We start from the raw sequence: 57,671 nt of genomic DNA on the forward strand, positions 1-57,671 counted from the left end.
GAGCGCTATATCAACCCAGTACTGCCGAGTTACGTAGTCGCACACCAGACCACCCGCATCCCAATTGTATCAGGGGCCACGCTCAGTACTCGAGACTTCTATTTTGCGCTTGTGCAAGCTCTCTCTCAAGCGAAGAATCCAAATTATAAGGGGTAGTTGACGCTGTCACACTCGTCACGAGAGAAAGTGCCCGCCACACTTAAAACATGGATGGCATTAGGGACTCTCATTCAAATACAAATCGTTTCGTTGGAATCTTCTGATATTATTAACCAAGCGATGCAACAGGCTGTAGGGGTAATCCATGCGGTAGAACAAGCTTGCAGCCGATTCGACAGGGACAGCGAGTTAACGAGACTGATTGAGTCCCCTGTTGGAACTCAAGTACCCGTGAGTCCAATCCTGTTTCAAAGCGTCCACTTTGCGTGTGAGGTTGCTAAGTGGACTAATGGGGTATTTGACCCGACCATCGCGGCGACAATGGAGCAGATGGGGTTCGTACATCACTATCTCACCGGTGAGGCAGTTTGGTCAAAGAAGTCGGCAGATGAGGAAGCTACGTTTCGTGATATTGAACTTGATGAGACGAACCAGACGATTTGTTTGCACCGGCCGCTGCACATGGACTTAGGGGCAGTAGCAAAGGGACTTGCAGTAGACTTGGCTGTCACTGAACTCGCCAACTACAGTTTCCCTGGATTTGTGGTTGACGCTGGCGGCGACGTTTATGCAGCAGGCACAAGTGTCGACGGCGAGCCATGGAAAGTAGACATTCGTCATCCTGTGCATCGTGAGACCACAATTCGCTCGCTCCTGGTTCAGGATTCGGCCGTTTGTACTTCAGGTTCATATGAGCGCAAGAGCCCGACGGACAGTAATTCGCACCATATTGTGAATGCACACGACAAACGTTCTGCCGACAGTTTTTTGAGTTTGACTGCAATTGGGCCGTACACGATGATGACTGACGCTTTCTCCACGGCCGCTTTCCTCTATCCACCACAGCAGGCCTTGCATTTATTGGAGGAGGTTGGACTGGAAGGCATGATGATAGCTCAAGACCTGCAAATAAAAGTCACGTCTGGGTTGGAGGGTAACATATATGAATGACTATAACCGTACTGCAAATCCAGCAATGCCATCAAGAAAGCCGTCCCCAAGTCAAAGCCGGGGGGCTGCTGGGCAAAATCAAGCTGGAGCGCAGACGCAAGCCATGCCAGGTCCTGTGCGCAAGTTTCTTCGCACACCAAAAGGGACCGTGCTATGGCTGCTGTTAGGTTTGATGTTGGTGGCTGCACTGCACTCATCGGATCGTCCCGGGATTGCAAATGTACTGGCAGCGGCATTTACAGCTGCCATGATTGACTTGTTGCTGGCAGTTATGCGAAGAAACAAACGTGTGTTTCCGGACGGGGGCATCATTACTGGGGTCATTGTTGGACTGGTCCTGAGTGGTACGGTGCATTGGCAGGTTGCCGCCGTCACTGCGGCTATAGCCGTCGCCTCCAAACACGTGTTAAAGATCAAGAGAAAACCTATATTTAATCCTGCTGCTTTCGCCTTGTTGTTCGCTTTGCTCGTGTTTCATACGGGTCAAAGCTGGTGGGGAGACCTAGCCGACATCCCGGTCTACTTTCTCCCATTGCTTGTTGCAGGAGGTTACCTCATAACAGGAAAAGTAAATAAGTTCCCTCAGGTCTTGACCTATCTCGGAACCTATTTTCTGCTGCTAACACTCGCTGCCTCCCTCCACTTTGGCAATGCTGCCTATACACCCGGAGATGCCATGCGGATACCAATTGTCAACGCGGCTTTGTTCCTAGCATTCTTTATGCTGACTGACCCGCCAACTTCTCCAGCAAAATACGGAGACCAAGTGATGTTCAGCGTCATTGCAGCCGTAGCCAGCGTAGGCGTCTACCTTGTCTTCGGAGGGCTTTCCTATCTCTTTATTGGCCTGCTCGTCGCAAATGCGTACAAGGCAGTCAAATCCCTCGGTTTTGGATCGTAGTCAAGACCAATGCAATGCGGATTGACGACACCGAAGCCGAGCGGCTCACACTGCGAAATGTCGAACTACCGTATACCACTTTCTCGGAAAAACGGGCAAGCAGAGACCTCCCTGCTTGCTCTTTACGCTGCGACATGCAGTGTAGACACATTTTCGCCGTTAGGATTCTTCAACTCGCTCCAGGACCGTGGCAACCCCCTGACCTACACCCACGCACAAGGCAGCAAGGCCGTAGCGTGTCCTCGTTCTCTGCAGTTGTTTCGCCAAAGTCCCTACAATCCGTGCACCTGAACATCCCAGTGGGTGTCCCAGGGCAATAGCCCCGCCGTTTGGATTTACTCGTTCATGAGGAAGATGGAGCTCCTCGATGCACGCCAAAGACTGTGATGCAAAAGCTTCATTTAATTCTATCCAATCCAATTCTTCTACAGACAACCCAGCATGCTTCAAGGCTTTGTGGGTAGCTGGAATTGGCCCAAGCCCCATCGTACGAGGACTCACACCCGCCGATGCAGAAGCTACGTACCGCGCCATCGGCTTCAAACCAAGTTCCCGGCCCTTTGTTTCAGAGACCAGCAGTAAAGCTGCAGCACCGTCGTTAAGTCCTGAGGAGTTCCCGGCAGTAACGGTCCCTTCCTCCCTGAACGCAGGACGAAGTCTCGAGAGTCTGTCAAGGCTTGTTTCCGGCCTTGGATGCTCATCAAATTGTACGAGTCTATCTTCCTTTTTGTGTTTCACTGCTACGGGGACAACTTCCTCTTCAAAGATACCGTTCTTCTGTGCTCGGTCTGCTTTACGTTGACTGGAAAATGCAAACTCATCTTGCCTTGAACGAGATATATGGTACATCTCAGCTACATTTTCAGCGGTCTCTCCCATGCTCTCCAAGGGATAGGGAAACTTCGGATTGGCCATTCTCCAACCCAAGGTTGAATCCCATATTGTCTGATTTCCCCGGACAAACTCCATATCCGGTTTTGGAAGAACCAAGGGAGCTCTAGTCATACTTTCTACGCCGCCGGCAATCGCCATGTCCATTTCACCGAGGGCAATGGCTCGTGCCGCTTGATTGACAGCCTCAAGCCCCGAAGCACAGAGTCGATTTACAGTCACTCCCGGGACGTGTTCTGGGAAACCTGCAAGCAGTACCGCCATGCGGGCCACATTGCGGTTATCTTCCCCCGCTTGATTTGCGCATCCGAGAAACACCTCGTCCAACTGAGACGGGTCGATGTTAGCGCGTCTCACTGCTTCGTGTAATACGATAGCCGCCATGTCATCCGGGCGAAGATACTTAAGTGCCCCGCCAAGGCGACCAATCGGGGTTCGAACATATTCCACTAACCATACCGTCTCCATCCTACTCACTCCTCCCATCGGTTCGTTGCGTTTGACGTTTGCTAGTCTGCTCTCCTATCTCTGTCTCTGTAAGTACTCTTTCTGTAAACGAGAACTGATAATGTTTTTTTGAACCTCAGACGTTCCCTCATAGATTCGCGTAATACGGGCGTCCCGATAAAACCGCTCAATTGGAAAATCAGAGATATAACCTATTCCGCCGTGAATTTGCACAGCCTTGTCGGCAACGCGATTGTAGACTTCAGAACCGTACAGTTTGACCATGGCGGCTTCTTTAATCACATTCATTCCTTCATCTGTCATCCAGGCAACTCGGTAAATGAATGACCGAAGTGTTTCAATTTCAAGCGCCATTTCAGCGAGGTAGTGTTGAATAATTTGCTGTTCATAAATGGGCTTCCCAAATTGCTTTCGATCATGGGCGTACTCTATCGACTTCTGCAACAGGTACTCGCTTGAGCCCAAGCACCTGGCTGCAAGTCCCGCGCGCCCGTTGGCTAGGATTTTTAGCGCGTTGACATATCCGTCACCAAGTTCCCCAAGCACGTTTTCCTCCGGAACTTCCAAATCTTCAAAGTATAGCTGTGCTGTGTGCGAACCGTGTAATCCCATCTTTTTTTCGATACTTCCGACATGAAAGCCAGGAAAACTTCTTTCAACAATAAACGAGGTGATTCCCTTAGCGCCCGCGTCCCTGTCGGTCACTGCCATAACCGTAAAAACATCTGCTATGGGAGCGTTTGTAATATATATTTTCTGCCCATTAAGAATGTATTTGTTGCCCCTTTTAACCGCCGTTGTCTGTAGGTTCGCCGCATTCGATCCCGCTTCTGGTTCCGTCAAAGCAAAAGCCCCTATCCACTCTCCTGCAGCCATTGGTGGAAGGTACCGCTGTTTTTGTTCCTTATTTGCCAACTCTACAATTCCGACGGAACCAATTCCGTTGTGTGCACCAAGAATGGTCGTATACCCATTTATCGTCCTTCCAAGTTCTTCAAACAAGGCGCATTTTCCAACCATGTTCAGCCCCATACCGTCGTATTCTTCAGGAATGGATAGACCAAATAAACCCAGGCGCTTCGATTGATGCAACAGTGCTTGCGGAACCTCGTCCTCTTCCTCTATCTTCCCAGCCAAAGGTTCAACCTCGTTGTCCACAAAGTCTCGTATCATGTTTTTCATTTGACTTATCTCTTCAGGCAAACGAAAGTCCATGTCCATCTCTCCTCGTTATGTCTGCATCTCTCCCTTATAGACACTAAGTACCGTATTTGCGGTCCGCCAGAGCAAACTTCTATTGCTAAAGAATCTGTCTGCAAACGCTCCAAAAACCCTATGCTTTTGGCCCGCCGGCCACATAAATCACTTGACCTGAGACGAAACCAGCCTCGTCGCTTGCCAGGAAATTCACAACATTAGCAATGTCCTCCGGCTGTCCGACTCGACGCAGAGGAATTTCTTTAGCAGCGTACTCCTTAAATTGCTCCATATTCACCCCAACCCGCTCAGCAGTCGCCTTTGTCATGTCTGTCTCTACAAATCCGGGCGCCACGGCATTTACATTAATGTTGAACTGCCCTAGTTCTATGGCTAGAGTTTTTGTCAGTCCTTGAATACCTGCTTTTGCGGAAGAGTAGTTCGCCTGTCCCTTATTCCCAAGCGCAGAAGTACTGCTAACATTGACAATCTTGCCGTATTTTTGTTCCACCATATATTTTTGAACAGCACGACTGCAAAGGAAATGTCCCTTTAAATGAACATTCATGACCATATCCCAATCTTCCTCGGACATTTTAAAAAGTAAATTGTCTCGTATGACTCCTGCATTGTTTACGAGGATGTGGATCCCGCCAAGGTCTTTTACGACTTTTTCGACAGCGTCTTGCACTTGATTGGCTTTAGATACGTCGCAGCCCACAGCAATTGCCGTTCCACCGGCAGAGTGAATAGCTGCAACCGTTTCCTGACAGGCATCCTCATTTAAATCCACAACCGCTACACTTGCTCCTGATTGTGCAAGTCGCCTGGCAGTGGCTGCTCCAATTCCTCTTGCAGAACCAGTCACCATCGCAACACGTGTTTTTGTCATTGTAAATCCGCTCCCTCTTCTTCACTTTTTGTATTTCATTTTTCAAGCATCAGTTTTTGCAAAATTCTATGCAAGTACAAAGTATTACAGGTATCTCCCTTTGGTTGCGTTGACCGCCATTTCCATCAAATCTTTGGCAATCTCGCCAAGTGCAGCAAAACGGTGGTCTTGCGTTTGTCCTTGCCACCAGCGGTAGTAGATTTGCTGTAAAATCCCCGAAGCTTTAAAGTAGGCAAATGCCATATAAAAGGACAGATTGTCAATCTCCCAATCCATTTCCTTGGAATACAACTGAATGAGGTCCGAACGCCGCATAAAACCATCCTCTGCCGTGAGACGGGAAAACTTGTTTGTCAAGGCAGACGGGTCACCCTTTTGGGCCCAGTAACTCAAGGTAATGGCTAAGTCTGACAGCGGGTCGCCGACAGTAGCCATTTCCCAATCCACAATCCCAACAATATGGCCGGGGTTGTCTTTGTTATAAAGTACATTATTTAGCTTGAAGTCGTTGTGGATCAACGCTGCACGCCCGCTGTTCGGCAAATTACGAAGCAGCCAGGTGCCCACTTCTTGCATTCCGGGAATTCTATCATCTGTAATTGCCAACTCATGCCGCTTCATCCAGCCTGTAACCTGTCGTTGCATGTATCCCTGCGGGTGGCCAATGTCAACGAGGTTCGGATAATTTTCAAGTGAAATTTGATGCATTTGCGCTAACGTCGTTATTAACGCCTTGGAAACGGCTTGCTTGTTCTTGTGCGTATTTGCATAGGCTTGGGGCCACGTGCCGTCTAATACCACTCCTGACAACTTTTTCATGACGTAAAATGGAACTCCGATGAGGGACTCGTCCGAACACATCAAATAGGGAACAGGCGCTGCCTCGACATATGGATACACGGCAGTAAGCAATTTGAATTCACGATGCATATCGTGAGCCCGAGGAGCCACTGGTCCCACGGGAGGTCTGCGCAATACCGCCTGCCAGTGCCCTATTGTCAACAGATAGGTCAGGTTGGAATGGCCGGCAGAGAACTGTTGCACCTGCAGTGTACCATCTGGAAGGCCGTTCAAATTCTGTCGCAAATACGTCTCCACGGCTGCTTCATCGAAAGATTCACCATCACGGACAGGGATAAGGTGCGACATCTGTTACCTCCTGACGTTTCTGTACTCTATGTTCCATTTCTAATGCGTCTTCTCTTATTTCGCCTATTTACCTGTCGTCACTGTCTTATGATTGGTACGAACGCAATTCAAGTTTTGCAACATCTCGCCGATGAACCTCATCCGGACCGTCAGCAATGCGAAGTGTACGCACTGCAGCCCACATTGCAGCGAGAGGAAAATCATCACTCACCCCGGCACCGCCATAGGTTTGAATGGCTCTGTCGAGTACATGCAGCGCTGCGGTTGGAGCCGCTACCTTAATCATGGCAATTTCCTTACGGGCGCCCTTATTTCCCACCGTATCCATCATATAGGCAGCCTTCAGTGTCAAGAGACGAGCCTGCTCAATTTCAATTCTGGAATTTGCAATCCACTCACGTATAACACCCTGTTCAGATAACGAACGGTGGAAAGCAACTCTCTGAACAGCCCGCTCGCACAGGAGTTCCAAAGCCCGTTCGGCAACGCCGATGGACCGCATACAGTGATGGATCCGCCCTGGCCCTAACCTTCCCTGAGCAATAGCAAACCCCTTTCCCTCGCCCCATAAGATGTTTTCCGCAGGCACGCGGACGTCAGTATAACTGATTTCTGCATGGCCGTTTGGCGCGTCGTCATACCCAAATACGGATAAGTTTCTCTCCACTCTCACACCCTCGGTGTCCATTGGAACGAGAATCATCGATTGTTGTTCATGCCGTTGTGCATTTGAATTGGTCTTACCCATTACAATTGCAATTTTGCAGCGCGGATCAGAGCCGCCAGTAGACCACCACTTTCTCCCGTTAATCACATACTCGTTTCCGTCTTTGACAATACTTGTTTGGATATTCGTCGCATCAGCAGAAGCGACGTCTGGTTCGGTCATTGCGAAGCACGACCGTATATCTCCTGCGAGCAAAGGTTTCAGCCACTTTTCTTGCTGCGCCGGTGTACCGTATCTGGCCAACACCTCCATATTTCCTGTATCAGGTGCGTTACAGTTAAATACTTCCGGAGCAATGGGGGATTTACCCATGAGTTCGGCTAAGGGTGCGTATTCCAGATTCGTTAGACCCGCTCCGTGAATATTGTCCGGCATAAACAGGTTCCAAAGACCTGCTTCCTTTGCCTTGGTCTTCATTTCCTCCATGATTGGGGGAATAATCCATCTTTGTCTTTCCTCTTGTAAAGCCTGGAAATACTCTCTTTCTCCTGGGTACACGACATCGTCCATAAATTTAATAAGTCGTTCCTGATAGTCTTTAACCGTGTCTGAGTACTCAAAGTCCATCTAAATCGCTCCCTTTCCTACACACGAATGCAGTTACATGACTGTGGCAAGGAGCATCCGTCCAAGGGGGCAGCCTCAATTCTTTGTTTGACCGTTGACATCGAACTGAGACATCCCGCATTTCTACTGAGCAAGTGCTCCCCCGTCTACAGAAAGAACTTGACCAGTGGTATAGTCCGATGCAGCAGAGGCGAAATACAGCGCTGCTCCCTGCAAGTCTCGTTCACCACCAAGACGCCGTAAGGGAACAGCGTTTATAATTGCTTCTTGATTTGCTTGCAGTACATCTTTCGTCATCTTTGTCGGAAAAAACCCCGGGGCAATAGCGTTAACATAGATGTTGTAACGCGCCCACTTTACAGCAAGGTCTTTTGTCAACATAACCACTCCGCCTTTACTGGCGTTATAGCCAACAGCATCCAAAACTTCAGGGGGAGTCCCGCTTAAGCCGGCAGTTGAAGCTATATTAAGGATCTTTCCGCGCCCCTGCTCTTTCATATGCCGCGCCGTTGCTTGAGACATAAGAAACGTACCTGTAAGATTCGTTTGAATGACTTTCTGCCAGGCTTCATAAGGCATATCCAGAGCAGGAGCACCCCATGACGCTCCCGCATTGTTGACGAGAATATCTATTTTTCCGAATTTTTGGATAGATTCATCTACCACTGATTGAATGGAGTTTGGATTCGTCAGATTTAATTCAAGAGCCAGCGCATCTTTACCTGCCTGCACGAGTTGTGAAGCTAGGTGTTCGCAGTTGGCCACCTTCCGCGAGCAAAGCACGACCTTGGCTCCGGCTTCTGCATAAGCCTGTGCAATTTGAGCACCTAAACCGCGTCCACCGCCTGTAATGACTGCAACCTTACCCGTCAAATCAAATAAATCGAATACAGACATAGCAGCACCTCTACTGATGTGGGTTATGAGATTATTGCAACCGGCTTTTGTTCCAAAACACAGGTGACCTACCAGTTTTCGTGCCGTACAGATGAAGTCTGTTAGGTGATTGACACCCGAAACTCAGCTGTTCCCGTCACAACGACTTTCTCCGGACTCGTGAATGCCGAAATATCGCACACCGCTACGTTCGTTGCTCCTTCCTCTTGTAGTTCCACGACCGTACCTTCACATGTGACAACATCTCCCGGACGGACCATTTCTTTGAACCGAACACTAAAATTGAGCAAGTCCCCGTCTTCGCCGATAGCGTCGGTGAGCATCTGTCCCACAAAAGCCATTGTCAGCATACCGTGAGCAATCACCCCGCCAAGACCCGCTGCTTCAGCGAATTCATCAACAGTATGAATAGGATTGAAGTCTCCTGATGCACCGGAATACATCACCAGTTGAGTTTTCGTAACGGGTGACTTTACGAGTCGAGGAAGCGCCTGACCTACCTTGAGATCCGTTGTCGTCATTGCTTGCCCCCCTGTCTGTAAATGACCGATGACGTCCCCTTAACGACGAGGTCTCCGGATTCGGTCTTGGAAGTGTATTCAAATATCAGAAAGGTCATTGTCCCAAGCCTGCCCTTGCGGTCAAATACCCGAGTCAGTTTAGTTGAACAGTACAAAACGTCTCCAGGTCTTACAGGACGGTAGTATTCAAACCCTTGCTCACCATGAATCAGTCCATCCTGCGGAAGGTCAAATCCCTCAATGGCACCATAATCAAAGGTACGACTAAACGTAGGCGGAGCAACGATAGAACCATATCGTGTTGCACTTGCATAGGATTCATCACGGTATAGTGGATTGGGATCTCCTATGGCCTCCGCAAACTTTCTTATTGCTCCCTTCTCTACTTCATTTCGAACGGGAACAGATTCCTTCCCTATGAAGTTTTGAAATCTACTCATTCGTTCTCCTCCCTCTCCTCGGCACAGACGACTCCTCATGATGTTCTCCGTTGGCCAACGGGCTTGGCGCTGAGTTCAGTCCCCTTGTACGGTGATTAATCCTTCATCCAACTGTTTTCGAAGCGTTCGTTTCGAGAATTTACCCACGCTGGTTTTGGGAATCTCGTCTACGAAGACATACGTGTCAGGAATCCACCACTTCGCAACTTTGTCTTTCAGAAATTCAGAGAGCACCTCCCCCGTCACGCTCCCCTTATCCTCAGAATGCAACACCACACACGCCAGTGGACGTTCCTGCCATCTTGCATCCGTGACGCCGATGACAGCGGCTTCAGCAACCGAAGCATGCGACATAATTGCATTTTCCAAGTCGACGGAGGAAATCCACTCGCCTCCGCTCTTGATAAGGTCTCTTGTCCGGTCCACTACTTGCAGGTACCCGTTTCCATCCATCGTTGCGATATCCCCGGTGTGGAACCAACCATCCACGACCGTCTCCGCCGTTTTCTCAGGATTTTTGTAGTATTCTTTAAGGACCCACGGCCCGCGGAGCAAAAGTTCGCCCATCTGTCTTCCGTCGCGGGCGACCTCTTCGCCGCTCTCGTTGACCAATCGCATTTCAAGCCCGGGCACGAGCAGCCCAGTTTTTGTCCTGAGTTTGAATTTCTCTTCATCCCCCAGATTGGCCAATGCTCGCTTAGGTTCATTTATAAACGTTACAGGCGTCGTCTCAGTTTGACCGTACCCCTGATACAATCGAATCCCGTACTCTTCCTCAAACGCCCTTGTCAGTCCGACAGGTAGAGCAGACCCCCCAGACATGAGGTACCGAATATGGCTTAAGTCGTATTTTCTCGATGAATTTCGCAAGTGTTGCAAAACACCCATCCATATCGTCGGAACCCCCACACTCAAAGTCACTTGTTCCTTCTCCATCAAGTCGCAGAAAATCTCCGGAGTGGGTCGATGACCCGGGTATACCTGTTTTGCACCTGCCCAGGCATCAATAAACGGCCTCCCCCAAGCATTAACGTGAAACATAGGAACGATGGGCATCGTGACATCGGCTTCGCCAGTCCCTAGTTCTCCTGTCATACAGGTCAGACAGTGAAGGTAGAGTCCTCTGTGCGAATATACGACACCCTTTGGGTCTCCGGTTGTTGCCGAGGTGTAGGCGAGAATCGCTGGCGTGTTCTCGTCAAATTCACGAAAATCGTATTCATCGCTTGCTTCACTCATTAGGTTTTCATACAGGTAAGCATTGTTTAAAGGCAAATTTGGCAGGGTTTCCTTGTCAGTCATAATGACGTATTTCTCTACGGTCTCAAGTCTATCAGCTATTTTGGCAATGACAGGGACTAGGTCTTCATCTACAAAAAGCACCTTGTCTTCTCCATGATTGATGGAGTAAACAAGTTGCTCTTCGAACAGACGAATGTTAATGGTATGCAACAGCCTTTGCGACGTTGGCACAGCAAAGTACAGTTCCGCATGGCGGTGGTTATTCCAGGCAAAGCTTCCAACCGTCTCATTGTCTCCAACTCCGAGTGTTCCCAGCACGTTAGCCAGTTTACAAACCCGTTTGTAAAAGTCAGCGTATGTGTAACGAACAATTCCCGAAAAATCTCGCGACACAATTTCTTTTTCCGGAAAAACTGTATGAGCACGGTATAATACATTTTTCAGCAGCAACGGGAAATCCATCATTTCGACTCGCCCCCACAACCTAATTTGTAAGCCTTTTCATATAGAATTGAACCTATTACCTCTTGATTTGAAATAGACGAAATCACCCTGCGATATCTACCATCACAGTCTCCGTTGCACATATGAAACGCAGTTTATCATTATTATACTACAGTATTCTGTATTGTCAGTCAACGAAACCCAAGCACTGGAACCGTCGTCCTGCCGCGACGAAATGACAAGTTCACGGTGTCTATGCCAGTACATTTTACGTCGTGTCGAATCGTTCGCCTCGATATTGATAGCCGTTCCACTCTGATAACCTCTTTGCCTTTTCCATCAATACAGATACAGCTCTCTGTTCCACGTTTCGATGAAATTCTGATGTCACTGCCATACAGGCCATTACAAGTTCCACTTGACCGCTCTGATTAAAAATTGGCACCGCGACGGCGGAGATTCCCTCACTCATTTCTCCATGAGAAACCGCATAGCCAAGGCTTTGGATCTGCATCAAGTTTGCGACAAAACGTTGTTTGTCTACAATTGACTCACGGGTGTATTGTACCAAACCCGTTTCAATGAATTTTTGCCACTCTTGTTCACCGTCATAGGCCAAAAAACACCGGCCAATTCCAGCTCCGGCAAGAGGGAATTGTTGTCCAATCGAAACGGATATTTTCACCTCCTGTTTTGGTGATTCCTCGGAAGCAATGAAAATGAGCCTGTCGTCCCTCAAACGTTCAATGAGGACACTGGTACACCCGGTCTCTACAGACACGGAACTCAACTGCAGAATGGCAGCAGAAACAACATCATTCAACTCCTTGGCCCGGTTTCCGAGCGGGATAAGGTATGGACCAAGACTGTATTTTTTCTTCTCATCATCATATTTTACAAAATCTTCTTGTTGCAAGGTCCTCAGGACGCGGAGGCAGGTTGTCTTATTCACCCCGGTCAACTCTGCAATCTCCTTTAGGGAACTGGATTTGTGGTTGTAGCGACTCAAGAGTTTAAGAATCTTCATTGCCAAAGATACAGATGGAACGCGGTAGTTCAACGGAAAGACCTCTCTTAGAGTTGAGATGAGCAATCGTTTGGAATAAAATTCAGAACTTATATAATATTCACACAAACACATTCATTATACCTGTATACAGGAAAATGAGAAAGGAAGGACGAATACAGAAAAGCAAAACCATAGGGGAACAGGGACTTTGAACGTCCCCCTATGGCAAAACAGCAAACTCACTTATCATATGGCTCAGTCACTGACAGACTGAAGGATTCTGCACCCGAAGAACTAGAAATGACTTTTAGTAGTCCATATGATCTGTCGGTTGCAACCGTTTCCGAAACACCCAATAACTCCAAGCCTGGTATGCCAGGACAATTGGCACCACAGACACAGCGACAATGGTCATCACTTTTAAGGAATAGGGGTTTGACGCAGCGTTGTACACAGTCAGGCTCCAGTGCTTGTTTAAAGAACTCACCATCACTCTAGGGAATAAATCCATAAACACTGTTGCCGATGAAAAAATAATGGTCAATGCAGTCATGACAAACGCCCATCCGTCACGCTTTGACTTGATAAAAAAGCGGACTGACAGCAGTGCCAAACCAGCGAGAATGGGAACTGCACCCGGGTCTATGCCTGCTTTGGAGAACATGTCCGTATCAAAATAGCTCAGGACAATGAAGATAATCAACACAGCAGTTGTCAGTTCTCCAGCGTATACTGCTGCATTACGGGCCTTCTCTCTAAGGTCTCCCGTTGTACGCAATGTGAGAAATATTGCGCCATGAAGCACAAACAGCACCACCATGCTCAAGCCGCCAACAACTGAATACGTACTTATGAGATTAAAGAAATTGCCTACGTAATTCATATGACTGTCAATCGGGACGCCCTTCATCATGTTGGCTAAAGCCACCCCAAGCAACAACGGCGGCAATAGACTGCCTGCGAAAATTACCCAATCCCATGTCTTTCGCCAACGTGGTGTACCCAGTTTACTGCGAAACTCGAAGGCTACGCCGCGGCCTATGAGCGCTACCAACAGCAAGAACAACGCTAGGTAGAAGCCGCTGAACAACGTCGCATACCAGTTTGGAAAGGCGGCAAACATCGCTCCTCCTGCAGTAAGGAACCACACTTCATTAGCGTCCCAGAAAGGACCAATGCTATTGATGAGCAATCGTCGATCTTCATCTTTTTTCCCCAGCATCGGCAGCAGTATTCCGACACCGAAATCGAACCCTTCCAACAGGAAGAATCCACTGAATAAGATGGCTATCAATACGAACCATACGGCATTTAAGGTCATCATGTACCTCCCAGTCTATGACATCAGTTCTAGTGTGATACGCCCATAAATGGAGAGTTATCAAAGTTTGTCTCCACCTCTGAATCCAGCCCTTCTGGTCCCTGTTTAATCGTTCGGACCAACAGGAATACGTCAATCACAGCCAATACGCCGTACAGTGCTGCAAAACCAATGAGCGTCGTGAGGACCAGACCTGCGGAAACTGTCGGTGAGACTCCGTTCTGGGTCTTCAGAAGTCCGAATACCACCCAGGGTTGACGGCCGATTTCGGTCATAATCCAACCTGCTGAATTGGCGATATACGGCAGAGCAATGGCTGGAAGCATCCATCTGAGAAAACGAGGGCTTTGTGCAATTCGGTTCTTAATCATCTTGTACACACCTATTGCAGCCAACAGAATCATCAGCATTCCTGCAAGGACCATAATCCGAAAACTCCAGAAAGTCGTCCGCACAGGGGGAATGTAATTTCCTGGGCCGTACTTTTGCTGATACTGGGCCTGTATTTGATTCATGCCCTCCACTTTCCCGTGTATCTTGTTGTACGCAAGGATACTGAGCATGTCTGGAATCTGAATCTTCATGCTATCCTTATGGTTCGCGTCGTTAATGCTGGCAACCACTGTCCAAGGTGCCGCATCTGAGCTGGTATTCCACAATGCTTCCGAAGCAGCCATCTTCATAGGTTGCGCCTTGACCAAGTGTTGAGCCTGTTCGTGTCCAACAACCGCCACCAACACACTTGCAGCGATGCCAATCGCAGCAGCCAAATGAAACGAACGCTGAAAGATCTCGACGGAGCGCTTTTTCAAAAGAAAATAAGCACTGACACCCATGACAAAAAATGCCCCAGTCGCCAACGCTGCAAAGATAACGTGAGGGAACTCAAGCCAAAGCTGCACGTTAGTAATCAATGCGCCAAAACTCGACATTTCTGCGTGGCCAGCCCTCATCGTGTAGCCAACAGGTTCCTGCATAAAAGAATTCGCAGTCAGAATCCAAAACGCTGACAGTGTAGTGCCAATGGTAACTAACCAGATGGACAGCAAGTGCACCTTTTTCGACACCTTGTCCCACCCGAACATCCATAATCCGATAAACGTTGATTCCAGAAAGAATGCAGCTAACGCCTCCACGGCCAAAGGCGCTCCAAACACATCCCCCACAAAACGCGCATAATCAGACCAGTTCATACCAAACTGGAACTCTTGCATAATCCCTGTAACAACACCTACGGCAAAGTTAATTAAAAACAGCTTCCCCCAAAACTTGGCCATGGTCTTATAGGATTCATCTTTCTTCGTAACATACAAAGTCTCCATGAGAGCAATAAGAAATACCAGACCAATGGTGAGCGGAACAAAGAAGAAATGGTAGACAGTTGTTACACCAAACTGCCATCGAGCTAACAAGAGATTACTCATGCAGATCCTCCTTTTTCTCTTAGGTGTAGCTAAAGCATTGATAGGATACAGTACTGACTCCTACCCCCGTGGTCTCCCACTCCTTATGTTGATGAAACAGTTGCATGTGCGCTAGAGCCAAACAACCCATTTTGCTAATAGTGCATATTTGCGTACACTAAGCAATTCGGACTAGCTGTGATCTAGTTCACTTTCAGACACGTATTTTATGGCGAATTTGTGTATCGTTTTTGTTACGAAATTGTTCTATTTTCGAGACATTCATGAAAGACTCAAGGCGGTATCATATCTTACTATTAAATGTATAGAACGGACTCTGTGGAGAGTGATAGAGATGGCGTCAATTGCGCAGTTGTATGTTAGCAATCACCGAATTGATTGCCCGAACAGAGGAAATATTGACTTGGATATTTGCCTCTTCTGTGAGAATCTGATTGATGTCAGTCTGGACAATGTTCAGCCGTTTATTCGCTGTACGCCGCCGGTGCAAGCAAATGCAGAGCGTGCTCAAGGAAGAAACAGAGAGAGGAAACGTACTGCGAGGAGGAATAAATTGAAATCTGGCGAGAGCAGTAATACGCCAGGGAGTGATTTCAAGAAGAATATACATACAATTAATAAGGTTATCTCCACAAGTCTGCGTCATCCTGAGTGGGGCATCAGCAGAGTGACGGAGACCGTACAACAACAGGGAACTGTGGTTAGCAGGAGAAAAGTGGGAGAGATTTTTAAAGACCAAAACATGGTTTATAAGGAGGACCGCCTGCGGCGGTTGTTGGTACTTGCAGCAAACGATGAGTTAGAACTGGACGCCCATCAAACTGAATTGTTGAATAGACACGACTTGTGCTTTCGCGACAAACATTTTGTTGGGGACTTCCCAGGGCACCGTTTGATTCAAACATCTGTTGCTGTGCCTGCCAAAAGCATCAAAGCACCGCTGTATGCTGACATTGTCATCGATACCTACAGCGGATACACCTTTGGCCATATCGACATGTCTCCTTCAAGGAGCAGCCATGTTCTATTACTGCAACAGTCGGTGTTTCCATTTGTGAGCAAATTGACGGCATACCCCGGCCAGGTTTTCACACCTTCTTCATCGATTTTCTCTCACCGCCAGTTTACAGAATACCTCTCAAACCTCCGTATCGAGCAAGCATTCTTTACTGAGACACCGGGGCTTGTCCATCAGTTTTGGCGGGCGTTTTTACAGCCTTGGGTCAAAGCCGTGCCAGCATACGAACTCATACGAGGAACTAACTTGCAAAGTCATTTTCAACGCGATCTCGATGATTTTAATCACACATACCCTCTGCCTGGTTTCCCGAACGCAAAACGTTCTCCGCAAACCCGAATTGATGGGTACTTGCGGACACACACCTGATTGTTCACCAGGGCAAAAGTCAGGACAACATCAAGACAGAAGCCGCAAATCAGACAGAATCTTGACCTGACACCACTTCAGGTCAGCCAAATGTCGTTCTGTGGCCGCATCGTCCATCCGATAGCTCGGTACACTTACACTGACTGCCCCATAGGTTTTCCCATTAGCAACCAGCGGTACTGCAATGCACCGAACTTCAGGTTCGTGTTCGCCATTATCAATACTGTAGCCCTGCTCGCGTACCTCGCGGAGTTCTCGACGCAACTGGTGTTCGTCTGTCAGCGTTTGATTTGTAATCTTTCGCAGGCTGACACTTGCTAGATACTCTGCCAAGTCAACTTCACCATAGGTGGAGAGAATGGCTTTTCCGATGCCTGTACAGTACATGGGAGCCGTATTGCCGACTTTAGAATACATCCGTACAGCTTGTTTGCTTTCCAGTTTCGTCACATAGACCACTTCATTGCGTTCCGCAACACCAAAATGCACCGTCTCTCCAGTCCGCATATTCAATTCCTTCACATAAGGCTCAATCAACCGCACTGTATTTACAGAGTGAAGCGCTGCACCTGCAATGCGCACGAGGCCCAGTCCCAACCGATATCCTACATCATCGGTCTTTTCGACATAGCCCACTGACTGCAACGTCTCGAGCAATTTGAATGCGGTCGCCTTGTTTAATCCCGTTGTCTGGCAGATATCCTTTAGTTTTTGTGGTTTATCCACCGTTGATAAGAAATTCAAGATGGAAACTGCTTTCAGAACGGCAGTTCCGTAGGCTGCAGGCATGTATCAGTACCTCCACTGCTCTTAGGGTTTGTTGACCGTCCGGGTTCATCAGATGTATAGTCGAATCATAACATATAATAAACTTTGTTTCCTTATAAGAAACTTGTTAAGAATCAAAGTAGACTGCGAGGAGATCGAATGGACGTCATAACGTGGGGAGAATCCATGGTGCTGTTCACACCACAAAACAACGGCCCGCTGGAGTCCGTTGCTGCATTCCAAAAAGGTGTTGCAGGAGCAGAATCAAATGTCGCCATTGGCTTGTCCCGCCTCGGGCATCAAGTTACGTGGATCAGTAAATTAGGTGAGGACAGTTTCGGACGATACATATTCAAGACCTTGCGTGGAGAAGGTGTGGATGTTTCAAAAGTCCAATTCAGCCGTGACCACAGGACAGGAATTATGTTTAAGGAACTGCTCCACTCCAATCGCACCAATGTTCTCTATTACCGCCAGAACTCTGCAGCCAGTCACCTTCAGACACAGGATATTTCACTAGAAACACTGCAAGAAACCCCCTTCATGTTAGTCACGGGAATCACGCCGGCGTTAAGCGCCGACAACCGCCTGACCACGGCAGAGGTAATGAAGAGGGCGCGAAAGCTGGGAATTCGAGTTGTATTTGACCCGAATATCCGTCTTAAACTCTGGCCGCTAGATGAGGCACGCCCCGTACTTCTAGAGTTGGCCGCTCTGTCGGATATTGTCCTTCCGGGCATTGACGAAGGTAAGTTACTCGTCAATGAAACACACCCAGAAAGAATTGCAGATGCCTTCCTACAGTTAGGAGCCAACACGACAGTCGTGAAACTCGGGCCCAAAGGGGCTTACTATAAGACCCAGCACACTGCAAACTACGTGACTGGATTTCCCGTTGAACTCGTCAATGAGGTTGGTGCCGGCGATGCCTTTGCTGCAGGACTCGTATCTGGTCTCCTTGATGAACTGTCAATGGATGAAGCAGTCCTGCGAGCCTGTGCCCTCGGTGCCTTGGCGGTGACGGTCATGGGTGATTACGAAGGTCTTCCGTACCGAGCGGAGTTGAATGATTTTATGTCTGGACAGAGCAAGCCGGCACGATAACACCCCATGAAAAGAGGAGCACACATCATGGAAAACAGTCCTTTTCAAACAAGGAAATCATTCTGGTGACTTGGAGAGAAATCGGAAGCCGAGCGAACGATTATCTTGAAAAGTGGATGTCCGCGGGAGTCATTTCTGCAATCGCAATCGGATACGTATGTCACAGCTGGATGGCAGACGGCAAGTCTGCTGTCATTGTCCTTTTCGCTTTCATGACATTTGTAACTGCCCTAGGAACTCGCATTCGAGACATCACCTATGTCCTGCGAAGTCCCTGGAAAGTGTTACTGGTCATTGCACTGACCCACATCCTGCTGCCCCTCATCGCGTTTTCGGCAGGAAAATTCACACTTTCCCAGTTTCCCCAGTACATCACAGGGATTGTCCTAGCGGCTTGTATTCCGGTTGGCGTCACCTCCGTGATGTGGACCGACTTGACAAGGGGAAACCTGGCTCTAGCGCTTTCTATTGTGTCTATCGATACACTGTTTTCGCCATTGATTCTCCCGTTCTCTGTCCATCTGATACTTGGTAAATCAGTCAGCATTCCCGTTGTCAAACTTGTATGGGGCTTAATCTGGATGGTCGTTCTGCCTACGATTATTGGGATAACGTTGAATGAAATGAGTAAGGGCCGCATTAAACCGGCGATTCATCCTGTGGCATCTCCTTTATCCAAGCTCGCCATGCTGTCAGTGGTGGCCATCAATGTCGCTGTTGTCTCTCCCAGTCTTGGCGGACATAAGGGGATTCTTAAATTGTTGATGGTCCTGATATCGCTTGTAATAATTGGTTACCTAACTGGACACTTGTCCGGTCGAATTGTTGCAAAGGACAATGCGACTCGCATCTCAATGACATATGGTGTCGGTATGAGAAATATCAGCGCCGGTATTACAATTGCAACACAATACTTCAGCCACGCTGCGTCAATTCCGGTGGTTTTAATGCTGCTGTTTCAGCAGCCGTCATCAACTGTCGTCTACTGGCTATACAGACGGTACGGACAAGGCAGGAAAGGGAGAGTCAGAAAAGAGCATACCGTCAGCAATTAGGCACAGGCTGCACAGGCAACGGGGTTACCCAGTTCACTCGTTCACAAAACTCGGCGACTTTGGCAGTTTTTCACCCGGATTTGATAATTTCCCGTCCAATGTTTCACGTCCTTCCGTAACTACAATTGTTGCAAAGAAAAGCAGTAGTACCCCTGTAAACAACGCAGCTCCCAAAAGAGAGGATAGTCCAGTCCTTTCCACCTCAAAACTGCTGAAAAAGCTGATAAGTGCGCCAAACAATAGAGCCGCACCCAGCTTTCTGCGCGTTTCATTTACTGTGAGGCCGATACGCCCCCTGTTTTCAAGGAGTGTTCCAGCGACAATCACAAGCATGGCACATCCCGTTCCAACCCACATTGGATTTATACCAAGCGGAAATGTCACAGCAGAAAATCCGGTCACCGCATTCCAACCGAAGCCCGACACAACGCCGGCAATCATGGACATCAGGATGGTTCGCTCACGTACAATGGGCCACAGTAAGAATGAAATTGTGGGGCCAACGACAGCAGCGTTTCGGAGCGTCAAACCGAACACCGCCCACCAGGCCAAATCCCCGGGCCGCGCCAAGGCGTAGACAACAATCATGACTCCCTGTACCATCATTGCCCAGCGCGTAAATCTCCGGACAGTACCAGAATTGTGGGAGACATGCTGGCGATTAAAGAGATCGAGTCCGAAACTGCTTGCTCCCGAAAACATGAGCGGAGCACACCAAATGAGGGCCGCGGACCAAAAACCCAAGCCAATGAACAACAAAGCCCAGTGCGGCGCGACAGTCTTCAAATAAGACGGAAACGCCAGTAATCCGCTGGCACGGCTGCCAAGATGCTCGCGTGCAGCCATTCCCAGCAGTGCAGGTATCACTGCAAACCCAACCAGAACGATGGAAGACAAATACACCCCGCGCCGTCCTGTCCTAATATCTTTTGCTGCAGAAATTGTTTGAAACTCGGCTTGAGCACTTACGGAATTCAGCAAACTCATGCCAAACCATACAATAATGGTGGATAACCCCACACCGTGAAGACTAAAGAATCCTGGAGAAGATGTCACCGTTGTATCGACAAGTTGGTGATTCTGCAAAACATAATACGCTGCAACCGCCAGTCCCGCAGAAAACAAGACAAGGTTTATGACCTGCACGTATGCCAAAGACCAGAGTCCGCCGAATGAGACGTATAAAACGACCAGCATCGTAGTTGCAATCAGGACCACCGCTAAATTCCAATGAAGCATAATGTGAAGAAAGGACGCAGCGGCAAGAACGTTTTTCATCGCAAAAATCGGAAACGTCAACCCAATGACTAGGGCTGCCACATCCCGCGCTCGCTGTCCATAGCGCTGACCAATTAGGTTGGAGTTCGTCAAATAGCCAATACGGCGAAACCGGCCCAGGAGAAACGTTGCAATAAACAAAGAGGCAACAATCGTTGATACCCCGAACCATATGGCTGAGATGCCTGCTCTAAACCCGGTGTCGATTTCAACAGAAAACATTGAAGCTCCCCACATAGCTGTCATGAGTACAAAAACTTGAAAAGTAGTGAATTGGCGGCCTCCGTCCAGGAATTGTCCTGCATTGTTCGCTTTTTTCTTTGAAGTGTAACTAAGAAGCAGCAAAACACCCGTGTAGGTCAGCAATAGAACCAGAAAAGCTTCCCCCAATATAATCCCACCATTCCTATGTTTTTTATTTATAAAATCATACGTCAGTGCAAATGTAAAGTATTCATATGAATTTAATTAGTTATAGAACAAAATAAAATACTCTGCCTCTGTGGAGGCTAGAGTATTTCATCTGTTAACAATACGGGTTATCTTACAGAGACTTGTGTCACCAAAAAGCTTGTTGCTCTGTGCCAGGAAAGCACAGCCCGCGTTTTGTTGAAATCCGTAACCGCTCTAGTTTTGACCCGTGTTCACCATATCCTCAAGAGAGACGGAGATACCCAAGCCCAGCACCAGTTTATTCAAGGCACTGAACAGCGCCTTGACAGAAGAAGTCATAATGTCACTGTCTACCCCGCACGCCCAATAGGTGTTTCCGTCAGACACAGCGGTAATGCCGATATAAGAAATGGCGTGCGACTTCGACCCTATTTCCAAGGCGTGTTCACTATAGACCAAATCTGAATACTCTATTTCAAGGTTACTTAAAAGTGCGTTGCTGATAGCATCCAATCGACCGTTGCCAATCCCCTCAAGGTCTGTGATTGTATCATTGATGCGAATCGTAACGACCGCTTCAAACTCCCGTTGCTGTGTGAACCGAAAGTTGATGAACTCAATGGGTCGCCCAATATTCGCGTACTGGTTCATAAAAATTTCGTAAATCTCATTGGGCATGAGTTCTTTATGAAGTCTGTCCGATACATCTTTTACGGCATAACCCACAGTCTCTCTCATTTCTCGCGGAAGGTCCAAACCATAGTGCTGTTCGAGGACATACCCGATACCGCCTTTTCCTGATTGACTGTTAATCCGAATGATATCCCCTTCGTACTCTCGGCCGATGTCCTTTGGGTCAATGGGAAGATAGGGCACAGACCAGTGACTCCGCTGTGCCTCTTCGCGCCATTTCATTCCCTTTGCAATCGCATCTTGGTGCGACCCGGAAAAAGCAGTAAACACAAGTTCACCGCCATAGGGGTGTCTCTTGCCGACTTCCATTTTGGTCAATCGCTGATGTTCAGCGAGAATAGAAGGAATATCTTGGAGATTCAATTCAGGATTCACGCCATGGGAGTATAAATTCAGAGCCAGCGTTATCAAATCCACATTTCCTGTTCTCTCCCCGTTGCCAAACAACGTACCTTCGACCCTCTGCGCACCCGCTAACAGACCCAGTTCTGCATCTGCAACCCCTGTGCCCCTGTCATTGTGCGGATGAAGTGAAACAACTACGCTGTCGCGGTACTTTAAGTGATTGCTGACATACTCAATCTGACTGGCGTAGACATGGGGCATTGAGAGGGAAACCGTTGCAGGTAAATTGATGATAACGGGATTGTTTTGTGTCGGACGCCACACATCAAGGACACGATTACAAATTTCAAGAGCAAACTCTATCTCTGTACCTGTAAAGCTCTCAGGCGAGTACTGGAATTGAAAGTGACCTTCTGTCTCTTCAGCACATTCCTTAAACAGTCTGGCTCCTGTTACAGCAATATCTACAATTTCCTGCCTCGAACTGCGAAAGACCTGTTCACGCTGTGCCAGCGAGGTTGAATTGTACAAATGTACAATTGCATTGTTGACACCGCGCAAAGCAGCAAAAGTCTTGCGAATGATATGTTCTCTTGCTTGAGTGAGGACTTGAATGGTTACATCTTCTGGAATCAGGTTTTCGTCAATCAACTTTCGCAAAAAAGCATACTCTGTCTCAGAAGCCGCCGGAAATCCAACTTCTATCTGCTTAAATCCGATTCCGACCAACAGTTGGAAGTACTCTAGCTTCTCATCCAAGTTCATGGGCACAACTAAAGCCTGGTTACCATCTCGCAAATCTACGCTGCACCAAGTCGGTGCTTTTGTAATGTGCTCCTTCTGCGTCCATCCGAGACTGGGTTCAGGCGGCATAAAATACTGCCTGGCGTACTTGTTGACACTGCTCATACTTGGCTTTACAGGCGTTCCGTCTCCCATGATGCTCATCCTCTCCACATTCGCTTTTTTTGCCTCTGACTGCATTTCGTTCTATAAAATAAAAACAGACCACCGCCTCATATTTAGAGACGACTGGCCATTCCCAACCGCGTTACCACTCCGATTGGTTCACAAAGTGAACCCGCTCTGTCACAGATGTCTGTGCAACCCAATAACAAGGGTCAATCGTCCAGGTGTACTTCAGTTCCACCCAGCCGCTCCCGGGCGAGGTTCAGAAATCCGCTCCTGCGTCACACCGCCCCGCAGGTCTCTGGAAAGTGGATATATCTTACTGCTCCCGTTCTAAGCGTTTTAAAGGCGAGTGAATTTTTAGTGATTTCAAACTAACATCGTGCTCAACATCCGTCAAGGTGATTTTATTTAAATTTTCAATGAATTCGCTTTCATCTGATAAATATCCGAAAATTCTATGACAGAGGACTCCCCAAATGAATAAAACCTTGCTAACATGTATAAATAATTCAAATTGACTGATGACTCAGTTTAAAATAGGAGGTACCTATGGAACGAGTTCAACTGCTTGATACAACGCTTCGAGACGGGTCACAGGGTGCAGGCATCAGCCTCACCGTTGCAGATAAACTGCGGATAGCGCAAAGACTTGACGAAATTGGAATTGGTTACATTGAGGGAGGTTTCCCCTCCGCTAATCCGAAAGACCACGAATTCTTTCAGAGGGCTGCATCTGAACTAAAACTGCAACATTCCAAGCTGACTGCCTTCGGCAGCACGCGCAGACCTTCTGTATCTGCAGATGAGGACGAATCACTTGCAGGACTCTTACACTCAGGTGCTCCTGCATTAACAATTGTTGGCAAAGCATGGGACTTTCATGTTCACGATGCGCTCCAAGTCAGTCTTGACGAAAACCTTCAGATGATTACAGACACGATATCTTGGCTAAAAAAACACAACAAGGAAATTATTTTTGATGCGGAGCACTTCTTTGACGGGTTCATGAGAAACCCGGAGTACGCAATGGCTACTGTTAAAGCGGCCGAAGACGCCGGTGCAGACTGGATAACACTGTGTGATACGAACGGCGGCACACTTCCGCATCAAGTTCATGAGATTGTTACGGCTGTTTGTAAACAGGCCTCTGCAAAGGTCGGAGTTCATACACATAATGACGGTGAGGTGGCTGTAGCCAACTCCCTGGCCGCGGTTAGTGCAGGTGCGAGAATGATCCATGGAACCATTAACGGTATTGGTGAGCGTTGCGGAAACGCCAACCTTGTATCCATCATTCCAAACTTGGAACTGAAACTACAGCACCCTTGCCTCGCGTCGTCGTCCCATTTGCAGCAACTGACGGAACTATCCAAATTCGTTAATGAAGTCGTAAACCTGGTTCCCCACGGCTACCAACCCTTTGTTGGACACAGCGCATTTGCACATAAGGGCGGGATCCACGCTAGTGCCATCATGAAAAACCCCACTACCTATGAACACATACGTCCTGAACTCGTCGGCAATGAACGACGAATACTTGTATCGGAACTTTCGGGTGTCTCAAACCTGCAGTACCAGGCGGAAAAGCTCGGACTGGATGTGCGAGGCGAAAAGGACAAGGTTCGAAATCTGCTCAATGAAATTAAGAAATTGGAACATGAAGGCTATCAATTTGAGGATGCTGAGGCTTCACAAGAGTTGCTTTTGCTAAAAGCACTGGGACAACTGCCTGAACAATTTCAGTTCGACTCCATGCAAGTGGAAGCCACGAAGAAAATTGGAGATGAATTCACTTCTCAGGCCATTGTGAAATTCAGGGTGCAAAATGAGATGGTACACACCGTTGCAACAGGGAACGGCCCAGTGAATGCGCTCGATAAGGCACTGAGAAAAGCTATGCAACCTTTTTACCCTGTCATTGAAACAATGCACTTAACGGATTACAAGGTTCGGGTTTTGGAAGAAAAGGACGGTACAGCTGGTAAAGTACGCGTAATTATCGAGAGTACAAACGGTCACGATGTCTGGCGGACGGTAGGTGTCTCAGAAAATATTATCGAAGCAAGCTGGGAAGCGTTGACGGACAGTCTTACCTACTTTCTCTGGTTTATCCAGAAACCAACGAAGGAAACAGCCGCATACCCGGTCTAATCTACGCAAGCGAGTTCAGCAGGATGAACGAAAATTCTATGCCGAAAGTCGTCGAACAACTGCTGAACTCTGTGAACGGATGCGAAGAGGATTTGGATGGAGCAGCTTGTGGTTGATTCCATCCTTGATTCCATCCTTGCTTACTGAATCTCATCACGAATGCTCCGGATATAACTGACGGTCTCATCGGGTCGTTCAAGCATCACGTAGTGAGCTGCGCTTGGAATCACCCAGGTTCTCACACGAGAATTTGCAGCAAGCATCTCGTCCTTAGACAAAGGGGGCAACAGCTTGTCTTCAGAACCGTACAGTACATGTACCGGAAGGGTTAGCTTTGAGAGAGTCGCTTTACCATCGTCGTACCGATTGCAACACTCATAGTCTGAGAGTGTAATTTCTGTAGAAACAAGGGTGATTTCTGTGCGCTCATCTTCAATGAGTTTTCTATCGGCATTTTTTCGATAAGAAGCATTGAATAAGGAATTTGGAAACTCTCCGTCTCGCAGTCTCGAGAGAATCTTCTCATGCACAGGGAGACGGTAATGACTCGCTACCATGATGAGACCTTTTACATGGGGATTTCGTGCCGCAAGTTCAATTCCAATCAATCCACCCATGGAATGTCCCACGATGACAACATCCTGATGAATCTGTTCGCTCAGTGCTTCTGCATAGGCCCTAATGCTCTCCTTGGCTGCCCCTGTCTCAACCCCGTGGCCTGGCAGATCGATATAGAGGCCGTCGGACTCAGGCAGACGTTCCCGCACGAAACGCCATTTTGATTTTGTGCCACCCGCACCGTGAATAAACAGAAATGGCAGCATGCAACCATCCTCCAGTCTTGTAGTCTGAGTTAGTTATTGCTGTTTGTTCCGGATGAGTTTCTAAAATCTTGCAGCCCGCTTCTCTGAAAATGCCTGCACACCTTCCATGAAGTCTGCGGCATCTACCCAACTCCGCTGCTTTGCAGTTGGCTTTGGAACTGGGTTTAACACGTTTTCCTTTACCGCCCTTAACGAAGCGCGAGATTGCATCAATATCTTCCGACATAGTTTAAGGGTCTCCGAGCCCAAGTTCTCACTGTTCGTCACATAATTCAGTATTCCGACCTCTAGTGCCCTATCTGCATCATAACTGCGAGCCGTATAGACCAAGTCCATGGTTCTGCTGGTCCCCAAGGTGCGAATCATACGACTCAAAAACGGTTCCTCGAGGGTTATCCCAAGTTTCCCAACAGGCATACCAAATTTTGCTTTTTCTGTACCAATCCTGATATCACAGGCCATTGCCAGAATAAATCCTGCGCCAAAAGCAGGGCCATTAATAGACGCCATCGTCGGTATTGGAATGCTTTCAATACTTTTCATTGCCGTTTCCATGGTCTCAAAGGCTTCATTTGCCTCTTGGGGAGACAACTTCGCAAATTCTTTGATGTCGCTTCCTGCAGTAAAATCCTGCCCCGCACCTCTTATGACCAGCACCCGTGTCTTTTTCGGAAGTTTATTCGTCCATTCCGAGATGGTGTGCCACATGTCCTTTGTCAATGCGTTGCGCTGATGGGGACGGCTAATTGTAATAATACCGACTGGACCAGCCAGTTGAAAACGCAATGTACCCATGTCATTGAAGCGTTCAACCACAACTTTCATTGTGTCTCCTCCCGTCTTGCTCAGTTGTCTCGCTCAGTTGGTGCACCAAGTCCCCTTCGTATCCACACACTTACCTTGTCAGTCATCATCAGCAAGTCACGGATTCCGCTGATGCGAAATCCGTGAACGCTTTAAAGATGCGTTAGTCACCCAGTTTCAGTTTGCAGAACCTCGACAGCACAATGATTACATTGGCCATGCGCCTTCAGGTACTCCGTATTCAGAGAAAATGTAGTCTCGTGATGTAGAGGCAAGGCTTCTAATTCTGTCCATATCCACGTTCAACAGGCGCCCGTCACGCTTCACTGCTTTTCCTGCAACAAAGACCGAGTCCACATTTCCAACGTGTGCGGAGAAGGTTACGGAACCAACGGGATCGTTCATGGGAGTCATGTTAATATCCGTAGCCCGAATCATGATGATGTCGGCTTGTTTACCCGGTGTCAAAGAACCTACTTTCCCTTCCAGCCCCAATGCTCTGGCACCGTCAACCGTTGCAAAATGCAGTATGTCCTTGGCTGTCATAGGCAGACTCTCCGGCATCTCTCCGCGTGCCAACACTGTTTCATTAATGCGAGAGCGCTCGGCCTGTGCCATAAACTTCATCTGTGCAAACATCTCGCCGCCGGTGGAAGTTACTACGTCGATTCCAATTGTGGGACGTCCCCCGTGCTTTGTGAGTTTGCCTGTGAGAGGGTAGCCGTGACCCATCATCAATTCGACTTCAGGCGTTACTGAGACCGACGCCCCAGTGTCTGCAATCATCTTATATTCTTCATCACTGATAGAGTTGACATGCACGAGATTGAGATCGGGAGCCAAGAGACCCGCATTGTACATTTTCTCAATGGAGCGGTCGGCTGAACCCCAGGAGCCAAAGCCCACGTGCATCGAGCAGATTGCATCCAATTCCCTGGCCAACTTTATATCGTGAAGGGTTGATTCCCATGATGAAAATTCCGGTCCGCGGATTGCCAGACCCATGGTCAAAAGCTGATCTTTGGATGAGAAATACTTTTCTTTTAACCGGGTCGCATCGTCAGAGTGATTCAGTGCACTTTCCCTGTGCCAGTAGTCACCGGCCCCGCGCAACGGTGTTCCGTGAGCAAACACTGCACGAATTCCCGCCTCTTGCAGCGCGCGCACCATTTCGTCTCCGTGTTCAGGCGAGTTAATCATAGACCAGTCCAAAAGCGATGTGATGCCGGCATTCAAGGCTTCCAATGCGCCGAGCAAATTCCCAATGTACACGTCCTCCGGTCGCAGTACTCCGCCCAGCCCGCCAAAATACAGGTGGTTCAGATATGTCGGGAGCGTCCAATCAGGTCCTGCGTTTCGAATGACCGCTTCCCAAACGTGCCGGTGTGTGTCCACAAACCCAGGCAAAACAATCATTTCACTAGCGTCCACTACTTCACAGTCAGATGCGTCAATGTTTGGTCCAACAGAGATGATGTTGCCGTTTTCAATCAAGACGTCTGCCGTTTCAAAATTCCCCAGAGATTCATCCATTGTCAGGACGCAGCCATTCTTAATGAGCATTCGGTTTGCCATTAGATATCCCCCTTAGATTGGTTATATAATCAGTGAATCACTGTTTCACCCTAGACCAACGATTGCTCAAATGCAGTTCCCCAGCGCGTCATACACTCTTCTGTTTCCCACACGCGCGGTTTCTGGGGGTAGTTTTCATGCCACGGCCGCGGTTCGAACATGTCTAATTCTGGAACGTAGATGTCCGCATCTGTGAACAGTTCAATCATGTTCCCATCGGGATCACGATGGTATGTCGCAATGTTATGCCCGGCTCCGTGACGGGACGGTCCCCACAGAATTCGGATACCGTTGCGCCCCAATGTATCCATTGACTGTATCAAGTGACTGTAATCTCTAAGTTCCAAAGCCATGTGATGCATTTCTTTTCTATCAGATGTCGCAAAGTTCAAGACGTGGTGGTCTCGGTTACACGTCATAAATCCAAAAAAGTCTTCAATCCAATCCGTATTTGTGAATCCAAACTGCTTATAGAACTCGACGGACTTCTTTGCGTCCTGTACCCGAAGTGACAGGTGCCCCACTTTGTTTGGTGCGACGCCGGTCTTTTTAAAGCCCTCAGCTGCCAGTTCCATCTCTCCGAAAAGCTGAACGGTGTATCCATCTATATCCTTGAACTCAACCAACTCTGAAACTCCAGGCATCGGGTCTGTCTTCACATTCCCATTCAGTCCCATTCGCTCCAGTTCTGACGCAGCCTCTGCTACTGACATTTCCGGAACCAGTTGCAGACCAAATCCGACAACACCAGACTCTGAGGACTGTTCCAAAATAATATTGTGATGGTCAATGGAAGTGCTTACATAAGCCGTCTGACTGTCTTGCTGAGTGACCGTTAAGCCCAGCACATCCGTATAGTACTCCAGCATTCTCTCCATGTTTTGTGTCTGAAAGTGAACATAACCTAAACGAAACACCTTAATCATGGTTGTTCCTCCTTCTAAAATGCTTCATAGATTTATACTTCATCTCAGTTATATTTCAAAATCCCCGGAAGATTTCGTAACTTTTCTCTTATACAAAACATCCCCTTCCCCGCCGACTTATTTAGACCACTGGCCCTCCGGGCAGACCTGCTTCAGTTCCTTTATTGAAGAGAGCCGGCGGCCAGCGGATTTCATTCCCTCTGAACTTACTGTTCTCGAAGACTATTTCGCGGCGCCAGAAACCACTTTGTTCTGTTGAACGCCCAAGTTGATTCGACCGTCACTGCTTTTGATTTCCGTTCGAATCTCATCACCGTCCTTCAAATATGCCTGCCTTTCTTTTTGAGTGCTTAAGAGACGTTGCATTCTGTCTTCACTCGGCAATGTGGCATTGGAAACGTAGACCATGTCTTCCCTGTCCATCTTAAGTGCGACGCCGCCTGGGGTACCAGTTAAAACGAGATCGCCGGGAAAGAGGTCTACAATTTCCGAGAGTTCTGAAAGAGACTCTTCAGGCTTAAACAGCAGTTGATTTGTGTTTGCGGACTGCCTCACTTCACCGTTTACAGAAAGATTCAAATCCAAATCATGAATAAGGCTCGCTTCATCCTTGCCAAACAGGTACAAGAACGGTCCTGTCGGGCAGAATGTACGATAACTCTTGCCCTTAAACCACTGACCTTCAACCAACTGAACATCTCTCGCCGAAACATCGTTCGCAATCACGATGCCAGCTACATAATCCAAAAAGTTGGTTTGCGTAATCTCTGTTGGAGACGTTAAGGGAGATTTGATAACCAAGCCTACTTCGACCTCATAATCCAGGAGTTCTACATGTCGCGGTCTGACGATGTTGTCGGTTGGACCTGACAAGGATGTGTAGGACTTAGTAAAAATGAGATTATAGGAGGGCTTGCTCGGCTCCATACCTGCTTCCTGTCGATGGTTGGAATAGTTTGCACCCTGACAAATAATTTGTGCAGGTGCCGTGACTGGACTGAGCAATTTCACTTGGCTGAGCGAAAATTTCTCAGATGTCGGAGGTTCACTCATTTCAACAACCCCGCTGGACAGTAAGTCACCTAATGTATCGTAACTTCCTTTCAGTGCGTGAACAGAGTTGTCCTCGACAAATCCAAAACGAACTTTACTTCCGTCATGAAATCTCACTAGAGTCTTTCCCAACATCAGCACTCCCTTCATTGCTTTCCTCAATTAACGCCGTCACACTTTGCAGCAATTCCGTCATGGTACGTTTAGCTCCAGCTTCGTCACCTTTACAAACTGCGTCCATAACAGCCTTATGCTGCGTCAGTGCATTGGCCCTCGGTTGTTCTTCTCTTGCTTTCAGAACCGGAATTGTTTTACGTCTGCTATACAAAAGCGCATCCCGTAAAAGTCTTATCAAGTTCAACATGAGCTCGTTGTGTGCAGCAGCAATGATACTGTCGTGAAAATCGTAGTCTGCAGTTGCCCAGTCGGATTCGTTGTCAGTCGACTGTTGAAGCTTAGCAAATGCTAATCTAATTTCGTTTCTATCCTCGTCGGTGGCATTTTTCGCCGCCATAGCTACTGCCGCAGGTTCAATCACCAACCTGATTTCTACGACCTGTAGTAAAAACCTCTGATTGAGCGATGTATCTATCGACCAGCGCAGTACATCAGTATTCCACCACTGCCAGTCAGACCTGTCACGAACCACTGTTCCAACCTTAGGTTGTGAGGCAATGAGGCCAAGCGTCGACAGTCCTTTTAGAGCCTCACGCGTTACAGTCCTGCTGACCCCTTTCATTTCACTCAGGGCTTCCACACTTGGGAGCACTTGTCCGGATTCAAGTTCACCACTTATGATTTCACGCCCAAGTTCCTGAACTAATTGGCCACTTAGTTTCAAATTTCTCATTGACAATCTCCATTCTCATGCATGGAATGTTCACCATTTATTCAATAATAATATGTTATTATTTTTAAATCAACACCTCAATTTAGAATCGTCTGAAACTATAACGAATAGACTAGCATTCTTTTTATCGTATCCTGGCCACACGTTGGTTTGGGCCAGTAGATAACTAAATGGCATTTTCAACAAAACAAAACAGCACGCGGAGTTAACCGTGCGCTGTTCTCGAGAGATTACGTAGTGGTACCCTTAACTAACGTCCCCAGACATAAGCTGAATTGGCATTCGTGCTTCGTTGCGTATATAAAGAAACAGCGGCCGAATCTCCATCTCCTCCACGGCGATTGGCGAACTGCCCGTAAGAACGGTGCGTTCTCGGGTAGAAACTGCCGCTTCCCCTGGTGCGCCAAGAATGGCCGTACCCTGGCGCAAAGCTCCGTCCCGTTGCTGCCGTGTCGTACCCGCCAATGTTGCCCTGTGTCGCGACAGTCTGCGTGGAAAAGGACTGCCCGTTGTGCCCTAGTTTCGATGGTGCTATCAAAACAGTCCCATATGAAGAAACCAGTGCCATCGGTTTCATAGAGTTTCCTTTCAGAGCAGGAGCTTGGTGGTTCACAGTAGCTCCAGTGAACTGAACCTTTGCAGTACTTGCCAGTGGATAGAGATTGCCATTGGCGTTCGATGGGTCTTCACTGATCCACTCCGCAGATGTACCGATGCCTTGGGCATAACTGGCCGTAAGCGTTGTCCTTATAGTTCGTGTCACTGTTTGACCCGATGGCGTTGCGGCAGAAAATTCGAGATTCCATTGTAACCCTGCTGCTTTCGCTATGGTTACATGAACAGTAGACCCAACTGGAATCGTCATGACACTCTGTGCAGTATTCGGAAGCTTCTCCCAAAATACATCTACTTGTTCACTTCCATTTGCGCCTTGTTCCACCGTTCCCATTTGAAGCAAGTTGTTAGATGACACACCGCCAAGTCCAACCCATTGTGCCGCGGCACCGGATTGTCCGCTTGCCACCCTGGGTACCGTCCAACTTCCAGATACCGAAGTGTAGCCGTTACCAGAGACCGGTTTTGCCACGTATCCTGCCCAATTGCTCGATGGCTGCGTGTTGGCCGGCATCCCTGCTGTTGCTGTGCCGCCTACAGATTGAGTCGAAACCGTAACGGCAGGTTGAGTCGGAGGACTCGACGGCTGCCACGAAGGTGAAGCAGAGCTCGGTACAGTTGGAGTCCCCACTTCTGACTCGCTCTCTGCAGGAGCATTTGATGTCCATCGAGAAACAGACTGCGGTGCTGCGGTAGACTGCTGCTCAGTGATAGTGAATCCGGCAGTCGTATCTCCCCCGATATAACGCTGCGTTGAAGGGAAGCTTTGATAACTTCGAAAGTCCTTGTGATATAAGGCATATCCGGCAACTGACAGCCCCAGCACGGCAGAAAGCGCAACCGCACCTGTGAGCTTTGTCTTCATGGAGCATCCCTCCTCATTGGTCCCCACATACCAAACTGATTCAATAGGGTTAGTATAGACAGCAAGTATTGAGGACTTTTGAGGAAGATGTGTAATTATTGTGATGATCCAGAACCTACGTTAAAAGAGCGTAAACTGGCTTTCGCTTATTCGTGTTTCCGGTTCTCTCTGGACGTCTTTTCGGCTGACGGCAAGATAGGCGACAAAAAAGATGATGAATACTGTGAGAATTGTAGCGACAATCCCATCACCATAGCCTAAACCGCTGCTTCCCTTGGGTTTTCCAAACCAGTCAGCAAAGGACGCACCCAGTGGACGAGTAATGACATAGGCAAACCAGAAGGAAAAGATTTCATTCCTGTTGAAGATAAAGTACCCGGCAGCGGGGACGAGAAACAACACTGCGAATACCATAGCCGAGGCAAAGTACCCTAAATGAAATGTTGTCGCCGTCATGTCCCCGGCAGCGGTCCCCATGGCAAATGTGGCCAAAACTGCAAGCCAGTAAAACACCTCACGCCGAGGCGTAAAGATACTGTGGATAGATAGTGTCCTCTCAACTCTATACCATGTGCTAAACACCGCGGCCAGAAAAATCGCGAACACGGGAGTAGACACATAGTAAGGTACACCCAACACAATATGTGTCACATCGGCCACCATCGTTCCGAAAATCGCCACCATGACGACCAAAAACCAATAGACCCACGCGATATATTTGCGAACGGAAAACTGTAACACCAGCGCAACGACGAAACCAAGGGCACCAAGGCCTACTGCAAGGTATGGATTTATGTGATAAACCAAATAGTCAGATGTAGATTCACCCATTGCCGTTGTCAGTAACTTCACTATCCAAAAATACACTGTAATTCGCGGTACTTTCGACAGACCGCGGTTCACTAAATCCTTGTTGTTTGCTGCCTGCTCATTCATCGGTTCCATGTTCCCCCCAAGATTGTAGCGACCCTCGATGCCCTTGCCGATTCCAAAACGCATTCAGAAGATAGATTGGGCCCGAACAGTTGGTCCCTGCTAATGGTAGTTCAAAGTGAGTCACGTTTGCAACGTCAGCAGTCTGCCGTATGCCCGTGCTGTTTGAATCTAGGTTAAACTCGATGCGTGTGCCGAAGTACCTCTCACCATAAAATGAAACACATGTTGCATTTTCTAACTTCAAATGATAGCTTGGTACTAGGTGAATTCTCACCGAATACCGAGGTGATTGCTTGAGCAACAAGACGATATGGGTTCTGTTCTCGTACCGGGTGCCCCACGAAACGTCCACGCTGCGTGTGAGGACCTGGCGCATCCTGCGAAGAATTGGTGCACTGGCTCTGCAACAATCATTCTACGTTGTTCCCAGCACGCCTGAAACGACCCGAAAATTGCACCAACTCCGCGCTCTCATCGAAGCAGGGCAAGGTCAGGTAATATGGCTCGACGTGGAGCAATTCGCAGAACAAAGCACCGAGCAATTGACGGCACTATTTAATGAGGCGCGTCAGGCCGAATACGAAGACTTTATCGAGTCGTGCCGAAATTTTTCAAAGAGTTCTATGTCAGCTGAAACCAGGGAGTCGGAACTAAAGCGTCTTCAGAAGTGGTTTCGAAAACTGCAAGCCAGGGACTACTTTGAATGTTCCAACCAGGAACGCGCAGCGAAATGGCTTGAAAAGCTATGCAGCACCTGAAGGCAGTAGACAGGATACGAAACCCGCAGGGCAGGCATTGAGCATGATATTTGAAGGAGAGGTGCCGGTATGTTTCATTCTTACGCCTCACTGGCAAGTTTCCTTGGGGCAAGTGTAGAGTTTATTGAGGCCCTGACCATCGTCTTGGCTGTCGGCACAATCAGAGGTTGGAAAAGTGCCTTGTCAGGGGCACTGACGGCGGTCGTCATCCTCGGCGCCCTGGTTGCTATTGTGGGTACGCCATTGGTTTTGGTTGTTCAGATTCCGTGGGTTTCTCTTCTCATCGGTCTCTTTATACTGCTATTTGGGATCCGCTGGTTACGTAAGTCGATTTTACGTTACTCTGGGCTAAAAGCGTTGCATAACGAAGCTCAGAGCTATGAAAGAGAAGTTGAGCGCCAGAAGCAGGCTGTCCCGTCCACTTCAGGCATCGACAAGTTTGCCTTTGTGACCGCGTTTAGCGGTACTTTTCTGGAAGGGCTTGAGGCCGTATTTATTGTGATTACCATCGGGCTTAGTACGAACAACATGAAATATGCTGTCTGGGGTGCCGCGAGTGCTCTCATCCTGGTTGCCCTCGTCGGACTCCTGCTTCGCAGTCCGCTGACGAGAATCCCTGAAAACACCATGAAGTTCGTAGTTGGTATTATGCTCACAAGTTTTGGAGCATTTTGGGTCGGAGAGGGTTTGAAAGTAAAGTGGCCGCAACAAGACTTGTCCATCTTGTATATTGCCGCTACGTTGTTCATTCTCTCTTCAATCTTGATAACTAGATGCCGCACAAAATTAAGCACGACAGTTACTGGCCAGCAGGGCTCAATCGAGGGGTGATTGGATGAAGAAGGTCATCAGTACATTATGGGGACTTGTTGTTGACGATGCCAGGCTCGCATGGACATTGGTGGTTGCTCTCCTTATAGCTGCCGTCATGGCATACATTCTTCATTTAGCATTTATTGCAGCGGTTGTTATATGGCTCGGGCTCATCTTGTCTCTTGTGTTGTCAGTCGAACACCAATTAAAACTGCGCATGAAGTGACAGAATCTGAACTTGCGGCAACAGAAAGCAGGTGACCCGCAGGTCACCTGCCGCTCTTACGCCCTATCAAAGCTGTATCTTCCACACCCAAACTTACCCCTCGAGCGCAGAGAGTACCTTGGTCAGGTTATCAACAGCTTGCGTCTCGTCTGAACCGTCCGCCGTAATGGTGATTTCATCCCCTTGGCGCACCGAAAGCGACATTACACCGAGAATGCTTTTTGCATCGACCTGTTTGTCAGCCTTTTTAATATAAATTTGACTCGAATAATTCCCTGCTTCCCTGACAAACTCAGCCGCCGGACGTGCATGCAATCCTGTCGGATTAGAAATACGAACTGTCTTCTCAGTCATCTGTTCATACTCCCTTATCTACCGTTTTACTGCTGCTCTCAGCATGGACTTGCTTGCGCGAAGACCCATGAGCGCTGCTGCAGACACCGTCTTGCTCAATGCCTCTATGTGAAAGTATACTGCAAAACACGTCGAATTGCGTGGAAAACAGAGAATTGTGCAGGGATTAATCTGGTCTAAATTTCCGCCAGATATCCTTTGATGACGTGGTTATGGCTGCTGCTCCGTGAGACAACAACGTATTGACGTCCTCCGTTGTACGTATAAAACCACCTGCCAACACGGGCCGATTTGCCGCAACGGCCACCTCTTGTACCAGTCTCGGCATCATCCCGGGCAATACTTCAATGTAGTCCGGTTCAGAAGACTTCATCACTCTGTAACTGGTTTCTAATGAATGGGAATCAATCAGGAAAATTCTGTGAATACTCATGATGTCGTGTTTTTTAGCCGTCGCAATAACCTTAGAATGCGTAGAAATCAGACCTGCGGGTTTGATTACCTGACACAGGAACTGTGCTGCAGATTCATCATGTTGCAGACCTTGCACGAGATCGGCGTGCAATACAAGTTTTTTACCAAAATCGCGTGCTTGTCTCCGGAGATAGACCAGTTGAGCAATGTGCACGTCCAGAAATATAATATACTTAAACGACATGTCCAGCAGCATCTCAAAATCCTTGATGCTTCTTGCTGCAGGTATGACTGACTGGTCTTCAATTTTCAAAATCTTATACCCTCCTTTTTTGAGAGGTGAAAGAACATGGAAGACAGCACTTACGGAGGCTCTCGACCAATCGTTAACTCACTTCACAGTCTAGAGCTTGTTCCCAACCTATGCAGCAAATCGCAGGTTCATACTGTTGTTATTGTGGCAGGCCTCACGGTGTGTCACTAGCAAGGCTCTGACCAAGGGATTTTAGGCCGTTGAATAGACTGGACAGTGCCAAACGAATATCGGGATCCTTGAGAACTTTGAGCAAATCCAACATTCCGTGAATCTGAATAGAAGAATTTTCATCGCCCATACCTTTCATCAGCGCATTCATATGCTTTACTACACGGGGCAACTGCGTAATATCCAACTCCCCTGCAGTCTCTTTAATAACGGGCCCCAATGCTAACAACTTAAACGCCTGGGGAGTCGTCGCCTTTTCAATTCCCTCGTCCACGAGGTCTTCAAAATCATTGACAAAGTATCCGATAGTACTTAAAAATCCATTTTTATCAAGTTCTTCCACAATGTTGAGCAGTCTCTCTAGGGACTTTTCTTTACCTGCCGCGACTTCGAGAAGCCGTTCCAACGGATCTGCGCCCGAGTGGTTGTCAGTCTGCACTTCATCATAACTGTGAGTCATTACAAATTCCTCCTCTTCCAGTCTTAGCTAACACAACATTCTTACTCTCAAAACTAATGCAACACGCTCTAGTCGATTGGCCGTGATGGTCTCAAAAGCAAAGTCATTCGTCGTCGGATACGACCTCTGTTGCCACACTGATGTCATAGTTTAAATCTGCTGCATGCTTCTGTGTCTCATTCTCGGACCAATTCAACACTTTTGCCATGTAGTTAATGACTGGAACTTTCCATTTCTGAACCCAATCGATGTGAAAGAACATCGCGCCGGTTCTGCGGATAAAGAAGTCGGAAGGAGTCATCACCATTTCGTTGTCCAAGCCATACACAAGCGCCCCATAAACTTCCAACGACAATCCAGACGCTTGCGCTTCTAACTGGTTCGCCTTCAAAATATCATACACGGTAATGACGTTCGTACCATACCTGTTGACAAGCCTTTCAGCTTCCTCCCGAGACAGGCCCAGGGAGACGCCTTCTTCGATTTGCTTCTCGAGAAATCCCCGCATGTTATGAGAACCACCAAATTTGCCGCCAGACAGCTCAATCTTGTCCGTAAAGCAGTCCGCAAACTCCCTGCCGGTTTCGTTTCTCAGCTCATCTGAGACAAGAGAAACCACCTTGTCTGCCATCTTGCGGTATCCAGTCAGCTTTCCTCCTGCAATTGTAATGAGTCCGCTGTTTGATACGAAAACTTCATCTTTGCGGGATATCTCCGAAGGCGCCTTACCGTCTTCGTGAATCAAAGGTCTGACGCCCGCCCAAAATGACTCTATGTCTTCAGACGTAAGTTGTACTGACGGGAACATGCTGTTGACACAGTCGACCAAGTAGTCCCTGTCCTGCTTTGTGACTCGCAGTAACTTGGGATCGCCTTGATAATTCGTGTCTGTTGTCCCGACGTACACTTTTCCTTCCCTTGGAATTGCGAAAACCATTCTTCCGTCAGGCACATCAAAGTACACAGGGTTTTGCAGAGGAAAACGGGATTGGTCAACGACCACATGTACACCCTTGGTCAAGTGCAGCGATTTACCTTGTTTTGATTTATCCATGGTCCGCAGGTCATCAACCCAAGGACCTGCTGCATTAATGACTTTGCTTGCCTTAATCACGTAAGATGTACCGGTCACGACATCGGACACCTCTACTCCGATTACTTTCCCGTGCTCATACACCAACTGAGTGACACGTGTATAATTTAAAGCCAACGCTCCACGATGGACCGCTTCCTTCATAATTTCCAGTGTAAGACGTGCATCATCCGTTCTGTATTCCACATATTTGCCCGCGCCTTTCAGGTCCTCTGCGCGCAGTAAAGGTTCTATGGCCCTTGCTTCCTGCTTCGACAGCATGGTACGGCGCTCTGTTTCTCTCACTTTGGCGAGACGGTCGTACATGTAAAGACCAATAGAACTCATAAACATACCAAATGTCCCTTTTTTTACGATAGGTAAAATCATCCACAAGGGTGTCGTTACATGCGGGGCATTTTCGTAAACAATCGCGCGCTCCTGCCCTACTTCAGCAACTAACTCCACTTCAAATTGCTTGAGGTATCGGAGGCCGCCGTGAACAAGCTTCGTTGACCTGCTCGACGTCCCCGCTGCAAAATCCTGCATCTCTACCAACCCGGATTTCATACCGCGACTCTGTGCATCGAGCAAAATGCCTGCTCCGGTGACACCTCCGCCGACAACCAGAACATCCAAGTCAGCAGACTGCATTTCAGAAATGACATTATTTCTCTCTAAATAGGTGAATTTCTGTCCCATATTCATCGCTCTCCTAACATAAAAACCACAAAACGGCCCCTTCCAGGCCATCTTGTGGTTTCTCCTATACTCAACACACGACAGTTTTAACTTTTCAAGAAAGACATACTGCTATACATCTCAAACCAGGGTGTACAACACACACAAATTTGTGCTATCTATATTTTACTTGAAAACGCGCGTCGCTTCTACAGCTTTTTGCCAACCCGAGTATAACTTATTGCGAACTTCTTCGTCCATCTTACTCTCGAATGTCACATCGATTGACCAATTATTCGAAATTTCGTCTCTGCTCTTCCAAAAGTCCACAGCCAGACCCGCTAAGTAAGCGGCACCTAGTGCTGTTGTTTCAAGCACCTGAGGCCTCTCAACAGGTACACCGAGCACATCGGATTGGAATTGCATCATAAAGTTATTCGCTGCCGCTCCCCCGTCGACTCTCAATTTCTTCAGCGGCAACGCGGAGTCAGCCTCCATCGCACCCAAGACGTCCTTCGTCTGATAAGCCAATGACTCAAGAGTTGCGCGTACAAAGTGTTCCTTTTCCGTGCCGCGGGTTAATCCAAAAATGGCTCCGCGAGCTTCACTGTCCCAATACGGCGTTCCAAGCCCCACAAATGCCGGAACCATATAGACACCGTCTGTAGACTCCACTTTTTCAGCATAGCTTTCACTTTCACTTGCGCTTTTTAACATTCGAAGTCCGTCTCGTAACCACTGTATTGCCGATCCCGCTACAAAAATCGACCCCTCAAGAGCGTACTCAACTTTTCCGTCTATTCCCCACGCTATCGTCGTGAGCAGTCCATTTTCAGACCGTACCGCTTCTTCGCCTGTGTTCATCAGCATAAAGCAGCCCGTGCCATAGGTGTTCTTTGCCAGTCCTGGCTCAAAGCATGCTTGACCGAAGAGAGAGGCCTGCTGGTCGCCTGCAATGCCGGCAATCGGTATTTCCGCACCCAAGAACACCGCAGCGTCCGTAGTTCCGTACACTTCAGAGGAGGAACGAACTTCAGGCAACATCGATTTGGGTACCGTGAGGTGCTTGAGCAACTCATCGTCCCACTTCAAGTCATAAATGTTGTACATCAGTGTGCGTGATGCGTTCGTGTAATCTGTAATATGAACTTTGCCGCCCGTCATTTTCCAGACAAGCCACGTGTCAATGGTGCCGAACAGCAATTCACCCTTCTCCGCTTTTTCCCGCGCACCATCTACGTTGTCCAAAATCCACTTCACTTTTGTACCGGAAAAGTATGCGTCAATTAACAGTCCGGTCTTCATTCGAAACGTATCATTGAGCCCCTGATTTCTCAGTTCATCGCAAATCCCGGCCGTTTGCCGTGATTGCCAAACAATAGCATTGTAAATCGGCTGCCCAGTTTTCTTATCCCACACGACTGCTGTTTCCCGCTGGTTTGTTATACCAATCGCAGCAATGTCTTCGACGGACACTTGTTGGGTTGCCAAAACCTCAGAGACGACCCCCTGCACAGATCCCCATATTTCCATTGCGTCATGCTCTACCCAGCCAGCTTGTGGGAAAATTTGCCGGAATTCACGCTGAGCAACACCTTTTATGGAACCGTCTTTGCCAAAGAGAATGGCTCTTGAACTCGTGGTACCTTGGTCAACTGCAAGCACATAATTTGCCATTGGTACATCTCCTCCTCAGTTCCTTCAACATAGCGGCTAACATTGTCTTACCCAAAACACGCAGAGACTAGGACTTTTGCAACTGGTCTAAGGTTTTTCCAATAAAGAACTTATAGATAAACGGAGCAATTCCTCCGCCGACTAGCGGACCTATGATAGGAACCCACCAGTATCCTCCGGGGCCAGGAAACGCATTGCTGCCCCATCCTGCCAGCCAAGTAAAGAGTCGAGGACCGAAATCCCTCGCCGGGTTAATCGCGTATCCTGCATCGACCCCAAAGGACATACCGATTGCAGCAACAGCCATACCAACCATGAATGGAGCCATGTTGGACTTTACTCCGGTATTTCTCGAATCTCCTATTGCCAGGACAAATAAAACCAGGAAGAACGTGCCGATGACCTGATCAAGAAAAGGTCCAAACATATTTCCGTGAAAGTACTGAGCAGGGAATGTGGCGAAAATACTAAATGTTGTCAGTCCACCGGAAGCCCCGCGGCTTGCCACATGATGTGCCGCATTCCATGCATTAATGGCTTTGTAGTAGTCTACGTAAACAATCGCAGCCCCGAGAAATGCTCCAACAACCTGGCTAATCCAGTAAGGCACAACTTTTTTCCAAGGAAGGTCTCCTTTGATTGCCATAGCGAATGTCACCGCAGGGTTGATATGTGCGCCTGTCACGCCCCCAGCTACATAGATGGCCAGCGTAACAGCCAATGCCCAACCCCAGGGTAATTAATAACCAACCCCCGGCTCCCTGAAAAATAACCTGTGTTCTTCCGGACTCCGTCAGACCTGCGACCGCAACAGCCACAACGCCGTCGCCAAAAGCCATTAGGGCAAAAGTACCAATGAACTCTGCAAGCAACTCTCCCCATAACGTCTTTCTCACATCAAAACACTCCTCTCGCTCTATTCCAGCTACATTCCTATTTAATTCCATATTTCTACTTGATGGCGGTTTAACTACTGCATCGCGAATTACACCTTGGCTGCACCAACCCCTTTTCCAAACTGCGTCATTGCTCCAATGTCTTTCCCGCGTCTTGATTCAAGTTAACTCCGGATGAATGAGTACACTAGGAATCAAAAAAGACCACTTACCTTGACGGGAAAAAGTCAAGGCATACTAGTGGTCTTCTCAAAATCTCTATTAGTTATTAACTTGTAAACAGACTTTTGACGATACGCGTTCGACGCAGGAAAGCGTATTCAACAGCTTGTGTGGATTATACGAAACACTAATTCATATTGTCAAGAGTGAGACAATATGCGTAGCAAAGAACAAACACACTCTCTAAGTCTCTCCTTTGCATCACATCTTGATTTATCAGAGAAGTACGTGTACTGTAAAAGTATGATTGGCTCACCTCACAAGTTGATATCCGGTAGAGATTAAGAGAACCGCAGGTTTCCCTTTTCAACAGGGACTGCGGTTTTATGGTTTCTGACAGGAAAACCCTTTCATGAGGGAGCATGAGCCGCAGAACAGAATCCGGAGGTGGAGGAAATGAAAAAGGTCATTGATGACGCAGCCAACTATGTCAATCAAATGATTGACGGGTTGGTCAATGCAGAGCCCAGCCTTAAGAGACTGCCCGGAACTCAAGTCGTCGTGCGCGCTGCAAGTGAAGAAAAAGTAGCTTTGGTCAGCGGCGGTGGAAGCGGGCATGAACCGGCCCATGCAGGTTTTGTGGGATACGGAATGTTGGACGCGGCCGTTTCTGGCGAAGTGTTTACCTCTCCTACACCAAATCAAGTGCTGGATGCCATCAAGGCAGTCGACACAGGCAAAGGCGTACTTCTTGTTATCAAGAACTATACGGGAGACGTCATGAACTTTGAGATGGCAGCTGAACTGGCCTCAGCAGAGGGCATTGAAGTGGAGCAAGTGATTGTCAATGACGACGTTGCAGTCGAAGACAGCACATTCACGGTTGGTCGGCGCGGCATTGCTGGTACGGTTTTTGTCCATAAAATTGCAGGGGCCGCGGCAGAGGCAGGCCGCAACCTCCAGCAAGTGAAATCTATCGCACAACGTGTGATTGACAATGTTCATAGCATGGGCGTAGCTCTATCCCCCTGTACTGTACCCTCAAGCGGCCAACCAAGCTTTGAACTTGGGGAAGATGAAATTGAAATTGGCATCGGTATCCATGGGGAGCCTGGAGTCAAGCGAATGGAATGGGTCAGTGCTGCAAAAATCGTAGAAATGCTCATTGCAAAAATCTTTGCAAACACCCCTGCCAAACCCGGGGACAATGTTGCAGTACTGATAAACGGACTGGGCGCGACTCCCTTAAGCGAACTGTATATAGCAAACGTCTCCGTTCAAAAAATGCTGCAAGAGAAAGGGTTAGTCGTTCACAGAACCCTCATTGGGGAATACATGACTTCGCTAGAGATGGCTGGATTCTCAATATCAGTTCTAAAACTTGATGATGAAATGAGCGACTTTCTTGATGCCGTAACCACAGCTCCCGCGTGGTGAATGGAGGGGATTCTACTTGACCGAATTTGATGTTAGCGCCTTTTCTCAATTCATCGACACCTACTCGCAGAAGCTCAGTGAATTTGCAGACATTTTGAACGACCTCGACAACCGGATTGGGGACGGCGATCACGGTTCCAATATGTCACGCGGATTCAAGGCCGCCGCGCATAAACTTCAGGAATCACCAGCACTCGACCCGGCGTCTGCCTCACAAACCGTTGCCATGAGCTTGTTAAGCACAGTTGGCGGAGCGTCCGGACCCCTCTATGGTACGGTTTTCATGAAGCTAGCAGCGGCGTGGAAAGGCTGTGCTGTCATTGACCCAACCTTAATGGGGAACGGGTTTCAAGCTGCACTGGACGGGCTGGCTGCAAGAGGAAAAGCTTCTCTCGGTGATAAAACGATGGTGGACGTGTGGACGCCCGCGGTAGCAGAGATGTTAAAAGATAATGGCGCCATTGATTACGAGAGGACTTGCCTCGTCGCAAAAGAATCAGCGCTTGCTACCAAAGGGATAATCGCGAAAAGAGGGCGGGCATCCTACTTGGGAGAACGCAGTATCGGTACCTGCGATCCAGGCAGTATCTCAAGTGCCATGTTGTTCGAAGCCCTCGCAAGTATATTGATAGAAGGAATGGATCCTATCCTATGGCGAACCTTAGCATTATAATCGTATCCCACAGCGCTGACTTGGGGACCGGACTTGTAGCACTGTTGCAACAAATGACTCATGATGAAGTCCATATTGCAAGCGCCTCTGGTCTCCAAGACCGACTCGGCACCGACGCTACTCTTATTTACGATGCCCTGCTCCAGTGCCCCGATGAAGGAGACATCCTCCTGCTGTTCGATTTGGGCAGCGCTCTCCTGAGTTGCGAAATGGCCATTGAGATGCTGCCGGCAGAGTTCCAGGACCGGGTCTCCATTGTCGACGCTCCACTTGTCGAAGGAGCCGTAGCAACTGCCGTTGCAGCCAGTATGGGTGAAGACAAGGATACAGCTTTGAGGCAGGCTCAAGAAGCCCGCGACATGAGAAAGATACCTTAAACGAAGAGAGAGCCCTGGTACCGAATAACTTCGGTTCCAGGGCTCAACTCGACGGCATCTATGAACTCTTTAGAACATAGCGCGACTTCTCTCAAGTCAGTCACTATGAATGTCTATTGTCACTGCAGAATCACATTGGGCCCGTCAAATTGGAATCCATGGTGCTTCAACTCATCATACTGTTGACTTCGAAGCGCTGCAGGTTCTGTTTCTAAGAAACCGTCATGACCAACGACACGCCACCAATCATGTACGTCTTCACGCAATTCCATTAAACACTCAGCAATTTCGCGAGGATTACAGCCATTATTCAGGTACATTTCGTAGGCTTGATAGCCGTTGTTCAGATACGTCGCCACTTCATCGTAGGTACAGAGTTCCGCACGACCTCTTTCCACATTCCGTTTGCAGACAACCCGAATTGCCTGATTAAACAGGGTAACTCTAGAAGACACTGCAGCCGTTGTCATACGCGTATCTTCCCCCTTAAAGGTATAGTCCCAGCCGGTTCAATACGTTCAGTTGGGTGTCCGTTTCTCGCAGACACGTTGATTTTAGCACCTGACACCGAAAATAAAATGACCGTTCGAGACTATCTGTGTACCTCCTCGTACGCATGAGAGACGGACCACTCCGAGTGTCTTCATGGAAAGGAGGTCCTGCCGTCTTAACCGGTAGTTGTGTACCGTTCCTCACGGATTTTCTATTGAAGGATTTTTATTTGATGAAGAGAAGTGTAAAAGTGTACATGAGAAAGGCGTACAGGCGAGCGCGACTGTCACGGCCTATCTGTGTCATGTGAAATCTTGTTGGGAGAGGAGAAGGCTGTAGTATGATGATTAACTGGGCACAAATATCTGGACACTTCGCACTCTCAATCGGTGCGGCCATTGTAATTTTAGTCATCGCTTTAATTGTGAACGCCATTGTAAAGAGAATCATTGCCGGCGCGGTTAAACACAGTCACAAACTAAACCAAGCGAGCTCGCAAAGAATTCGCACGATACAGACAATCCTGACAAGTATCGTTTCATATGTAATTTTATTCATTGCCGTGACAGCAATTCTTCGGAAGTTTGGAGTTCCTACTTCCGCAATTTTAACGAGTGCAGGGGTAGCTGGCCTTGCGATTGGGTTTGGTGCGCAAGGTCTCGTCAGCGATGTTGTCACAGGCTTCTTTATTCTCCTAGAAGGACAAGTGGACATTGAGGAATATGTGACGGTTGCGGGATACTCTGGAATTGTAGAAGAATTTACCCTTCGCCTCATGAAGATCCGCGGTTTCAACGGAGACCTGCACTATGTACCGAATCGGCAAGTCAGTTCTCTGACAAACCATTCTCGCGGAAACATGCAGGCCCTTGTTGACCTGAGCATATCGTACGAATCCAATATTGATGACGCAATTAACGTGTTGCAACGAAAGTGCGATGAGATTGCGGCAGCCACACCAGACATTATTGAAGGTCCTAACGTAGTCGGTGTGCAAAATCTAGGATCATCAGACATAACGCTGCGCATTATAGCCAAGACAGTCAACCTGCAGCAATGGGCAGTAGAAAGAATCCTGCGCAAAGCCCTAAAGGAAGCACTAGACGAAGCCGCAATTGAAATCCCGTATCCTCATACAACTATCATCCAAAAGCAGTCTTCAGGTAGATAGGCAGACCGATTTGGAGTTGCAATGCATCCGACGAGGTCGAGTGTTTGTTCAACGCTTTCGGTGGAACATCTGTCTCCATACCGAGCCGTCATTCGCAGAAGACCGACTATGGTTATGATGCCATTCGGACTTTAAGTGTTCAATTTTTTGAGTAATTTCGTTCGGGCTCAAATCTTCAGTTGGCTGATACACCAGTGAGAACTTTGGTTTTCTCGCATGACAGTACGGACACGAGGAGGTCAATTCATAAGTGGCTGTATCTCCGCCACACGATTCACAAAAATAGTAACAAATCATAGACTAGCACCCCAACAATCTTGGTTTTATGTTGCACACAAAGGAACACAACTATCGAACAGTACTAAGGAACACGACTATCGAATACTACTATCGAATACTACTATCGAATACCATTGAAGACATAATGTATCGAAGTACTCAAATTCACTTCAATCGAACAGTCTGTTTAGGCTGTCAGATGGGTCTATACCGTATTCTTCCTGAAGCCGCTGTCGCAACACTTGGTACTGCTTTGTTGCTGAAGGGATGTCATCGATAAGCATATAAGCATGAATTAGTTTTTCAAAAAGCTCTTCATTTAAAGGAACGACACTAAGAATGCCCTGCAACATCTGAATGGCTGCGGGAATGTCACCTTCTTCTACAAAGGTCTCGTAAAGCAGAATGGAGAACGAAACACATCTTATCTCAAGCTCATGTCTGGTTGGTTCTGCCCAGGACCAACCAGTTCGCTCGAGATACCCTCCCTTGTACAGGTTGAGAAGCTTCTTCGAAACTTCCATGCGACGATTTTTATCGACTGTCTCTAGCATTAACTGGTCAGTTTCGTAGTAGTCACACTCGATACCATCAATGTCCATCCAGTACATTCCGTTTTCATGATGAACCAAAGCATCATATCCGGCATCGTGGAGGTTCTTCCTCAGATAATACAATGTGGTATGAAAATGAGTGACCGCTCTGTCCCCGTCTAAATGACTCCAGACACTGTCTAAAATGGCTTGACGGCTTACCGCCTGCCCGCGGCAATGAACCAAAAAGGCAAACAATTCTTGAGCTTTAGACGTACGCCATCTAAAGTTTCTAGCAGCATTCGTATCGTTCAATACTTTGAATCCGCCCAAACAGATGACTTTGATGCGCTCTGTCTTCGCGTGACTTTTCTGACCGATTGTAATCCTGCCTACGGTTTTTTGAAGCCGTTCTCGTCTCACAGGCTTCAGCAAATAGTCGAGCGCATTGAGTTCAAAAGCTTCAATCGCATACTGGTCATAAGCCGTGACAAAGACAATCTGGGCTCCGGGAACCAGGCTGAAAACGTGATCGGCTAATGCAAGTCCGTCTGTCTCAGGCATTTCAATATCCAGAAAGAACACATCCGCCTCTATCGATGGGATTGCTGCAATCAGGTCTGCCGGATAGACAAATGTACCAACGACCTCTACAACACTCGTCGCATGCAGCAAATTCACGAGCTTCTGAACGGCCAGTGGCTCGTCATCAACGACTATCGCGCGTATCATCTGTGCAACCTCCGCGGTAACATGACGACAACCCTGGTGCCCTCTCCCGGAGCACTTGTTATGGACAGTCCCCTGCCAAATAGTTTTTTTAGGCGTTGGTCTACATTTTTCAATCCGACGCCCCCACCCTTGCCGTCTCGCAAGATTTCATCAACCTTGACTTGACTCATGCCTACCCCATTATCCACCACTTCCATAATGGTAGCCGACGCCTCGCCAGTAACGGTGATTTTCACTTGGCAACCCTCCCGCCGGGACCGTAATCCGTGCTTGACCGCATTTTCTACCAGCGGCTGCAGAATCAACGGAGGAATCCATACGTCCAAGCCGCTTGCCACATCATAGGTGACTTGGAGACGTTCACCAAAGCGTGCCGTTTCTATATTGATATAAGCATAAATGTACTCCAGCTCTTGCCGCAGCGGTACCAGCTTGTCCAAATTACTGAAATCAAAGCGGCTTCGCAGGTACAGGGATAGCTCGTCGGTCACGTGCTCTGCTTTAAGGGGATCACTTTCACACAGTGCAGATATGGTGTTCAGAGCGTTGTACAGAAAGTGAGGTTTGATTTGAGCCTGCAAAAAGGCAATTTCATTTCTGACAACAGCCTGTGACAATTCCTTCATTGTTAACAAAGTCGTCACCCGTGCCCGAATTTCTTTTGCCTCAAATGGCTTTGCGATAAAATCGTTGCCTCCCATCGAAAGTGCGTATTCAATATCCTCTGGTGTGTTGCGCACTGTCAAGAAGAGCACGGGGAGCTCAATTAAGGAGTGTGTTTGCCGAATCAAACGACACACCTCATAGCCGGATATATCTGGTAAAGTAACATCCAGCAGAATGAGATCTGGCTTCTGACGTTCAATGCTGGCCAACGCTGCCCTTCCGGACTGAACACTCCTAACGTAATAGTCGTCCCCCTCGAATAGGCTGGACAACACCCGCAGATTCACAAATTCATCGTCTACAGCTAAAATCGTTGGCCGTCCTCGCACCTCTTCATCATCTGGAGAACTTGCCGCAGATACCTCAGCAGCAGTCGTTAGCCGTTGAGTCTGCGATTTCTGTACTGTCATAGTCGCCGCGCCTTCCACGTTTTCAATATAGCTTTCTCTTCCTACGGCCGGAAGTTCAAAGACAAATCGACTGCCCTTGTTTGTTTCTGTCCAATCCAGGTATAACTCTCCGCCCATAATCCGGATTAGTTCGCGGGCAATCACCAGTCCTAAACCAATGCCTGAGTCATGCGTGTTCTTGCCCTCTTCCGACGACTCATAAGGAGTGAATAATGTACTCTGTCTGTCCTCCGAAATTCCCGTCCCTGTATCTTCGACTGAAATGCAGACATGCCCGTCTTGCCTCTTGGCCGTTAATAGAATGAAGCCTTCCTCCGTGTGTTTAATACTGTTCTGTACCATGTTAAACAGTACCTGGAGCAGGCGGCTTTCGTCTGCCCTGACGAGCTCCGCACCCGGATAGATTTTGTGTGTCAATTTTAATTTTTGCTCCTTAATCAAATAGGAAAACAAGTCTGTCGTCAAAGCAAAGCAAGATCGGATATCGACATCGCTAAAGTTGACCTGAAGTCGACCCTCCCGAATTCTTGCCAAGTCCATGATGTCATTAACAGTCCCGGACATCCGTCTGGCTGTAACCTGTACAAGTTGAAGTTGCTGTGTGTGAAATCCTTCTGTTCTGGAGCCTGCATTCATCTTTTCAACCAACGATTGAATAATGTTGATAATGACATGAAGCGGTGTTTTTAGTTCATGCGCGGTTTGTACAAGAAAGCTGTCTTTCAAACGGTCTGACTCTCTCAATTTCTCAGTAAGGGATTCCATCCGAGAAAAGGCATGGTAATAGCGCACAACCAGCAAACCGGAGATGAGTCCGACTAAAAAGAGTCGAGTAAGATTCGTAATCAAATTGTTATTCAAAACTGCATCTACATACAGAGCGTTGTTTACAACAATGACAACCAGACTCAGTGAAGCAAGCATATACAGTTGTATTTCATTCTTCTCAAAGCGTCCGTAACGTTCTCTGACATAGGCCACAAGTAAAGTTATGAAAATCACGGCGTTTATTAGAGAACCGAATCCCATAAGAGAATGAATAAAGACGCCCTTGGCAATCATCCGCATAGGTAGGGCCATTGTTGCGAACCCATACCCCAAAAAGACCATTTCAAAGGCAGTAAATACATGTCGATATTTGGAAGGGTGCAAAACATACAAGATATATTGAAGTATGAGTAACACCACCAGAACAGGTAGAACAATTTTTAATTTCCAATAGGTCTCATAGGGCATAAGCGGGAAAACTTTAAAAATAATTTGGGCCCCTTCGAACGGTACTTCTACCGAAAAAATGAGAAAAAAGGCTCCCATAAGAAGTAAATCGTAGTATCTTTTATACCTCTGTTTCCACAGAATAAGGAATAGGGAAAGGTAATAGACCCCAAACAACCCAATGATGGACGATGCTGCGAAATCCATTCCATTATTAAAGAAAGTCAGTCTCTGAATCTGTTGACTGGTACCAAGAACAATCGGACTCACGATACCAGTTCTGTAGAAGTCGAAATTCGCCGTCTGGATAACTATGTTAATTTCTCTGTGATGAGGATGAAAATATACAACTTGCGGTTTATCACCTGGAGTATATAAAGCCGGTGAGACTGCGGGAATTCCGGACTGTAGTACTAAAGACCCATTTACATATATTTTTCTGGAACTTTCAATGTTTCTAATCAGGAGTCCCATCTGAGTGTCTTTTGAATTTACATGTATCGTTAAATGATAAGTTTCATATCCCCATGAATTGTTTCCCCTAAGCACCTGGCCGTTTGAATTTTGCGCAGGAATTTGTACAAATGAAGACTGCACTTTGCGGGAACCAATCTCTGAAGGATTGAGTAAGTGCGACGGGTAGTATGCCCACTGGCCCTGGAGCAGCAAAACTCCCTTTTTAGAGAAATTCCAAGTGGACGCGTCCATCACACCTTTGCGTGCAACGGGCATCACGTGTCTTGGTTGGTGGTTTACGTAAAACATGAAACCGAAGACAATGAAAAGTAAAGCAAGTACATGCAGAAATCGGTCTCTGACAAGCGTCTGAATCTTCTTCATGTCGGTTGAATTCCAATCACTATGAGAATGGTTTGGAAGTGATGACGAAGTTAACTATATCTTTTTCACAGAGTCACTTTATGAACGAGGTCGGACTTCAGACTTATGAAATCATTCCATATCACAGAACCTGCAGATGATTTCATCTCTCATTATACCTAATTACCCTATGAAATTTGAACGGGCCCCTTCAAAAGAGACCCATCAAATCTTTAGTATTCACTCGGTTCATTCACAATGACTACCCAAATGACTCTCTTCTCTATGTTTTTTCCGCTGCCACCAGAGCAAGATTCCGCCGGTCAAGATGCTTAGCAATCCGCCCATTCCCCAGGGACGAGCCCCGAAACCTGTCACGGGTTTTGTCGCTTCAGGAACCGCAACCGCTTTGGACTGTGGCTGCATGACCACAAATGCCGGGTCCGTTGTAAACGTCATGACCGCCTTTCCCTGCGTCACCACAGCACTCACCGGAACAAGCTTTCCGTTCAAAATCTTGTACACAGTCGACTGTGGCGTAATCCCCGAATTCAGTATGGTGAATGTCATCGGTTTAGACGGAGCATCAGCCTGTGCATCAAAGTTCACCCCATATGCCGTGATAAACTTTTGATGGTTGGGAATCAGACCACCCGGTATGCTGCCACTGGTGACATCCATTTGCAGCGGATTCGCAAAAGTTCCCCCAGCTACCACCAAAGTGGCCTTTGTGCTGCCGCTGTTCGTAGTCAAAACTCCACCGTGGTTACCTACCACTTGTATGGTATCCACAGTGGGAAGAATCCCTGCCGGAGCTGCCGGAATGACGTACAAACTCATTTTTTCTGTAGCTGTGTTTCCTTCTTTATCGGTCACTTGTACAGTAAAATCATAACTACCATTTGTCAGCGGCTTTCCAACCAGATGTCCATTCGATTCAAGTGTCAGCCCCTTCGGCAAAGATCCGCTGGTAACGGCAAACGTGTAGGGAGACAATCCTCCCGTAGCCTGTATAACTTGACTGTATTCAGCCCCCTGCAGGACACTGGAAAGCGAAGGACCTGTGGATACGGATAGGGCACCTATCGTTCCAACCGTATCGGTCGTAGACTGGGCGCTCTGCCCGCCTGCATTGACCGCTGCCACCGTCACTTTGTAACTCGTACCGGCTTGCTCTCCGCTGACGTCATAACTTGTTCCAGTGACTGGACTCGAGTTCACCTTCGTCCCATTCACGTATACGTTATAACTTGCGGCTCCACTGGCAGCACTCCACGACTCCGTCCAACCGCTCTCTGTGACATTGCTGTGATAAATACCGGTTGGAGCACCAGGGACACTAGGCGTACTGCTAAGAGTCGTCACACGGTCCGCCGTGGACTGGGGACTTACCCAGGCTCCGTTCACTGCCTCTATCGTAACTCTGTACATCGTATCTGGTTTCTGACCACTCACGTCATAACTTGTCCCGGTGACCGGACTCGAGTTCACCTTCGTTCCATTCACGTATACGTTATAACTTGTGGCTCCACTGACAGCACTCCACGACTCTGTCCAACCGCTTTGCGTAATACTGCTATGGGTGGGCTGCGCCGGTACGCTCGGTAGAATGGCACTTGTTTCTTGATAAATTTTGTTTTGGTTCTGATCAGTTACGAATAGATTATTCGCACTGTCAACAGCAATCGCTGTCGGTTTTACAAATGGCCCGCTAGAAATGTCCCACTGGCTGCTCCCGTGTTTTAGGGCAAATATGTATTTGTCAGCTGCTACAAATACATCACCCTTATTGTCTACCGCAACGCCTGCCGCCCAGTTCACCGTTGTATCGTTTGGAAGGGGTGTCCAAGTAGTGCTTCCGCTCTTGAGTTCCAAGACAGAACCAAGTCCAGTACCCTGATTGGTAACGAACAAATCACCAGCAGTGTCAACTGCAATTTTAAACGGGGAATAGAATGCTCCACCATTTGGAAGTGTGACCCATGTTGAAGTGCCGCTCTTACGTTCCATAACTCGGCTATTATTGTAGTTCGTCACAAACAAGTCGCCCGTACTATCTACAGCAATGCCGGTGGGTGAACTAAAGGTGCCTCCATCTGTGATGTTAATCCACTTTGTGCTTCCGCTCTTTCTCTCCAGTATTGTGTTGTCGCTCTGCTGTGTTATAAAGACATCACCGGCGCTGTCTATCGCCATTCCGGCCGGACTTGTAACAACTCCATTAGGGATGGTTGTCCACGTCGTACTTCCGCTTTTCCTCTCAAGTATCTTACCATTGTAGAAATTGGCTACAAATAAATCCCCAGTACTGTCCTCGGCAATCCCCCACGGTACATCAAACGATCCGCCGTTGGTGATATTCACCCAACTCCCTGTGGTCGCTGCCAAGACATGAGTATTTTGCATTTGCATTAGAGATAGCGGTGTCACAACGATGAAGGCAGTCAGTGACTTTCTCAAACGTTTCCGTTTTGACGGTATCTCTCTTCGTTTACCCTGGCGTTTTCCCACGAACATCAATTCTCCTCCCCCACGTACCCGATGATCTAACTATGTGAAGACCTCGCCATCATTTCTCGATAACAGTGAAATCTATCGACTAGCGTAGACTTGATTCCAATATACACAATGGCCTCTAAACAAATTCTAAACAAAGAGGTCTCATCAACAGATATGCTGACCACGGGAGGAAAAGCAGAAAGTAAAGTAGGCGTTCACATCACCCTGCAGTGCTACAGTCGAGTCCTGAGATTCGGTCAAAGGGTCTGTTGTGGACAGGCCTTCTTGTAAACTAACATCCGTTACCTTCCCAGATTTGGAGGGTCCCCAAAAGTCCAGGACGAAAAAAGTATATTTCTTTGAATCTGGGGACTTGCCTCTTCCGCTGCTATCGACACTGATTGGGGTATACGGCAGCCATGAAGGCAGCCTGTAGTGAAACGCGGCCTTTTTCAGTGTAGGGGAGAGGCCATATTTCACGTTGGGGATACGGCGATACGCGCCTGTTCTGCAGCTCGTTCGCAACACGAAAAAACAAATAATGGACCAGAGAGTTCTGATCCATAGTACATCTTAATATGAAGAACACATGACCCAACTTGGAAAAGTGGGTCTCTTTGCATGCAGATTGGTCTGTTACTTTTGTTTCACCATGCCTTTGAATCCAATAAATTTCTTCTTATCTTCGTCCCACAGCCGAAAACGCAGGGAACGAAAGCTTGAGAATAAACCAACAGTGGAAACCTCCCGCAGATAGGCAGTCTGGTCATAGATGTGCTGCAGGTTATAATTCGGTATTCTGGGACCAAGGTGGTGAATGTGATGAAAGCCGATATTCCCAGTCATCCATTGCAAGACTTTAGGCAATTTGTAATAGGAACTGCCTTCAAGGGCTGCCGTAACATAGTCCCACTTGTCAGCCTTTTCGAAGTAACTGTCTTCAAATTGATGTTGTACGTAAAACAGCCAAATCCCTGCCATCCCTGACAGATAAAGTATTGGCCCTTCAACGAACAGTAGTCTTTCCCATCCCAGTGTATAACCGCCGAGAGTCACCATCGCCAGGAGAATTACTGTAGTGAGGTGCGTATTGAACCGTTCTTTTCGTCCTGCCCCTTTTCTGTTAAAGCGGTATTTAATGAGCACAAGAAAGATGGGGCCCAAGCCAAACATGACAACTGGATTGCGATAGAGACGGTAGAGCAGTTGCCGAACGCGAGGTAACTTCATATATTCATCCACAGTCAGAGTCATAATGTCTCCGAGTCCGCGGCGATTTAAGTTTCCGTTCCCTGCGTGATGAACACTGTGTTCATATTTCCATTGGTTGTATGGAAAGAAAGTGAGCAGTCCCGTTAGGATACCCACAATACTGTTTGCCTTTGAGCTCTTAAAGAAAGAGTGGTGGCCACAGTCGTGGAATATAATAAACGTTCGAACTAAAAATCCTGCAGCAGGTATTGTAAGAAAAAGTGTCAACCAGATTGATATGGAGAAAGAGAAGTACGCTCCGAACCACAATAATACAAAAGGCACTATCGTATTGATTAGCTGCCAGTAGCTTCTCTTAAGACTGGGATTTTGATGGGCCTCAAAATCATTCTTCCAGTGATTGGGGTCATCCCTCAGGTTGATTGTCGTCATCTCCTCTTTCTTTTCATCGAAAAGATGATACACGTTGATAGACATTTTCACGTCATCAGGTTTGGTATATGGACATAGCCGGTGCGGGAGTACCAGCTAACTCTGTTTTAATGAAAGGTTCAGCCTGGAGACTAAAAAGGGCTGCCGCGCAAGGAATCAAGATGATACCTTAGCAGGACAGCCCATTGCTTCAGAACGGTTTATTCCACGTTTGCAGCTTGAGGACCTTTCGGACCTTGAACGATATCAAACGTTACACGTTGATTTTCTTCAAGAGTCTTATAGCCATCTCCCTGGATTGCGCTGAAGTGTACAAATACATCTTCTCCGCCTTCAACCTCGATGAAACCAAAACCTTTTTCTGAATTAAACCACTTTACTGTACCTTGATTCATGAAAATTCCTCCAAGAGTGCTCGTCAAGCACATTTTTTGTTCAATTCGTATAAATAGAAAACCGTTCTATTTTGCACCCACAATGAGGCGCGAAAAGAACGGCTCAATATGTTTACACATATAAACGATCACGTTTGAACATCAATAGTATACATGTATTACTCAAAAACGTCAACACCTGCGACCACCGTTTGGTACTAAGACGTTCGATTCCAAAACGTATCAACCCCGTTACGCACCTAGCTATTAAGTTCCAAACATGGTACACATGAACTGAGAGAATAAGCATAAACGGCCAAAGCGTGAAAGGAGTTGGCATAATGGTGGAAATTGTGTTGATTTACGGACTCATAATAAATATCATCGGAATGTACGTCATGTATGACGATAAACAGCGGGCCAAACGTCGTGCATATCGAATCTCGGAGAAAACCCTGTGGATAATCTCTATCATTGGGGGGGCTGTTGGTGCCACAATCGGCATGCATCGTTTCCGACATAAAACTCAACATTTAGCATTTCGCATTGGATTTCCTCTGCTCTCGATAATAGATATTGTAATACTGTTTTTCATTCTGTTTCATTAAATGCACTAGTGTTCCGAATACATCGCCTGGGAGTGTAAGATTTGTCAACAGACGGACCGCACCATCTTTTCTCACGTCAACCCGGCAGACTTCCGGATACAACCGAAGGACTGTCTGTTCCGAAGTTTGTAGCATTTGGTTTTCTAGCTTCAATCATTCCAGTTTTGTTACTGTTTCAGAAGACATTACTTCATCCATCAACAATCTATATTGGAGAAAATCAGGATTCGGTGCAGTTTATGTGGTATTTGGGGTGGTTTTGGCATGCGGTCTTGAATGGCCACAATCCGCTGCATACGTCACTGCTAAACGCGCCGATTGGACTGAATCTAATGCAGAACACTTCTGTAAGTACAGAAGCACTGTTATTTGGCCCAGTCTTTTATCTCTTCAATCCAGTGCTGGCATACAATCTGGCATTCGCTGCAGGAGTGATACTTACTGGCCTTGCCGCCATGCTGTTGCTCCGACAACTGCGCGTTTCACGTTGGCTAGCTGTCGGCGGAGGCGTACTCATACAACTTGCTCCCTACTCAACAGCACAATCTGCAGACGGCCACATTAACCTCATTTTCAGTTCTGTGTTTGTTCTGGCTTCTCTGGTGGTGATTGTACGGGTCCTCCTGCATTCCATTTTGCATCCTCGAATTCTGGGCACAGTCTTCGGGGTGCTCCTTGGCATGCTGTTTTACACGTCCGCTGAAGTCTTTGCTACGTATGCCTTCATTGCAGTGCTTTCACTCGTCATCTGGACCCGATTGTCTCCCAAGCGAGTCCGTCAAGTTATCAGACTGGTTCCCCTGCCATTTTTGTTGTGGGGTCTGTCGATTACTTTACTTGTGCTCAGCCCAGGGCTATACACCTTTTTTGACGGTACCCAAATTCCTTCTCTCGCCAAGGCAGTGATGCCAGTTGGGGTCTTTGTAACAGACCTCCTTAATCCGGTCCTTCCGACAAGTGTGTTTCTGTTTCACATCCATCTCACAAGCGTTTTGACGGATCGCATGTCTGGAGACCTCTCTGAAAAAGGCGCTTACTTCGGTATCCCGACGATACTCATTTTGTACTGGGCTATCCGCAAACTCTGGCCGAGTCAATTATACAGAGGGTTAACCATTCTGTTTGTCGCCGTATTTGTCCTATCTCTTGGTCCCAAGTTGCACATTCTTGGACTCTACACTCCTATCCCGCTTCCCTGGATACTGATACAGCATATCCCTTTGATGCGCGAAGCACTGCCATCACGATTGATGTTTTACGACGATGTGATTGCCGTGATACTTGTCATAGGTGCCATTCACAGAGTGTTGCAAACAACCTCCGCGGAAAAGCGAAAAAAGAATGCTCGAATGAGCATGCTTGCGTTGCTCACTTTGTTTCTCTTATGGCTTCCCAGGGTAGACTTTGCGAGTCAGGCAATGCCAGCCCTCCAGCCTGCGCTCATGCCGAAAGGAGAAATTTACAAACGCATTCGCAACCAGCCTACGACTCTAATCACCTCTTCCTATTTTTCTGGCGCTTATTTTATGGGACTGGCAGCGCAGCTTAAATTCACGGTTCCATTTACGAATGTCTATGGGTTCCCGTATACGTCGGAATTTCTAAGCACGGTGAAACCTCAGGTGCAAAGAACCAACTCTATCTATACCAGTGTTTACGCGCACCTAAATGAGAGACAAGCAGTCACAGCTATCAAGAGCTTTGTGTCAAAAAGACACCCTCGTTACATTTTGGATGCCAAACCCTACAGTCCAGTCTTACCGAAACAACTCTCACAAGCCTTAAACAGTCTTTATGGGGAACCTTACACGGTTAATGGCCTTAGATTATGGCCCATACGTAAATGATTGGATTTCGACACGTTCCAAACACAGTTAAAAGCGCGACCCTCATGTAGCGGGTCGCGCTTTCAACTATAACACGGCTGTCAGTTCAATTTGTACACGTAAACCCTCCCGCAGATCTGTAACGGTCGTGTGCCTCGCAGGTCTGTCGTTCTCATCCGGAAACA

Annotated in this window: 53 protein-coding genes and 1 other annotated feature (2 of these 54 only partly in view); of the genes, 16 read left to right on the forward strand and 37 right to left on the reverse strand. The window is 47.7% G+C overall.

Annotation, left to right across the window (positions count from 1 at the left end):
• The 3 genes in view from GI364_RS16500 to GI364_RS16510 are tightly spaced (each overlapping or abutting the next) and all read left to right on the forward strand, a layout consistent with a single transcriptional unit that may run on beyond the window.
• Positions 1-156, forward strand: partial view of an FMN-binding protein gene (locus GI364_RS16500; RefSeq protein WP_198850333.1) — the 3' portion only. 489 nt of this gene lie to the left of the window's left edge; only the last 156 of its 645 coding nucleotides appear in the window; its start codon lies off the left edge, out of view; its stop codon occupies positions 154-156.
• On the forward strand, positions 157-1,110 hold the full coding sequence (locus GI364_RS16505) for an FAD:protein FMN transferase (protein ID WP_198850334.1): 954 nt from the start codon (positions 157-159) through the stop codon (positions 1,108-1,110).
• Positions 1,103-2,011 (forward strand): RnfABCDGE type electron transport complex subunit D, encoded by a 909-nt coding sequence (locus GI364_RS16510; protein WP_198850335.1) that lies wholly within the window; start codon positions 1,103-1,105, stop codon positions 2,009-2,011. Before GI364_RS16505 ends, GI364_RS16510 begins: the two co-directional genes overlap by 8 nt.
• Before the next feature lie 159 nt (positions 2,012-2,170).
• Here the strand turns inward: GI364_RS16510 and GI364_RS16515 are convergent, their stop codons facing one another.
• The 12 genes from GI364_RS16515 to GI364_RS16570 form a co-directional block, all read right to left on the reverse strand.
• A complete protein-coding gene (locus GI364_RS16515; protein WP_198850336.1) occupies positions 2,171-3,370 on the reverse strand; it encodes a thiolase family protein in 1,200 nt (399 codons plus the stop codon).
• Positions 3,371-3,424: 54 nt separating this feature from the next.
• Positions 3,425-4,585 carry an acyl-CoA dehydrogenase family protein gene (locus GI364_RS16520; RefSeq protein ID WP_198850337.1) on the reverse strand — a complete coding sequence of 387 codons (1,161 nt, stop codon included), beginning with the start codon at positions 4,583-4,585 and terminating at the stop codon, positions 3,425-3,427.
• A gap of 118 nt (positions 4,586-4,703) precedes the next feature.
• Positions 4,704-5,459: a beta-ketoacyl-ACP reductase gene (locus tag GI364_RS16525; protein ID WP_198850338.1), complete on the reverse strand. Its 756-nt coding sequence runs from the start codon at positions 5,457-5,459 to the stop codon at positions 4,704-4,706.
• A gap of 84 nt (positions 5,460-5,543) precedes the next feature.
• Positions 5,544-6,608, reverse strand: a complete 1,065-nt coding sequence (locus GI364_RS16530) for a phosphotransferase family protein (protein ID WP_198850339.1) — start codon at positions 6,606-6,608, stop codon at positions 5,544-5,546.
• A gap of 85 nt (positions 6,609-6,693) precedes the next feature.
• Entirely contained in the window at positions 6,694-7,902 is a 1,209-nt protein-coding gene (locus GI364_RS16535) for an acyl-CoA dehydrogenase family protein (RefSeq protein WP_198850340.1), read from the reverse strand.
• Positions 7,903-8,025: 123 nt separating this feature from the next.
• The gene (locus GI364_RS16540) at positions 8,026-8,799 is read right to left on the reverse strand and encodes an SDR family oxidoreductase (protein ID WP_198850341.1); all 774 of its coding nucleotides are present in this window, start codon (positions 8,797-8,799) and stop codon (positions 8,026-8,028) included.
• A 101-nt stretch (positions 8,800-8,900) separates the two neighbouring features.
• Positions 8,901-9,320: a MaoC/PaaZ C-terminal domain-containing protein gene (locus GI364_RS16545; protein ID WP_198850342.1), complete on the reverse strand. Its 420-nt coding sequence runs from the start codon at positions 9,318-9,320 to the stop codon at positions 8,901-8,903.
• Positions 9,317-9,760 carry a MaoC family dehydratase N-terminal domain-containing protein gene (locus tag GI364_RS16550; protein ID WP_198850343.1) on the reverse strand — a complete coding sequence of 148 codons (444 nt, stop codon included), beginning with the start codon at positions 9,758-9,760 and terminating at the stop codon, positions 9,317-9,319. The genes GI364_RS16545 and GI364_RS16550 overlap by 4 nt, the downstream gene beginning before the upstream one ends.
• Before the next feature lie 75 nt (positions 9,761-9,835).
• Positions 9,836-11,467: a long-chain fatty acid--CoA ligase gene (locus tag GI364_RS16555; protein ID WP_198850344.1), complete on the reverse strand. Its 1,632-nt coding sequence runs from the start codon at positions 11,465-11,467 to the stop codon at positions 9,836-9,838.
• A 247-nt stretch (positions 11,468-11,714) separates the two neighbouring features.
• The gene (locus tag GI364_RS16560) at positions 11,715-12,506 is read right to left on the reverse strand and encodes an IclR family transcriptional regulator (protein ID WP_198850345.1); all 792 of its coding nucleotides are present in this window, start codon (positions 12,504-12,506) and stop codon (positions 11,715-11,717) included.
• Positions 12,507-12,762: 256 nt separating this feature from the next.
• A complete protein-coding gene (cydB, locus tag GI364_RS16565; protein WP_198850346.1) occupies positions 12,763-13,779 on the reverse strand; it encodes a cytochrome d ubiquinol oxidase subunit II in 1,017 nt (338 codons plus the stop codon).
• A gap of 26 nt (positions 13,780-13,805) precedes the next feature.
• Entirely contained in the window at positions 13,806-15,200 is a 1,395-nt protein-coding gene (locus GI364_RS16570) for a cytochrome ubiquinol oxidase subunit I (RefSeq protein WP_198850347.1), read from the reverse strand.
• Positions 15,201-15,534: 334 nt separating this feature from the next.
• Here GI364_RS16570 and GI364_RS16575 point away from each other — a divergent pair, with 334 nt between their 5' ends.
• The gene (locus GI364_RS16575; RefSeq protein ID WP_198850348.1) at positions 15,535-16,587 is read left to right on the forward strand and encodes a hypothetical protein; all 1,053 of its coding nucleotides are present in this window, start codon (positions 15,535-15,537) and stop codon (positions 16,585-16,587) included.
• A gap of 30 nt (positions 16,588-16,617) precedes the next feature.
• Here GI364_RS16575 and GI364_RS16580 read toward each other — a convergent pair whose 3' ends face one another.
• Positions 16,618-17,376, reverse strand: a complete 759-nt coding sequence (locus tag GI364_RS16580) for an IclR family transcriptional regulator (protein ID WP_198850349.1) — start codon at positions 17,374-17,376, stop codon at positions 16,618-16,620.
• 138 nt (positions 17,377-17,514) lie between these two features.
• Here GI364_RS16580 and GI364_RS16585 point away from each other — a divergent pair, with 138 nt between their 5' ends.
• Entirely contained in the window at positions 17,515-18,459 is a 945-nt protein-coding gene (locus GI364_RS16585) for a sugar kinase (RefSeq protein WP_198850350.1), read from the forward strand.
• Positions 18,460-18,524: 65 nt separating this feature from the next.
• Positions 18,525-19,514, forward strand: coding sequence for a bile acid:sodium symporter family protein (locus GI364_RS16590; RefSeq protein WP_198850351.1), 990 nt, complete (start codon positions 18,525-18,527; stop codon positions 19,512-19,514).
• A gap of 33 nt (positions 19,515-19,547) precedes the next feature.
• On the opposite strand, the gene GI364_RS16595 is transcribed toward GI364_RS16590, so the two are convergent.
• Together GI364_RS16595 and GI364_RS16600 are read right to left on the reverse strand one after the other, a co-directional pair.
• The gene (locus GI364_RS16595; protein WP_198850352.1) at positions 19,548-21,182 is read right to left on the reverse strand and encodes a sodium:solute symporter family protein; all 1,635 of its coding nucleotides are present in this window, start codon (positions 21,180-21,182) and stop codon (positions 19,548-19,550) included.
• A gap of 237 nt (positions 21,183-21,419) precedes the next feature.
• On the reverse strand, positions 21,420-23,132 hold the full coding sequence (locus GI364_RS16600; RefSeq protein ID WP_198854075.1) for a 2-isopropylmalate synthase: 1,713 nt from the start codon (positions 23,130-23,132) through the stop codon (positions 21,420-21,422).
• Between the two features lie 112 nt (positions 23,133-23,244).
• Positions 23,245-23,477: a binding site (T-box leader), on the reverse strand.
• 207 nt (positions 23,478-23,684) lie between these two features.
• Here GI364_RS16600 and cimA point away from each other — a divergent pair.
• Positions 23,685-25,286: a citramalate synthase gene (cimA, locus tag GI364_RS16605; protein WP_198850353.1), complete on the forward strand. Its 1,602-nt coding sequence runs from the start codon at positions 23,685-23,687 to the stop codon at positions 25,284-25,286.
• A gap of 140 nt (positions 25,287-25,426) precedes the next feature.
• On the opposite strand, the gene GI364_RS16610 is transcribed toward cimA, so the two are convergent.
• From GI364_RS16610 to GI364_RS16645, 8 genes are all read right to left on the reverse strand, one after another.
• Positions 25,427-26,110 carry an alpha/beta fold hydrolase gene (locus tag GI364_RS16610; RefSeq protein WP_198850354.1) on the reverse strand — a complete coding sequence of 228 codons (684 nt, stop codon included), beginning with the start codon at positions 26,108-26,110 and terminating at the stop codon, positions 25,427-25,429.
• A 60-nt stretch (positions 26,111-26,170) separates the two neighbouring features.
• Positions 26,171-26,935: an enoyl-CoA hydratase/isomerase family protein gene (locus GI364_RS16615; protein ID WP_198850355.1), complete on the reverse strand. Its 765-nt coding sequence runs from the start codon at positions 26,933-26,935 to the stop codon at positions 26,171-26,173.
• A 186-nt stretch (positions 26,936-27,121) separates the two neighbouring features.
• A complete protein-coding gene (locus GI364_RS16620; protein ID WP_198850356.1) occupies positions 27,122-28,489 on the reverse strand; it encodes an amidohydrolase family protein in 1,368 nt (455 codons plus the stop codon).
• Positions 28,490-28,539: 50 nt separating this feature from the next.
• On the reverse strand, positions 28,540-29,415 hold the full coding sequence (locus GI364_RS16625; RefSeq protein WP_198850357.1) for a VOC family protein: 876 nt from the start codon (positions 29,413-29,415) through the stop codon (positions 28,540-28,542).
• 222 nt (positions 29,416-29,637) lie between these two features.
• The gene (locus GI364_RS16630) at positions 29,638-30,603 is read right to left on the reverse strand and encodes a fumarylacetoacetate hydrolase family protein (protein WP_198850358.1); all 966 of its coding nucleotides are present in this window, start codon (positions 30,601-30,603) and stop codon (positions 29,638-29,640) included.
• A complete protein-coding gene (locus tag GI364_RS16635) occupies positions 30,572-31,318 on the reverse strand; it encodes a FadR/GntR family transcriptional regulator (RefSeq protein WP_198850359.1) in 747 nt (248 codons plus the stop codon). The genes GI364_RS16630 and GI364_RS16635 overlap by 32 nt, the downstream gene beginning before the upstream one ends.
• A 250-nt stretch (positions 31,319-31,568) precedes the next feature.
• Positions 31,569-32,798 (reverse strand): G1 family glutamic endopeptidase, encoded by a 1,230-nt coding sequence (locus GI364_RS16640; RefSeq protein ID WP_198850360.1) that lies wholly within the window; start codon positions 32,796-32,798, stop codon positions 31,569-31,571.
• A gap of 120 nt (positions 32,799-32,918) precedes the next feature.
• Complete coding sequence (locus tag GI364_RS16645; protein WP_233095835.1) at positions 32,919-33,743, reverse strand: COG4705 family protein; 825 nt, start codon at positions 33,741-33,743, stop codon at positions 32,919-32,921.
• 284 nt (positions 33,744-34,027) lie between these two features.
• Between GI364_RS16645 and GI364_RS16650 the strand changes: the two genes are divergently transcribed.
• The 3 genes from GI364_RS16650 (at position 34,028) to GI364_RS16660 (ending at position 35,531) form a co-directional block, all read left to right on the forward strand.
• Positions 34,028-34,492 (forward strand): Chromate resistance protein ChrB, encoded by a 465-nt coding sequence (locus GI364_RS16650; RefSeq protein WP_198850361.1) that lies wholly within the window; start codon positions 34,028-34,030, stop codon positions 34,490-34,492.
• 69 nt (positions 34,493-34,561) lie between these two features.
• Entirely contained in the window at positions 34,562-35,323 is a 762-nt protein-coding gene (locus GI364_RS16655) for a COG4280 domain-containing protein (protein ID WP_198850362.1), read from the forward strand.
• 4 nt (positions 35,324-35,327) lie between these two features.
• Positions 35,328-35,531: a hypothetical protein gene (locus GI364_RS16660; RefSeq protein WP_198850363.1), complete on the forward strand. Its 204-nt coding sequence runs from the start codon at positions 35,328-35,330 to the stop codon at positions 35,529-35,531.
• Between the two features lie 93 nt (positions 35,532-35,624).
• On the opposite strand, the gene GI364_RS16665 is transcribed toward GI364_RS16660, so the two are convergent.
• From GI364_RS16665 to GI364_RS24935, 7 genes are all read right to left on the reverse strand, one after another.
• Positions 35,625-35,885: an HPr family phosphocarrier protein gene (locus GI364_RS16665; protein WP_198850364.1), complete on the reverse strand. Its 261-nt coding sequence runs from the start codon at positions 35,883-35,885 to the stop codon at positions 35,625-35,627.
• 166 nt (positions 35,886-36,051) lie between these two features.
• Entirely contained in the window at positions 36,052-36,612 is a 561-nt protein-coding gene (locus GI364_RS16670; RefSeq protein ID WP_198850365.1) for a glycerol-3-phosphate responsive antiterminator, read from the reverse strand.
• A gap of 154 nt (positions 36,613-36,766) precedes the next feature.
• Positions 36,767-37,243, reverse strand: coding sequence for a helical membrane plugin domain-containing protein (locus GI364_RS16675; RefSeq protein ID WP_198850366.1), 477 nt, complete (start codon positions 37,241-37,243; stop codon positions 36,767-36,769).
• Between the two features lie 103 nt (positions 37,244-37,346).
• Positions 37,347-39,017 carry a glycerol-3-phosphate dehydrogenase/oxidase gene (locus tag GI364_RS16680; protein WP_198850367.1) on the reverse strand — a complete coding sequence of 557 codons (1,671 nt, stop codon included), beginning with the start codon at positions 39,015-39,017 and terminating at the stop codon, positions 37,347-37,349.
• Between the two features lie 165 nt (positions 39,018-39,182).
• Entirely contained in the window at positions 39,183-40,673 is a 1,491-nt protein-coding gene (glpK, locus tag GI364_RS16685) for a glycerol kinase GlpK (RefSeq protein WP_198850368.1), read from the reverse strand.
• 67 nt (positions 40,674-40,740) lie between these two features.
• Complete coding sequence (locus GI364_RS16690) at positions 40,741-41,358, reverse strand: MIP/aquaporin family protein (RefSeq protein WP_233096183.1); 618 nt, start codon at positions 41,356-41,358, stop codon at positions 40,741-40,743.
• A complete protein-coding gene (locus tag GI364_RS24935) occupies positions 41,267-41,569 on the reverse strand; it encodes an MIP/aquaporin family protein (protein ID WP_233096217.1) in 303 nt (100 codons plus the stop codon). Before GI364_RS24935 ends, GI364_RS16690 begins: the two co-directional genes overlap by 92 nt.
• A 618-nt stretch (positions 41,570-42,187) precedes the next feature.
• Between GI364_RS24935 and dhaK the strand changes: the two genes are divergently transcribed.
• From dhaK to dhaM, 3 genes are read left to right on the forward strand one after another with little or no spacing between them, the layout of a single operon-like run.
• Positions 42,188-43,168, forward strand: coding sequence for a dihydroxyacetone kinase subunit DhaK (gene dhaK, locus GI364_RS16695; protein WP_198850370.1), 981 nt, complete (start codon positions 42,188-42,190; stop codon positions 43,166-43,168).
• Positions 43,169-43,184: 16 nt separating this feature from the next.
• Positions 43,185-43,841 (forward strand): dihydroxyacetone kinase subunit DhaL, encoded by a 657-nt coding sequence (gene dhaL, locus GI364_RS16700; RefSeq protein WP_198850371.1) that lies wholly within the window; start codon positions 43,185-43,187, stop codon positions 43,839-43,841.
• The gene (dhaM, locus tag GI364_RS16705; RefSeq protein WP_198850372.1) at positions 43,820-44,218 is read left to right on the forward strand and encodes a dihydroxyacetone kinase phosphoryl donor subunit DhaM; all 399 of its coding nucleotides are present in this window, start codon (positions 43,820-43,822) and stop codon (positions 44,216-44,218) included. Before dhaL ends, dhaM begins: the two co-directional genes overlap by 22 nt.
• Positions 44,219-44,337: 119 nt before the next feature.
• On the opposite strand, the gene GI364_RS16710 is transcribed toward dhaM, so the two are convergent.
• Positions 44,338-44,688 (reverse strand): hypothetical protein, encoded by a 351-nt coding sequence (locus GI364_RS16710; protein ID WP_198850373.1) that lies wholly within the window; start codon positions 44,686-44,688, stop codon positions 44,338-44,340.
• A gap of 362 nt (positions 44,689-45,050) precedes the next feature.
• On the opposite strand from GI364_RS16710, the gene GI364_RS16715 reads away from it, so the two are divergent.
• A complete protein-coding gene (locus GI364_RS16715) occupies positions 45,051-45,881 on the forward strand; it encodes a mechanosensitive ion channel family protein (RefSeq protein ID WP_198850374.1) in 831 nt (276 codons plus the stop codon).
• Positions 45,882-46,330: 449 nt separating this feature from the next.
• On the opposite strand, the gene GI364_RS16720 is transcribed toward GI364_RS16715, so the two are convergent.
• From GI364_RS16720 to GI364_RS16740, 5 genes are all read right to left on the reverse strand, one after another.
• Positions 46,331-47,425 (reverse strand): response regulator, encoded by a 1,095-nt coding sequence (locus GI364_RS16720; RefSeq protein ID WP_198850375.1) that lies wholly within the window; start codon positions 47,423-47,425, stop codon positions 46,331-46,333.
• The gene (locus GI364_RS16725; RefSeq protein WP_198850376.1) at positions 47,422-50,556 is read right to left on the reverse strand and encodes an ATP-binding protein; all 3,135 of its coding nucleotides are present in this window, start codon (positions 50,554-50,556) and stop codon (positions 47,422-47,424) included. Before GI364_RS16725 ends, GI364_RS16720 begins: the two co-directional genes overlap by 4 nt.
• Before the next feature lie 228 nt (positions 50,557-50,784).
• Positions 50,785-53,052, reverse strand: coding sequence for a putative Ig domain-containing protein (locus tag GI364_RS16730; protein WP_233095836.1), 2,268 nt, complete (start codon positions 53,050-53,052; stop codon positions 50,785-50,787).
• Between the two features lie 618 nt (positions 53,053-53,670).
• Positions 53,671-54,723, reverse strand: a complete 1,053-nt coding sequence (locus GI364_RS16735; RefSeq protein WP_233095837.1) for a Delta(5) desaturase DesA — start codon at positions 54,721-54,723, stop codon at positions 53,671-53,673.
• A gap of 155 nt (positions 54,724-54,878) precedes the next feature.
• The gene (locus GI364_RS16740; protein WP_198850378.1) at positions 54,879-55,073 is read right to left on the reverse strand and encodes a cold-shock protein; all 195 of its coding nucleotides are present in this window, start codon (positions 55,071-55,073) and stop codon (positions 54,879-54,881) included.
• Between the two features lie 320 nt (positions 55,074-55,393).
• Between GI364_RS16740 and GI364_RS16745 the strand changes: the two genes are divergently transcribed.
• Together GI364_RS16745 and GI364_RS16750 are read left to right on the forward strand one after the other, a co-directional pair.
• The gene (locus GI364_RS16745; protein WP_198850379.1) at positions 55,394-55,660 is read left to right on the forward strand and encodes a DUF1294 domain-containing protein; all 267 of its coding nucleotides are present in this window, start codon (positions 55,394-55,396) and stop codon (positions 55,658-55,660) included.
• 41 nt (positions 55,661-55,701) lie between these two features.
• Entirely contained in the window at positions 55,702-57,507 is a 1,806-nt protein-coding gene (locus GI364_RS16750; protein WP_198850380.1) for a hypothetical protein, read from the forward strand.
• A gap of 66 nt (positions 57,508-57,573) precedes the next feature.
• Here the strand turns inward: GI364_RS16750 and GI364_RS16755 are convergent, their stop codons facing one another.
• A protein-coding gene (locus tag GI364_RS16755; protein WP_198850381.1) for a RidA family protein crosses the window boundary here: on the reverse strand, positions 57,574-57,671 show its end. It continues 283 nt past the right edge of the window; only the last 98 of its 381 coding nucleotides appear in the window; its start codon lies beyond the right edge, outside the window; it ends in the stop codon at positions 57,574-57,576.

Origin of the sequence: Alicyclobacillus sp. SO9 (assembly GCF_016406125.1) — a bacterium.
Taxonomy (GTDB): Bacteria; Bacillota; Bacilli; order Alicyclobacillales; family Alicyclobacillaceae; genus SO9.

Excerpts from the sequence above, each read along its gene's own strand:
- GI364_RS16740 (WP_198850378.1), bottom strand. The coding sequence starts at position 55,073 with ATGAATCAAGGTACAGTAAAGTGGTTTAATTCAGAAAAAGGTTTTGGT.
- GI364_RS16585 (WP_198850350.1), top strand. The coding sequence starts at position 17,515 with ATGGACGTCATAACGTGGGGAGAATCCATGGTGCTGTTCACACCACAA.
- GI364_RS16550 (WP_198850343.1), bottom strand. The coding sequence starts at position 9,760 with ATGAGTAGATTTCAAAACTTCATAGGGAAGGAATCTGTTCCCGTTCGA.
- GI364_RS16520 (WP_198850337.1), bottom strand. The coding sequence starts at position 4,585 with ATGGACTTTCGTTTGCCTGAAGAGATAAGTCAAATGAAAAACATGATA.
- GI364_RS16620 (WP_198850356.1), bottom strand. The coding sequence starts at position 28,489 with ATGGCAAACCGAATGCTCATTAAGAATGGCTGCGTCCTGACAATGGAT.
- GI364_RS16720 (WP_198850375.1), bottom strand. The coding sequence starts at position 47,425 with ATGATACGCGCGATAGTCGTTGATGACGAGCCACTGGCCGTTCAGAAG.
- GI364_RS16635 (WP_198850359.1), bottom strand. The coding sequence starts at position 31,318 with ATGAGAAATTTGAAACTAAGTGGCCAATTAGTTCAGGAACTTGGGCGT.
- dhaK (WP_198850370.1), top strand. The coding sequence starts at position 42,188 with ATGAAAAAGGTCATTGATGACGCAGCCAACTATGTCAATCAAATGATT.
- GI364_RS16710 (WP_198850373.1), bottom strand. The coding sequence starts at position 44,688 with ATGACAACGGCTGCAGTGTCTTCTAGAGTTACCCTGTTTAATCAGGCA.
- GI364_RS16640 (WP_198850360.1), bottom strand. The coding sequence starts at position 32,798 with ATGAAGACAAAGCTCACAGGTGCGGTTGCGCTTTCTGCCGTGCTGGGG.
- cydB (WP_198850346.1), bottom strand. The coding sequence starts at position 13,779 with ATGATGACCTTAAATGCCGTATGGTTCGTATTGATAGCCATCTTATTC.
- GI364_RS16735 (WP_233095837.1), bottom strand. The coding sequence starts at position 54,723 with ATGTCTATCAACGTGTATCATCTTTTCGATGAAAAGAAAGAGGAGATG.
- GI364_RS16570 (WP_198850347.1), bottom strand. The coding sequence starts at position 15,200 with ATGAGTAATCTCTTGTTAGCTCGATGGCAGTTTGGTGTAACAACTGTC.
- cimA (WP_198850353.1), top strand. The coding sequence starts at position 23,685 with ATGGAACGAGTTCAACTGCTTGATACAACGCTTCGAGACGGGTCACAG.
- GI364_RS16575 (WP_198850348.1), top strand. The coding sequence starts at position 15,535 with ATGGCGTCAATTGCGCAGTTGTATGTTAGCAATCACCGAATTGATTGC.
- GI364_RS16530 (WP_198850339.1), bottom strand. The coding sequence starts at position 6,608 with ATGTCGCACCTTATCCCTGTCCGTGATGGTGAATCTTTCGATGAAGCA.
- GI364_RS16665 (WP_198850364.1), bottom strand. The coding sequence starts at position 35,885 with ATGACTGAGAAGACAGTTCGTATTTCTAATCCGACAGGATTGCATGCA.
- GI364_RS16515 (WP_198850336.1), bottom strand. The coding sequence starts at position 3,370 with ATGGAGACGGTATGGTTAGTGGAATATGTTCGAACCCCGATTGGTCGC.
- GI364_RS16715 (WP_198850374.1), top strand. The coding sequence starts at position 45,051 with ATGATGATTAACTGGGCACAAATATCTGGACACTTCGCACTCTCAATC.
- GI364_RS16610 (WP_198850354.1), bottom strand. The coding sequence starts at position 26,110 with ATGCTGCCATTTCTGTTTATTCACGGTGCGGGTGGCACAAAATCAAAA.
- dhaM (WP_198850372.1), top strand. The coding sequence starts at position 43,820 with ATGGCGAACCTTAGCATTATAATCGTATCCCACAGCGCTGACTTGGGG.
- GI364_RS16580 (WP_198850349.1), bottom strand. The coding sequence starts at position 17,376 with ATGCCTGCAGCCTACGGAACTGCCGTTCTGAAAGCAGTTTCCATCTTG.
- GI364_RS16725 (WP_198850376.1), bottom strand. The coding sequence starts at position 50,556 with ATGAAGAAGATTCAGACGCTTGTCAGAGACCGATTTCTGCATGTACTT.
- GI364_RS16555 (WP_198850344.1), bottom strand. The coding sequence starts at position 11,467 with ATGATGGATTTCCCGTTGCTGCTGAAAAATGTATTATACCGTGCTCAT.
- GI364_RS16675 (WP_198850366.1), bottom strand. The coding sequence starts at position 37,243 with ATGACTCACAGTTATGATGAAGTGCAGACTGACAACCACTCGGGCGCA.
- GI364_RS16540 (WP_198850341.1), bottom strand. The coding sequence starts at position 8,799 with ATGTCTGTATTCGATTTATTTGATTTGACGGGTAAGGTTGCAGTCATT.
- GI364_RS16680 (WP_198850367.1), bottom strand. The coding sequence starts at position 39,017 with ATGGGACAGAAATTCACCTATTTAGAGAGAAATAATGTCATTTCTGAA.
- GI364_RS16625 (WP_198850357.1), bottom strand. The coding sequence starts at position 29,415 with ATGATTAAGGTGTTTCGTTTAGGTTATGTTCACTTTCAGACACAAAAC.
- GI364_RS16655 (WP_198850362.1), top strand. The coding sequence starts at position 34,562 with ATGTTTCATTCTTACGCCTCACTGGCAAGTTTCCTTGGGGCAAGTGTA.
- GI364_RS16660 (WP_198850363.1), top strand. The coding sequence starts at position 35,328 with ATGAAGAAGGTCATCAGTACATTATGGGGACTTGTTGTTGACGATGCC.
- GI364_RS16730 (WP_233095836.1), bottom strand. The coding sequence starts at position 53,052 with ATGTTCGTGGGAAAACGCCAGGGTAAACGAAGAGAGATACCGTCAAAA.
- glpK (WP_198850368.1), bottom strand. The coding sequence starts at position 40,673 with ATGGCAAATTATGTGCTTGCAGTTGACCAAGGTACCACGAGTTCAAGA.
- GI364_RS16525 (WP_198850338.1), bottom strand. The coding sequence starts at position 5,459 with ATGACAAAAACACGTGTTGCGATGGTGACTGGTTCTGCAAGAGGAATT.
- GI364_RS16630 (WP_198850358.1), bottom strand. The coding sequence starts at position 30,603 with ATGTTGGGAAAGACTCTAGTGAGATTTCATGACGGAAGTAAAGTTCGT.
- GI364_RS16745 (WP_198850379.1), top strand. The coding sequence starts at position 55,394 with ATGGTGGAAATTGTGTTGATTTACGGACTCATAATAAATATCATCGGA.
- GI364_RS16545 (WP_198850342.1), bottom strand. The coding sequence starts at position 9,320 with ATGACGACAACGGATCTCAAGGTAGGTCAGGCGCTTCCTCGACTCGTA.
- GI364_RS16645 (WP_233095835.1), bottom strand. The coding sequence starts at position 33,743 with ATGGAACCGATGAATGAGCAGGCAGCAAACAACAAGGATTTAGTGAAC.
- GI364_RS16600 (WP_198854075.1), bottom strand. The coding sequence starts at position 23,132 with ATGAGCAGTGTCAACAAGTACGCCAGGCAGTATTTTATGCCGCCTGAA.
- GI364_RS16615 (WP_198850355.1), bottom strand. The coding sequence starts at position 26,935 with ATGAAAGTTGTGGTTGAACGCTTCAATGACATGGGTACATTGCGTTTT.
- GI364_RS16535 (WP_198850340.1), bottom strand. The coding sequence starts at position 7,902 with ATGGACTTTGAGTACTCAGACACGGTTAAAGACTATCAGGAACGACTT.
- GI364_RS16510 (WP_198850335.1), top strand. The coding sequence starts at position 1,103 with ATGAATGACTATAACCGTACTGCAAATCCAGCAATGCCATCAAGAAAG.